Genomic DNA, 40,802 nt, shown 5'->3' with positions numbered 1-40,802 from the left:
GGCGGCGTCGAATCCGCTCGCCACCTGCACTATGACAGGCCAGGTAACTCGGCCGGGGTCTGACCCCATAGGGGCGGCCTCGGCGTCTTTCTCGGTGAACGTGCTGCTACTGTCGAGCTACTACTCTTGGGGCCCGACCGTCTAGTCCCGATAGCGCCGGGTGAGGTCGCCATAGGCGTCGATGCGGCGGTCGCGCAGGTACGGCCAGATGCGCCGTACCTCCTCGCCGCGGCTCATGTCGAGGGTCACCAGCAGGCGTTCGGCCTGCACCCCGGCATGGGCCAGCAGTTCGCCCTGGGGGCCGCAGACGAAGCTGCCGCCCCAGAAGTCGATGCCCGGGCCCGTGCCCGAATGGTCCGGCTCGTGGCCGACCCGGTTGGCGACGATCACCGGCAGGCCGTTGGCCACGCCATGGCTGCGCTGGATCAGGGTCCAGGCATCCCGCTGGCGAGTCTTCTCGGAGTCGTCATCGGGCGGATGCCAGCCGATGGCGGTGGGGTAGAGCAGCAGCTCCGCCCCCGCCAGCGCCATCAGTCGCGCCGCCTCCGGATACCATTGGTCCCAGCACACCAGCAGGCCGAGACGGCCCACCGAGGTGTCGATGGGTTCGAAGCCCTGGCCCCTTGCCTGGTCGACGTCGCCGGGAGTGAAGTAGAACTTCTCGTAGAAGCCCGGGTCGTCGGGAATATGCATCTTGCGGTAGTGACCCACGGCGCCAAGCTGGCGGTCGTAGACCACCGCGGTGTTGTGGTAGAGGCCGGGAGCGCGGCGCTCGAACAGCGAGCCCACCAGCACGATGTCGAGCTCCGCGGCCAGCGCCGCCAGGTGGGTGCCGGTGGGACCGTCGAGCGGCTCGGCCAGGTCGAACAGCTCGGTGTCCTCGTACTGGCAGAAGTAGTGGGTGGCATGCAGCTCCTGCAGCATCACCAGCTCGGCGCCGGCGGCGGCCAGTTCGCGGATGCCGGCCTCGCTCTCGGCGAGGCTTCTGGCCTTGTCGGGCCAGGCGGGCTGCTGGACCAGGCCGACTTTCAGTTGGCGGGGCATGATGAACTCTCCTCGTTATTCGGCCAGGCTGCCCTGAGGCAGCTGCATGGTCAGGCAGTGCAGGCTGCCGTGCTGGCGGATCACGCTGAGGCAGTCGATGGGCACGATGTCGCGTCCCGGGAAGGCCTCGGCCAGGGCGGCCAGCGCTCGGGTGTCGGCGGCATCGCCATAGACCGGCACCAGCACGGCACCGTTGATGATCAGGAAGTTGGCATAGGTGGCCGGGAGCCGGTGGCCGTCCACCGGGTCGAAGCAGGGGCGCGGCCAGGGCAGCGGAATCAGCCGATAGGGCTCGCCGTCGATGCGGCGCAGGGCGCGCAGCTCGGCTTCCATGGCGGCCAGCGCCGGGAAGTGGGGATCGGCCTGGTCGTCGCAGCGCACATAGGCGATGGTGGCGGGATCGCAGAAGCGCGCCAGGGTGTCCACATGGCTGTCGGTGTCGTCGCCCTCGAGGTGGCCGTTGGCCAGCCACAGCACCCGCGAGATCCCGAGGTCGTCACGCAGCCGCGCTTCCATGGCATCGCGGTCGAGTGCCGGGTTGCGATTGGGGTTGAGCAGGCAGGCCTCGGTGGTGAGCAGGGTGCCTTCGCCGTCGGTCTCGATGGCGCCGCCCTCCAGCACCAGGTCGTGGCTGATCACCGGACAGGCGTACACCCCGGCCTCGACCAGGCGCCGGGTGAGGGTGTTGTCGCGCTCCGCGGCGAACTTGCCGCCCCAGCCGGTGAAGACATAATCGAGGAGCATGACCCGGCCGTCGCGTTCCACGGCGATGGGGGCGTGGTCGCGGGCCCAGGTGTCGTCGGCGGCGGCCACCACCAGCCGCAGCCGCGAGGCCGCCACGCCAAGCGAGGTGAAGCGCCTCTCGAGATGAGTCCGGGTGGCGGGGTCGGGGACGCTGATCAGCACGCTCTGGTAGCGGGCGATGGCCACCACCATGGCCTCGAGGGTGGCCTCGATGCGCTCTAGCAGTGGGGCCCAGTCGCTGTCGGGGCCTGGCCAGGTCAGTTGTACGGCATCCTGGTGGTGCCATTCGGGAAGCAGGCGTTCGCCCATGGGCTGAGTCTCGTGGTGTGGGTCATCGTGGCTGGCGCAATGTAGGGCCGACACGGGAATGTTGCAAGCACCGGGGAACCCGCTCCGGCGACCGATGCAGTATCGTGCAAAAAACCGTACCATGAGCCCCCGCTGACAAGGAACGACACCATGCTCGACCGCCTGCCATTCCTGATCGGGTTGCGCTATGTGCGCGCCAAGCGTCGCAACCACTTCATCTCCTTCATCTCCTTGACCTCCATGCTGGGCCTGATGCTGGGCGTGGCGGTACTGATCCTGGTGCTCTCGGTAATGAACGGCTTCGACCACGAGCTGCGCACCCGGATCCTCGGCATGGTGCCGCATACCAAGATCGAGTCGCCCGGCGGGCTCTCCGACTGGCAGTCGCTGGCCGGGGAGTTGATGGAACGCGAGCGGGTGATCGGTGCGGCCCCCTATGTGGAGCAGCAGGGGATGTTCTCGGTGGGGGGGCGCAACGAGGGGGCCATGGTCAATGGCATCGACCCCGTGTGGGAGGATCGCGTCTCGATCATCGGCCGTCACATGCGTCAGGGCAACCTGGAGGATCTCGAGCCCGGCGAGTGGAATATCGTGCTCGGCTCGATCCTGGCGCGGCGCCTGGGCGTCGGCGTGGGCGATCGGGTCACCCTGCTGGTGCCGGAGGCCTCCATCACCCCGGCGGGGGTCTTTCCACGCCTCAAGCGCTTCAACGTGAGCGGCATCTTCAGCGTCGGTGCCGATCTCGATGCCGGCCTGGCCTACGCCAACATCGAGGACATGCAGACCCTGGCCCGGATGGGCGATGCCGTGGGCGGCCTGCGCCTGGAGCTGGACGACCTCTTCCTCGCCGGCAGCGAGACCCGCGCCATCATCGACGAGCTGGGCCCCGGGTACCGTGGCCTCGACTGGACCTTCTCCCACGGCAACCTCTTCCAGGCGATCCAGATGGAGAAGCGCATGATCGCGCTGCTGCTCACGGTGATCATCGCCGTGGCCGCCTTCAACATCGTCTCGACCCTGGTGATGGTGGTGACCGACAAGCATGCCGATATCGCCATCCTGCGTACCATCGGTGCCACGCCACGTTCGATCATGGGCATCTTCATCGTCCAGGGCCTGGCCATCGGGGTGATCGGTATCCTCGTCGGCGTGGGGCTCGGGGTGCTGCTGGCATTGACCATCTCCGACCTGATCGGCTGGGTCGAGTCGACGCTCGGCATCCAGTTCCTCGATGCCGGTGTCTACTTCATCAGCAACCTGCCGTCGCGGCTCGACTGGACCGACGTGCGTGACATCATTGCCGCGGCCTTTGGCCTGACCTTCCTGTCGACCCTCTATCCCGCCTGGCGCGCGGCCAGGGTCCGGCCGGCGGAGGTGCTGCGCTATGAGTGAGCCGAGCCTTCAGCCGCCTATCCAACAGGTCCCGCACGAGGAGAAGCCGATGGCCGCGGAAACCACCACGACACAGCCGATGCTGGAGTGCCACGACCTGACCCGCACCTACCACGAGGGCCCCCAGGACGTCACCGTGCTCGATGGCCTGGAACTGCGGGTCAACGCTGGTGAGCGGGTGGCCATCGTCGGCAGCTCCGGCTCCGGCAAGACCACGCTGCTCAACCTGCTGGGCGGGCTGGACAGCCCCAGCCGGGGGGAGGTGCGCATCGCCGGGGAGTCGCTGCACAACCTGGGTGACGCCGCCCTGGGGCGATTCCGCAATCGCCGCATCGGCTTCGTCTACCAGTTCCACCATCTGCTGGCGGAGTTCACGGCACTGGAGAATGCCGCCCTGCCGCTGATCGTGCGCGGCCAGCGCAAGAAGGCCGCCGAGGCCAGGGCACGGGAGTTGCTGGCCCGGGTGGGCATGGCGGCGCGAGCCGATCACAAGCCGGGCGAGCTGTCCGGCGGCGAACGCCAGCGGGTCGCCATCGCCCGGGCACTGGTCACCGACCCGAGCCTGGTGCTGATGGACGAGCCCACCGGCAACCTGGACCAGACCACGGCGGCGAGCATACTGGCGATGATGGACGAGCTGGCCCATGACTCCGCCTGTGCCTTCGTGATCGTGACCCATGACCCGGCACTGGCCGCCCACCAGGACCGCGTGCTCAAGCTCGACGGCGGTCGCCTCGCCGAGCAGCCCCGGGCCTGAGCCTCGCCTCGCGGCCCGCCGGGCGTGCTGCGGCCGACGCCCCGGCGTCGGCCGCCTGATCCTCGGCAGCATCGGGAGTCAGGGCTCCTGCTCCTCGCAGCGGCGCTTGAGCCGACGCCGTGAGCGCTGCTTCCAGCTGCGCGAGACCTGCCAGCGCCAGATGAGGCGAATCGCCACATTGCCGAGGAGCGCGATGAGCAGCGCCGAGACCACCGAGCCCACTGCCAGCGCCGGCAGGATGTCGGCCATCTGTTCGGCGATCCAGCGTGTCGACAGGCGACTGGGCGCCTCCCGGGCAGGGGTGTTCATCAGCCAGGCCCCCAGGCGGTAGTTGCCGTAGAAGATCAGCGGCATGGTCAGGGGGTTGGTGATCCACACCAGCCCCACCGACAGGGGCAGGTTGCTGCGTGTCAGCCAGGCGCCACAGGCGGCCACCACCATCTGGAAGGGGATCGGCAGCATGGCGCTGAACAGCCCGACGGAGAAGGCGTTGGCCACGCTGCGCCGCGACAGTACCCACAGGGAAGGATTGCCGATCAGGTGGCCCATGAAGCGCAGCGAGCGCTGGCGCCTGAGGGTGTCGGGGTGGGGCATGTAGCGCTGCAGGAATCGGCGCGGCATGTCGTCAGACTCGCTGCTTCGGGACCCGGGCTATTATCCATAGATGTCACGAGTCTCGCCATGCCAGGGGCCAACGTTTCCCTGGCAGCGCACTGCCGTCAGCCGCTCACCGGCGGCAGTCGACACGGGAGCAAGGGAATGCCTTTCGGTCTCGCCATCCCCATGGCGCTCGCCGCCCTCGGTGGCGTGGTAGTGGGACACCTGGCACCGGCCGGCCTGGCGGAAGGGGTCGGGCTGGCATTGCTGTGGGCCTCGGCCCGCCGCCTGCTGGTGCCGCTGCTGTCGGTGCTGGTGCTGGCCGGCGTCGCCAGCGTGCTGCTGCTGGCGCGTGGCGCCGAGCTGCCGGCGGGGCTGACCCGCGAGGATCTGGCCGTGGAGGTCCGGGTGCAGTCGGTGGCCGAGGAGGAGCGGCTGACACGACTGGTGGTTGCCGTGGAGTCCTGCGCGCCTGTCGCCCCCCTCCGTCTGGCCTGCGACGACCTGCGCCGGCTGCGGCTCAGCGCCTTCGACGCGGCGCCGATCCGGCCCGGCGAGCGCTGGGCCCTTACCGTGCGCCTGCGGGCCCCGACGGGCTTCGCCAACCCCGACACCTTCGACTACGCCGCCTGGCTGTGGCGGGAGGGCATCCAGGCGACGGGCTATGTACGCAGCGATCCCCCCGCCCGGCGTCTCGCTGCGGCGGGGGCCTCGCCGCGTCGCCTGGCGCTGGCGCATCTCGATGCCCGGGAGATGGCGCCCCTGACGAGGCGCTGGCTGGCGGCGCTGACCCTGGGCGCCGGCGAACGACTGCAGCAGGCGGACTGGGACCTGCTCAATGCCAGCGGTACCACCCACCTGATGGTGATCTCCGGCCTGCATGTCGGGCTGGTGGCGGCCTTCGTCCTGCTGATGGCCCGCGGTGCGGCCCGGCTGGTCGCCCCCGGCGGTTGGCGCCTGGCCGTGTGGCCCTGGTGGCTGGCCGGGGCGGCGGCGCTGGGCTATGCCTGGCTGGCGGGCATGGAGCCGCCGGCGCTGCGGGCGATGGTGATGACCCTGGTAGGGCTCTGGGTGGCCAGCGGCCGCCATGCGCCCGGCCCCTGGCAGGCGTGGTGGCTGGCGCTGGGCCTGGTGCTGATGCTGGACCCCCGCTCGGCCTGGCGCCCGGGGTTGTGGCTGTCGTTCGCCGCCGTGGCGCTGCTGATCCTGGTCTGGCAGGGCCGCCCGCGGCCGCGGGGTGTGCGAGGCTGGCTCCGGGCCCTGGTCCGCACCCAGCTGCTGCTCGCCCCGGTGATGGCCGCAGCCGTGCTGCTGGCCTTCTCCCGCCTGGCCCCGGCCGCACCGCTGGTCAATCTGGTTGCCGTGCCGCTGGTCAGCAGCCTGCTGGTGCCGCTGGGCCTGCTCGGCTGGTTGCTGGCCTGGCTGCCGCCCCTGTCGCAGTTCTGCTGGTGGCTGTTCGGCCGCCTGGTGGAAGGGCTCGTGTGGTGGCTCGAGCTGGCGGTGGCCTGGCTGCCGCTGTGGTTGCCCGATCCGGGGCTGGTGACACCCCTGGCCCTGGCGCTGGCGTCGCTGGCACTGCTCTGGGCGTTGCCGGGCCTGGCCCGGATGCTGCGCCTGGTGGCCAGCCTGCTGCTCGTCCTGGTGGTCGTCACCCTGGAGCCGGACGCGTCGTCACCCGGCCAGCTGAGGGTCAGGGTGCATGACGTGGGGCAGGGCCAGCTCGTCGAGCTGCGCACCGTCAATCATCGACTGCTCTATGATGCCGGGCCCCGCTTCTCCTCCGGATTCGCCCCGCTGGCGACGCTGTGGCCGCCCGGGCAGTGGTTCGATACCGTCATCATCAGTCACGACGACCTGGACCATGCCGGCGGCGTGCCGACCCTGGTCGAACGCCACGAGACAGGCCGCTTCCTGGCGCCGCGCGGCGAGGAGATCGGCGTTCCCTTCAGCGCCTGTCGGGCCGGACAGGCCTGGCAGCGTGACGGTGTCGAGTTCCGCTTCCTGTGGCCGCCCGAGCGGACCGCCGGGCTCACGAGCAACGACCGCTCCTGCGTGCTGGAGGTGACCGTGGGGCACCAGCGCCTGCTGATCACCGGTGACGTGGGTCGGGAGGTGGAGCGCGCCCTCCTGCTCGAGGCCCGGACACCCGTCACGGTGCTGGTGGCCGGGCACCACGGCAGCCGCACCAGCTCCGGCCCCCAGCTGGTGCAGGCCCTGTCGCCACGCCACGCGATCTTCAGTGCCGGGCGTGACAATCCCTTCGGTCATCCCCATGACGAGGTGGTGCGGCGCTTTCGACGGGCCGGCAGCTGCCTGTGGAATACCGCCCATGACGGGGCCCTGACGTTCTGGCTGGGGAGGGGCGGCCACGGTGAAGTCGTGGTCGAGCGCCCGCCTCCCTGGCGCCGCAGCGGTGTCGAAGGGGGCTGCCTTGCGTTAGAATCGACCGAATGAAAGCGCATGTGATTCCAGGGGACTCGAGGGGGACGGCATGGACATGATGGAGGCCCTGATCGCCGGGGGCTGGCTGATGCTGCCGCTGCTGGGCTGCTCCCTGCTGGCCACGGTGATCATCATCGAGCGGCTGTGGACGCTGCGTGCCAGGCGCATCGCGCCGCTGGGGCTCGGGCAGGAGGTCTGCTCGCTGGTGGCCCGTGGGCAGGTCAATCTCTACTGGCTGGAGAGCCACTCGCCGCTGGGCGGGGTGCTGGCCGCGGGGCTGCGCAATGCCCGCCTCGGCCACGAGCAGGTGCGTGCGCGGCTGCAGGAGGCCGCCACCGCGGTGATCCACGACATGGAGCGCTTCCTGAGCCCGCTCGGGACCATCGCCGCCATCACCCCGCTGATCGGCCTGCTGGGCACCGTGGTGGGCATGATCGAGGTGTTCTCGGTGATCGTCGCCGGGGATGGCGCCAGCCGCACGGCGGACCTCGCCGGTGGCATCTCCCGCGCCCTGGTCACCACCGCGGCGGGCCTCACCGTGGCGATCCCGGCACTGATGTTCCATCGCTACTTCCAGCGTCGAGTGGAGGACATCACGGTGCGCATGGAGGAGCAGGCCGGCCAGGTGGTGGAGTTCCTCGCCCACTTCCCCGGGGAGCTGACGCTGGCCGAGCGACATGATAGCGAGCGCGGCGGGGAGAACATCGAGGCCGACGGGCGTATCGCCCCGAGGGTGAAGCCGTCGTGAGGTTCCCGCGTACCCGGCGTGATCCGGTGGAGGTGAACCTCACCCCGCTGATCGATGTGGTCTTCCTGCTGCTGATCTTCTTCATGGTCTCGACCACCTTCGAGACACGCCAGGCCCTGGAGCTGGAGCTGCCCGAGAGCGTCAGCGGGGCGGCGGCCGAGGTGTCGCCGGTGACCCTGGTGGTCACCGCGGCGGGCGGCTACCGGCTCGGCGACCGCGACCTCACCGCAGCCGGGCTGGGCGATGCCCTGGCCGTCGAGGCCGAGCAGGCCCGCCGCCATGGCCTGGTGCTGGAGGCCGATGGCCGGGCCAGCCATTCCGCCGTGGTCCGGGCCCTGGACCAGGCCGGCGCACTGGGCATACGCCAGGTACGCATCGCCACCACCGAGGCTCCATCCACGCAGGCGGAGACACCGTGATCCGAGTCGGCACGCAATATTCGGGCTGGGCCCTCTACAGGCAGCTGCTGGGCTATGTCGGGCCGCACTGGCGCTCCTTCGCCCTGGCCATCCTCGGCTATGCCATCTATGCCGCTTCCAGCACCGCCCTGGCGGAGATGATGAAGCGGCTGATCGACGGCATCCAGGACCCGGGGGCCGCCTTCCGGCTCTTCCTGCCGCTGTTCGTGGTGGGCATGTTCGCCGCGCGGGGACTGGGTACCTTCCTCGGCACCTATTTCATGAGCAACGTGGCGCGCAACATCGTGCATACGCTGCGCTGCAACGTCTTCGATCACATGCTGCACCTGCCCGGCCGTTTCTTCGACACCCACTCCAGTGGCCACCTGATCTCCCGGGTCACCTACCATGTCGAGCAGGTCACCGGGGCGGCCACCAAGGCGATCACCATCCTGCTGCGCGAGGGGCTCTTCGTGATCGGCCTGGTGGGCTATCTGCTGTGGACCAACTGGATGCTGACGCTGCTGTTCCTGGCGGTGACGCCGTTGATCGGCGGCGTGGTGAGCTATGCCAGCAAGCGCTTCCGGCGTATCTCCGGCCGTATCCAGGCCTCCATGGGCGATGTGACCCATGTCGCCTCCGAGGCCCTTTCCGGCTACCGGGTGGTGCGTACCCACGGCGCCGAGGACTACGAGAAGGCACGATTCGCCGCCGCCAGCGAGTACAACCGCCAGCAGAGCATGAAGGAGGCGCTGACCAAGGCGATCAGCACCCCGGTGATCCAGCTGCTGGTGGCACTGTCGCTGGCGGTGCTGGTGTGGCTGGCGCTGTCGCCGGCGCTGATGGCCGACATGACCCCCGGCGAGTTCGTCGCCTTCGTGACCGCCGCGTCGCTGATGGCCAAGCCGGTGCGACAGCTCACCGAGATCAACAGCGAGATCCAGAAGGGTATCGCCGCTGCCAGCGAACTGTTCGGCCTGCTCGACGAGCCACCCGAGCGTGACGAGGGCGAGCACGAGCCCGGCCGCCTCGAGGGGCGCGTGGTCTTCGAAGGGGTGCGTTTCGCCTACGGCGAGGGCGAGCCCGAGGTGCTCAGGGGCATCGACCTAGAGGTGGCGCCGGGGGAGATGGTGGCGATCGTCGGCCGCTCCGGCAGTGGCAAGTCCACGCTCGTCGGCCTGCTGGCACGCTTCTACCGGCCGACCGCCGGACGGGTGGTGGTCGATGGCGTCCCCCTCGACCAGTATCGCCTGACGCCGCTGCGCCGCCAGATCGCCCTGGTCTCCCAGCAGGTGACCCTGTTCAACGCCAGCATCGCCGACAACATCGCCTACGGGGTGCCCGATGCCGACCCGGCGGCCATCGAGGCCGCCGCCCGGGCCGCCCACGCCCACGAGTTCATAGAGCGCCTGCCCGGGGGATACGCCACCGTGGTGGGGGACAATGGCGTGATGCTCTCCGGCGGCCAGCGCCAGCGGTTGGCCATCGCCCGGGCGATCTTCAAGGACGCACCGCTGCTGGTCCTCGACGAGGCCACCTCGGCACTGGATACCGAGTCCGAACGCCATATCCAGGCGGCGCTGGAGGAGGTGTGTCGCGGCCGCACCACCTTCGTGATCGCCCATCGGCTGTCGACCATCGAGCGCGCCGATCGCATCCTGGTCATGGAGCAGGGGGAGATCGTCGAGCAGGGCAGTCACGCCGAGCTGCTGGCCCGGGACGGCGCCTATGCGGCCCTGCACAGGCTGCAGTTCCAGGACGTCGAGTCGGGTCATGGGGCTGGGTGAGCGCTGGCTCGAGGCGGCCTACCGGGGCGATGCCTGGCTCATCGCCCTGCGCCCCCTGGAGGCGCTCTACCGCCGGGTGGTGGCACGACGTGCCGCTGCCTATGCTGCCGGCAGGCAGCCGGTGTGGCGCGCGCCGGTGCCGGTGATCGTGGTCGGCAACATCACCCTGGGCGGCACCGGCAAGTCGCCTCTGGTCGCCTGGCTGGGACGCCGGCTGCTCGACCGCGGCTGGCGCCCCGGCATCGTGTCCCGGGGCTACGGGGGCAGGGCGGCCGCCTATCCGCTGTGGGTCGACGGGAGCACCCCGGTGACCGAGTGCGGCGACGAGCCGCGCATGCTGTTCGAGCAGACGGGGCTGCCGCTGGTGGTGGACGCGGATCGCCCTCGGGGGGCCGGGCGGCTGCTCGAGGCGGGATGCGATATCCTGATCAGTGACGATGGCCTGCAACACCACGCGCTGGGGCGTGACCTGGAACTGGTGGTGGTCGATGGCCGCCGTGGCTTCGGCAACGGTCGCTGCCTGCCGGCAGGGCCGCTGCGCGAGCCGCTGTCGCGGCTCGCCGGGGTCGATGCCGTGGTCATCAACGGCGAGCCGGCCTTCGTGCCACCCGGGGGCGCCCATGGCATGACCCTGGTGCCTTCCGGCTGGCGCCACCTGGCGAGTGGCGAGCGCTACCCGGTCGCGCCGCTGCCCTTTTCCGGGCCGGTGCATGCCGTCGCCGGCATCGGCAACCCGCGACGCTTCCTCGCGACCCTGGAGGCGCTGGGCGTCGAGGCGACACTCCACCCCTTCGCCGATCACCATGGCTACCGTGGCGGCGAGCTGGACTTCGGCGACGGGCGGCCGGTGGTGATGACCGCCAAGGACGCGATCAAGTGTCATGGCCTGGCCCCTGCCGACAGCTGGGTACTGGAGGTCGAGGCGTGCCCCGATGACGGCTTCGCCGCCTGGCTCGAGGCGCGGCTGGAAACTTTTCGATCGTTCCGGGAGGCTTCCCGGAGCGGAGCAGGCGGATGATCCCGGAGATCACACGACCCGGGGCGATCCAAGCGAGAGGTACGAGAAATGGACAAGGAACTGCTGGCCATGCTGGTCTGCCCGCTGTGCAAGGGCAAGCTCAGGTATCACCGCGAGGCCCAGGAACTGCACTGCCTCTTCGACGGCCTGGCCTATCCGGTGCGTGACGGCATCCCGGTGATGCTGCCGGAGGAGGCACGGCCCCTGGAGGTGGAGGAGAAGCTCCGCGAGTCACCCGGACACACGGGAGAGGCGTGATGGGAGCCGCGGCATGAACGACTTCATCGCGGTGATCCCGGCACGTCATGCCTCGTCGCGGCTGCCGGGCAAGCCGCTGGCCGAGATCAACGGGGTGCCCATGGTGGCTCATGTCTGGCAGCGCGCCCGCGAGAGCGCTGCCGGGCGGGTGGTGGTGGCGACCGATGACCAGCGGATCCGCGAGGCACTGGTGCCGTTCGGGGCCGAGGTGCTGATGACCCGTGCCGACCATCCCTCGGGGACCGATCGGCTGGCCGAGGTGGCCGAGGCGCTGGGGCTCGACGACGAGGCGGTGCTGGTCAATGTCCAGGGCGACGAGCCGCTGATTCCGCCGACCCTTATCGACCAGGTGGCCGCCAGGCTGTTCGACGACCCCGAGGCCTCCATCGCCACCCTCGCCGAGCCGATCAGCGACGTGCAGGCGCTCTTCAATCCCAACGTGGTGAAGGTGGTGCGCGCGCTCTCCGGGCGGGCCCTCTACTTCTCGCGGGCACCCATCCCCTGGGACCGCGATGCCTTCGCCGCGCGGCCCGAACTGCTCGAGACCGATGCCTGGCTGCGCCATATCGGCCTCTACGCCTACCGGGCGGGCTTCCTGGCCGACTATCGCGGCTGGTCGCCGTCACCGCTGGAGCGGCTCGAGCAACTCGAGCAGCTGCGTGCGCTGCACCACGGCCATGCCATCCAGGTGGCGCTGGCACGGGTGGGCCACCCGGCCGGGGTGGATACCGAGGAGGACCTGGCGCGGGTCCGGGCGCTGATGAGTGCCGATGTCGGCAACCCGAGCGAGGGAGGGGTGTGATGCGCGTGCTGTTCGTCTGTCTGGGCAATATCTGCCGGTCGCCCACCGCCGAGGGGGTGTTCCGACGTCTGCTGGCCGAGCGTGGTCTGGCCGACCGGGTGGAGGTGGACTCCTGCGGCATCGGCCCCTGGCACGTGGGCAAGTCGCCGGATTCGCGGGCCCGCGAGGCGGCGTCCCGGCGCGGTGTCGACCTGTCGGGGCTGCGTGCTCGCCAGCTGGCCGACGAGGATTTCGCCCGCTTCGACTATCTGCTGGCCATGGATCACGACAACCTGGCGGCGATCGAGGCCAGGCGCCCGGCCGATTGCCGGGCACATGTCGGGCTCTTCCTGGCATTCGCCGGGCACCACGATCGGGCGGTACCCGATCCCTACTTCGGTGGCGAGCGCGGTTTCGAGGAGGTGCTGGACCTGGTCGAGGCCGCATCCGGCGGATTGCTCGAGGAACTGGAGTCCCGCCTGGAGCGCTCGCCTTGAGCCCGAGGCTGCTCGTCGGGCATGACCTCACTCGGCTCAATACCCTGGGGCTGCCCTGCGTGGCCGATCGCTTCGTCGCACCGGGTGACGAGCGGGAGCTGCAGGAGGTCTTGAAGCTGGCCGGGCACCAGGGCTGGCCGCTGACGCTGCTGGGTGGCGGCAGCAACCTGATCCTTCCCGAGCGACTGCCAGGGCTGGTGGTGCAACCGGCGATGGCCGACTGGTGGCTGGAGGAGCAGGATGACACCGTCCTCGTCCATGCCCAGGCCGGAGTGGTCTGGCATGAGCTGGTGATGGTCCTGGCGCGGCGAGGGCTCTGGGGCATCGAGAACCTGGCGCTGATTCCGGGGCACTGCGGTGCCGCACCGATCCAGAACATCGGCGCCTACGGGGTGGAACTCCGCGAGGTGCTCGACGCGGTGCACCTCCTTCACCTCGACAATGGCCGCGAGGCGATGTTCACGGCCGCGGACTGTGCCTTCGGCTATCGTGACAGCATCTTCAAGGGGAGCCTCGAAGGCAGGGTGGTGATCACGCGCCTGGTGCTGCGCCTGTCCCGTACTCCGCGACCCAGGCTCGGCTACGGTGACCTGGCCGGTCGTCTCGGGGCCGACCCCACCCCCTTGTCGGTGGCCGAGGCGGTCTGTGCGATACGCCGCGAGAAGCTGCCCGACCCGGCGGAGCTGGGCAATGCCGGCAGCTTCTTCAAGAATCCGCTGGTGGCGGGTGAGCAGGCCGCACGCCTGCTCGCCCAATCGCCCGACATGCCGCACTTTCCCCAGCCGGACGGACGGGTCAAGCTGGCCGCCGGCTGGCTGATCGACCAGTGCGGGCTGAAGGGATGGCGCCATGGCCACTTCGGGGTTCACGACCGCCAGGCGCTGGTGCTGGTGCACTTCGGCGGTGGCAGTGCCGGCGAGCTGCTGGCCTTTGCCGAGCGTATCGCCACCAGGGTCCAGGAGCGCTTCGGGGTGTCGCTGGAGCGCGAGCCACGCCTGGCCGGTGCTGACTGACCCTCCCCCGCGGCTGACCTGAAACGACAGCGCCCGCAGCCTTGGCTGCGGGCGCTGTCGTCGGGGAGGGCGGTGCGGGGTCTCAGCCCTGCTTGCCTTCCCGGGCCTTGGCCTCCTGCTCGCGACGGCGGATCTCCCGCGGGTCGTTGTGAGCACGGCGCCGGCGACGGCTCTTGGCCTCGGCCTTCTGCTCTGCTTCGGGCGTTTCGGCGGGCGTCGGCTCGGCCTTGGCCTGGTCGGGCTTCGGCTCGGCCTTCGGGGTCGCCTGCGGCTCGGCCTTGGCCTGGTTGGGCTTCGGCTCGGCCTTCGCGGTCGCCTGCGGCTCGGCCTTGGCCTCTGCCGACTTCGGCTCGGCCTTCGGGGTCGCCTGCGGCTCGGCCTTGGCCTGGTCGGGCTTCGGCTCGGCCTTCGGAGTCGCCTGCGGCTCGGCCTTGGCCTGGTCGGGCTTCGGCTCGGCCTTCGCGGTCGCCTGCGGCTCGGCCTTGGCCTGGTCGGGCTTCGGCTCGGCCTTCGCGGTCGCCTGCGGCTCGGCCTTGGCCTGGTCGGGCTTCGGCTCGGCCTTGGCCTCGGCGGGCTTGCCCTCCGCCTTGGCCGCTTGTCCGCCAGCCTGCTTGACTGCCTTGGTGTCGGCCTTCACGTCGGTGGACTTCTCCGCCGGCGTCGCCTCGGCCCTGGCAGTGTCGGCCCTGGGTGCCTCGACCGTGTCGGACTGGGGTGCGTCACCCGCCTCTACCGGCTTGGCCTCGGCGGCCTCCGCCTGCAGGCGCTTCTGCTCGGCCTCGGCCTTGGGGTTGATGGCGTGCTGGCGCGAGCGAGTGCGCGGGTTGTTGCGGGTGCGCCTGGGCTTGCCGTCGTCCGCGGGGGCCGCCGCGGCCGGTTTCTCGTCCGCCTTGTCGACAGGCTTCTCGACGGGCTTCTCGACGGGCTTCTCAGCCCCCTTCTGGCGACGGGGGGACGTCTCGCGGGGCTTGGTGGCCTCCTGCTGCTGCCCCCTGTCCTGGCGGCCGCGCCCACGGCCGCGTCCGCCACGGCTTTCGGTGGTCTCGGCCTTGCCCTCGCCACGCTCACTCTCCTGGCGGGGGGTGCGGCGCTCATCGCTGCGGCGCTCGTCGCTGCGAGGGCGGCGCTGCCGGCCACCGCGGCTACCACGATCGCTACGCTCCTCGTCGCGCTGGGCGGGCTTGCGGGCGGCCTGGCCGGCGCGCTTCTCGTCGCCGCTGCCTGTCGCCGGTTTCTCGGCCTCTCCGGTGGGGCTCTCCTCGCTGCCCAGCAGCTTGGCCAGGCCCTTGACCAGCCGGCCCAGGACGCCGGCCTGGGGTTCGGGGGCAGGGGGAGCCGCCTTGGCCGCCGGGGGCGGGGTGGTGGCCGCCGGTGCCTCTTCCTGCTGCAGCGAGGCGGGTGCCGGCTCGTGGTGGATCACGGTCTTGACCGCGGCCTCGGCGCGCTGCACCGGCTTGCCGAAGGCGGCATCCGGTTCCTTGCCCACCTCGGTGTCGGTGGAGAGCTCGAAGCTCGACTTGATGCCGCCATCCTCGTCCACATGGTCGTCGCGCAGGCGCTGGACATCATAGTGGGGGGTGTCCATGTCCGGGTTCGGCAGCAGAACCACGCGAACGCCCTGGCGATGCTCGATGTCCGCCAGCACGTTCCGCTTCTCGTTGAGCAGGTAGGTGGCCACCGGGACCGGCAGGATGGCGCGTATCTGGGCGCTGCGCTCCTTCATCGCCTCCTCCTCGATGAGGCGCATGATCGAGAGGGCCAGCGAGCGCACATCGCGGATGGTGCCCTGGCCGACACAGCGGGGACAGACCACGCCGCTGGTCTCGCCCAGCGAGGGGCGCAGCCGCTGGCGGGACATCTCCATCAGGCCGAAGCGGGAGATACGGCCGATCTGCACCCGGGCGCGATCCAGCTTGAGGGCATCGCGCATGCGGTTCTCGACCTCGCGCTGGTTGCGCGCCGGGCTCATGTCGATGAAATCGATCACCACCAGGCCGCCGATGTCGCGCAGGCGCAGCTGGCGGGCGATCTCGTCGGCCGCCTCCAGGTTGGTCTGCAGGGCGGTCTCCTCGATGTCGCTGCCCCGGGTGGCCCGGGCCGAGTTGATGTCGATGGAGACCAGCGCCTCGGTGTGGTCGATGACGATGGAGCCGCCGGAGGGCAGCTTCACCTCGCGCTCGTAGGCGGTCTCGATCTGGGACTCGATCTGGAAGCGCGAGAAGAGCGGCACCTCGTCGACGTAGAGCTTGATCTTCTGCTGGTAGGAGGGCATCACCTGGCGGATGAAGGCCAGGGCCTGTTGATGCACCTCTTCACTGTCGATCAGTACCTCGCCGATATCCTGGCGCAGGTAGTCGCGCATGGCGCGGATGATGACATTGGACTCGCGGTAGATCAGGAAGGGCGCGGGGCGCTTGCCGGCCTCCGCGGTGATCGACTCCCACACCTGGACCAGGTAGTCCAGGTCCCACTGCAGTTCCTCGGGGGAGCGGCCGATGCCCGCGGTACGCACGATGAGGCCCATCTTGTCGGGCACCGTGAGCTGCCCCATGGCGTCCTTGAGCTGGCTGCGCTCCTCGCCCTCGATGCGCCGCGAGATGCCGCCCGCCTTGGGGTTGTTGGGCATCAGCACCAGGAAGCGACCGGCCAGGCTGATGAAGGTGGTCAGTGCCGCGCCCTTGTTGCCGCGCTCCTCCTTGTCGACCTGGACGATGACTTCCTGGCCCTCCTTGAGGACCTCCTTGATGCTGGGGCGGCCGGAAGGCTCCCTGACGAAGTACTCGCGGGAGATCTCCTTCAGCGGCAGGAAGCCATGGCGGTCGGCGCCGAAGTCGACGAAGGCGGCTTCCAGGGAGGGTTCGATGCGGGTGATCTTGCCGCGATAGATATTGGCTTTCTTCTGTTCCCGGGCACCGGACTCGATGTCCAGGTCGTAGAGGCGCTGACCATCGACCAGTGCGACGCGCAGCTCTTCGGGCTGGGTCGCATTGATGAGCATCCGTTTCATAGTGTCTCGCTAGTCTGGACGCGCCGGATGGCGGTCGTCGACATTGGCGAACCTCTGGGTGCTGCGTGCTTGTGCTCAGCGCATGTCACGGATGCGCAGTAGCGCCCGGCCGTGTCGGAACGGGGCATCATGAGCGGTTCCGGCACGGCATGACCATGTTGAGTACGGGGCGGAGGCAGGACATGTTTCGGTGGGGTGTCACCCATCCGGCCCTGCGGTCACCGCCAACACCTGGCATTCATCGATTCGCCAACGCCGGCCTCCGGCACGATGTTGAACGTTTCCCGTGGCCTGCGCCCGCTCCATGACCTGGAGAGCGGACGGGGATCCGGGCGTGGCGTGAATATCGTTTCTCGTTTTCCTGCTTTCGCTGCTCGGCGGCGGGACGTCATGGTAGCGGGCGTCGTCGCGGCCTGATCTTTTCGCTCCGGCCTGCGTGTCTGTCGTGCAGGCGCACAATCGGGCCACCAGGGCCCATTGAGGCGAGCCAGCAATATAACAGTAAACGGGTGGGAGCAGCAATTGGCGCAGGACGGCGCCCGGTGCGATAGAATGCGGCTTTTCCGCAGGTTGTCAGTGGGGTGTCGGCATGGCCGAAGGGCGCGACGTGCAGTGGGTGGAAGTGACCGAGGGCCAGGTGGGCCAGCGGGTCGACAATTTCCTGATGACGCGCATCAAGGGGGTGCCCCGGGCACTCATCTACCGCATCGTGCGCAAGGGCGAGGTTCGGGTGAACAAGAAGCGCGTCAAGGCCGACCACCGGCTGGCGCTGGGCGACATGGTGCGTATCCCGCCGCTCAAGCTGACCCCGCGCGAGGCGGTGCGCGAGGTCAGCGACAACCTGCGCAACCTGCTCGCCGGCAGCGTGCTGGTGGAGGGGCGAGACTGGCTGGTGATCAACAAGCCCGCGGGACTCGCCGTGCATGGCGGTAGCGGGGTGAAGATCGGCCTGATCGAGGCGCTGCGCCAGGTGCGCGAGGATCTCGACTTCCTCGAGCTGGTCCATCGCCTCGATCGCGATACCTCGGGCTGCCTGCTGCTGGCCAAGTCGCGCCCGGCGCTGCTCGCCCTCAACGAGTCGCTCAAGCAGCACCGGATGGACAAGCAGTACCTGGCGCTGGTGGCCGGTCGCTGGCCGGCACGGCGTGACTTCGTCGCGGCGCGCCTGGAGCGCTACGAGCTCGGCAACGGCGAGCGCCGGGTGCGGGTGGACCCGGCCGGCAAGGTGGCGCGCACCCGCTTCGTGGTGCGCGAGACCTTCGAGAAGGCCACCCTGGTGGCGGCCGAGCCGGTCACCGGCCGGACCCACCAGATCCGCGTGCATGCCGCCCATGCCGGTCATCCGCTGCTGGGCGACGACAAGTACGGCTCGCGGGAGGGCGAGCGCCTGGCCGCCTCCCTCGGCCTGTCGCGGCTGTTCCTGCATGCCGCCGCCCTGACCTTTCCCGAGCCGACCAGCGGGCGGCCGGTGCAGATCCGGGCCCCGCTGCCCGAGGAGCTCGAGACGGTGCTGACCCGAGCCCGCCGCGCCCCTTGACCCCTTCAGCCTGACACGGAGACGACAATGCGCTACCGACTGGTGATCTTCGACTGGGACGGGACCCTGATGGATTCCGCCGCGCGGATCGTCGCCTGCATGCAGGCGGCCTCCCGTGACGCCGGCTGGGGGGAGCTTGCGCCGGATAGCGTGCGCAACATCATCGGCCTGGGCCTTCCCGAGGCGATCGCCACCCTCTGTCCGGGCATCGATCCCGATCGCGCCGAGTTGCTGCGCAGCCGCTATGCCTGGCACTTCGTCGAGGGCGATCATGCGCCGATGCGTTTCTTCCCTGGAGCGGAGGAGGGGCTGGCCAGCCTTCACGGGCGACCCGGTCAGCGCCTGGCGGTGGCCACCGGGAAGAGCCGCCGCGGGCTCGACCGGGTATTCCGCGAGAGCGGCAGCGGCCGCTGGTTCCATGCCAGCCGGACCGCCGACGAGACCCTCTCCAAGCCACATCCGCGCATGCTCGAGGAACTCCTCGCCGAGCTCGACGTCGATGTCGGCGAGGCAGTGATGATCGGCGATACCGAATACGACCTGGAGATGGCCCGGGCCCTGGGCATGGACCGGGTGGCGGTGACCTACGGGGTCCACGCCCCGGAGAGGCTGGCCGCGAGCCGTCCGGTGTTCACCGCCGAGGCGGCCCCCGAACTCTTCGACTGGCTTCACGGCTAGCGTTTCCAGCACTTCAAGGACAGGGTGATCATGAGCGACGACAAGCGAGAAGACCGTTGGACCGAGGGGCCGCAGCTGGGGCCCGAGGAAGCCCGTGAGGTGCGCCAGTCGCGGGAGGCGCGAGCGGCTCCGCCGGCCGAGGATGCCGAGGCGCTGCGCGAGCGCCAGCGCCTGATGCAGATGGAGATGATGGATCGCTGGATCGGCGGGGTGCTGGTGGAGCAGCGTCGCACGCGGCGCTGGAAGCTGTTCTTCCGCCTCTTCTTCACGCTGCTGATCCTGGCGTCGCTTGCCACCACTCTCTACGGGATCTTCGGCACCCCGACACCCGGGGCGCCGGCAGGGCCGCACCTCGGCGTGGTCAAGGTGAAGGGGGCGATCGACAGCGAGTCGCCGGCCAGCGCCGAACGCATCATCGAGGGGATCAACCGCGCCTGGGATGCCGAGGGTGCCGCGGTGGTGGTGCTGCACATCGACAGCCCCGGCGGGAGCCCGGTGCAGTCCCGACGCATCTACGACGAGGTGATGCGCCTGCGCGACGAGGGAGGCAAGCCGATCATCGCGGTGATCGAGGATGTCGGGGCCAGTGGTGCCTACTACATCGCCGCGGCGGCCGACGAGGTGATCGCCGCGCCGGCCAGTCTCGTCGGCTCCATCGGCGTGATCTCCGCCAGCTTCGGCTTCGAGGAGGCCATCGAGCGGCTGGGCGTCGAGCGCCGGGTCTATGCCGCCGGTGACAACAAGGCCTTCCTCGATCCCTTCTCGTCGGTGGCGCCGGAGCAGCGCGACTTCTGGCAATCGGTGCTGGAGACCACTCACCAGCAGTTCATCGACGACGTGCGCCAGGGGCGCGGCGAGCGCCTGGTCGACGACGAGCGGCTCTTCAGCGGGCTGATATGGAGCGGCGAGCAGGCCCTCGAGCTGGGGTTGGTCGATGCCATCGGCAGCCTCGACGTCCTGGCCCGGGAGCGACTGCCCGAGCCGCGGGTGCGCGACTATACGCCGCGCCTGGACCCCTTCGAGCGGATCTCGCGGCAGTTCGGCCGGGTCGCCATGGAGTGGCTGGGCGTGCCCACCGGCCAGTCGCCGCTGCGCTATCAGGCCTATTAGCTTGAAGCTGGAAGAGCGGCGCTGCGCGCCTGGAAGCTTGAAGAAAACCCCTTGATGCAGGAGATGCAGGTAACATGCTGTCTTCCAGCTTCCAGCTTATGGCTCCCCTAGCGGATCCAAACCCGCCTCGCGCAGCAGCGCGCAGAGGCGGATCAGCGGCAGGCCGATCAGGGTGTTGGGGTCGTCCCCCTCGAGCTTCTCGAACAGCGCGATGCCCAGCCCCTCCATGCGGAAGCTGCCGGCGCTGTCCAGCGGTTGCTCGCGTTCCACGTAGCGGGCGATCTCGCCCTCGCTCAGTTCACGGAACACCACGTCGTAGTGCTCGTGGCAGACGCGGTGCTGGCCGCGGCGCGTGTCCACCAGGGCCAGGCCGGTGACAAAGCGTACGCGGTGGCCGGAGAAGCGGGCCAGGTTGGCGCGGGCGGTGGCCGCGTCGCCCGGCTTGCCGAGGATCTCGCCCTCGAACACCGCCACCTGGTCGGAGCCGACGACCAGGTGGTCCGGCCAGTCGTCGGCCAGGCGGCTGGCCTTGGCCAGTGCCAGGCGATGGACCAGGGCCTCGGGCGATTCGCCGGCTCGCGGGGTCTCGTCGATGTCGGGGCTGGCCCAGGCATAGGGGATTTCCAGGCGGTCGAGAAGCTGGCGGCGCCAGCGGGAACCTGAGGCGAGGACGAGGCGTGGCATGGGCGTTCTCCCGGGCAGTGGATGAAGGGTGGTGGTCCATTGTAATGCCTGGGCACGGTGACTTTGACAGGGGCAGGGCGAGTGCCTATCATTGCGCGCCTATGTTGACCACACGACTCCCCAGCAGGGTCGAGCCCTACAAGCTCGCCGCCCGCGCCGAGCACCTCGAAGGGCTGATGGCCCTCGACGGTTTCGCACGCCTCGCCGACGAGGTCGGGGCCCAGGCCGGCGACTGCCGCGTCTGGCTCGACTTCGGCATCGACGCCCAGGGGCGCCGGGTGATTCGCGGGCGCCTCGAGGCCGAGCTGCAGCTGCCATGCCGGCGCTGCCTCTCGCCCCTGGCGCAGCACGTCGAGAGCGAGTTCCTGCTGGGCATGGTCACGAGCGATGCTCTGGCGGCCGAGCTGCCGAGCACCCACGAGCCGGTGCTGGTGGAAAACGAACAGCTGAACCTGCTGACGGTGGTCGAGGATGAACTGATCCTCAGCCTGCCTCAGGTGGTTTACCACGACGAGGCCGACTGTGAGGTCTCTCGCGACCAGCTGACCAGCGGGGCGGATGCCGAGGCAGGGCGCGAGCCCGCTGCGAGTCCGTTCGAGGTGCTCAAGCGCCTCAAGGACAAACACTGATTCATCATCGATTGCACTCTGGAGTGACATCCCATGGCAGTTCAACAGAACCGCAAGACCCGTTCCAAGCGCGGCATGCGTCGCAGCCACGACGCCCTCAGCGCCCCGGCCCTGTCCCAGGACAAGGAAACCGGCACCACCCACCTGCGCCACCATGTGTCGCCGGACGGTTTCTACCGGGGTCGCAAGATCGTCGACGCCTGAGGCGACGACGACTCCCTCGGTGACAGCTGGCCGCTGACGTGCGGATCGCCATCGATGCGATGGGCGGTGACCTCGGTCCCCGTGCCACCGTGCAGGGAGCGGCCAGCGCTGCCATCCAGGACCCCCGCCTCGAGATCCGGCTGTTCGGCCCTCGCCGGCAGCTGCAAGACGAGATCTCTCGCCTGCCGCGGCACCTCGCCGCGGCTGGCTCGCGTCTGGACATCGTGGATGCCGGCGCGGTCATCGGTCAGGCACAACGGCCTTCCGATGCCCTGCGTCATGGGCGAGAGACCAGCATGGCGAGGATGCTCGACTGCGTTGCCGGCGGCCAGGCCGTGGCCGGGGTCAGTGCCGGCAACACCGGGGCACTGATGGCCCTGGCTCGGCGTGCCCTGGGCATGGTGGCGGGCGTCCCCCGGCCGGCCATCAGTACCGCCATTCCCACTCGCAACGAGGGGCGCTGCTACCTGCTCGACCTGGGGGCCAACGTCGAGGCCTCTGCCGAGCGCCTGGTGGATTTCGCCCTGATGGGCGAGGTGATGGCGCGCCATGTGGATGGCGTGGCGGCGCCTCGGGTGGCGCTGCTCAATGTCGGCGTCGAGGGTACCAAGGGCACGGTCAGCGTGCGCGAGGCGGATGCCCTGCTGCGGCGGATGCCGGACATCGACTACTGTGGCTTCGTCGAGGGTGACGGGGTGTTCAGCGGGGCCGCCGACGTGGTGGTCTGCGACGGCTTCGTCGGCAATGCGGTACTCAAGGCCAGCGAGGGGCTGGCGCGGATGCTGGTCGAGCGGGTGCAGGCCGCCTTCGAGGCCCATTGGAGCAGTCGGCTGGTGGGCGCCCTGGCGAGACCGACGCTGCGACGCCTGAAGAGCGAGCTGGACCCGGTGCGCTACAATGGCGCCAGCCTGCTCGGACTGGCCGGCATCGTGGTCAAGAGCCACGGCAGTGCCGACGCCACCGGTTTCCACTATGCGGTGGCCCGTGCGGTGCAGGAGGTGAGTCGGGACCTGCCCTCCCGGCTGGCGGCCGAACTCGGCCAAAGGCGGTCTGCTGTCGATTCGCCCGGTGCGACCGGTCGAATCGACAGTGGATCGAGGATCCTCGCACAGGATGAGCCGGGCTCGCTCGGCGACGACATGAGCCAACAAGAGCAAAGGTGACAGACATGACTCAACCCCTTGCCCTCGTGTTCCCCGGGCAGGGTTCCCAGCAGGTTGGCATGCTGCGGGAGCTGGCGGAACGCTACAGCGTGGTGCGGACCACCTTCGAGGAGGCCGCGGACGCTCTGGGTTACGATCTCTGGCAGGTGGTCCAGGAGGGGCCCGATCAGGCCCTCAATGCCACCGCCTGCACCCAGCCGGCGCTGCTGGCCGCCAGCGTGGCGATCTGGCGGGTCTGGCAGGAACTCGAAGGTCCGCGTCCCGGTGCCATGGCCGGCCACAGCCTGGGCGAGTACAGCGCCATGGTGTGTGCCGGCGCCTTGCCCTTCGCCCAGGGCGTGCGCCTGGTGAGGCTGCGGGGCGAGGCGATGCAGCAGGCGGTACCGGTAGGCGAGGGGGCCATGGCGGCGATCCTCGGCCTCGACGACGCCGTCGTGGAGCAGGCCTGTGCCGAAGCCGCCCAGGGTGATGTGGTCTCGGCGGTCAACTACAATGCCCCGGGGCAGGTGGTGATCGCCGGTTCGAAGGCGGCCGTGGAAAGGGCCATCGCGGCATGCCAGGAGGCGGGAGCCAAGCGTGCCATGCCGTTGCCGGTCTCGGTGCCTTCCCATTGCGCCCTGATGCGCCCGGCGGCCGAGCGTCTGGCCGCGGCCATGGAGGAGATCGAGCTGCGCTCGCCGCGTTACACGGTGATCCAGAATGTCGATGCCCAGGCCCATGCCGACGTGGCGACCCTGCGCACGCGGTTGCTCGAGCAGCTCTACCAGCCGGTGCGCTGGACCTCCTGCGTCGAGGCCATGGTGGAGCAGGGTGCCCGTGTGTTCATAGAGTGCGGGCCGGGCAAGGTGCTGACCGGGCTCGGCAAGCGGATCGCCCGGGGCAGCAAGGGGCTGGCGGTGAATGACCCGGACAGCCTGGATGCCGCCCTGGAGCTGGCTCGCGATGTGGCCAGCCAGTCGCCGTCAGCCGAAGGCTGACGCCACCTCAATTCAGGACGAAGGCGGAATCACCATGTCAACCGAATCCAGAGTGGCCCTGGTCACCGGGGCCAGCCGCGGTATCGGCCGGGCCATCGCCCACGAGCTGGGCCGTCAGGGCCGCATCGTGATCGGCACCGCGACCAGCGATGGCGGTGCCGAGCGCATCGATGCCGATCTCCGGGCCCAGGGCATCGAAGGGGCCGGGCGCAAGCTGGACGTCACCGACCAGGCCAGCGTCGATGCGCTGGTCAAGGCGATCACCGAGGAGTTCGGTGCGCCGACCATCCTGGTCAACAATGCCGGCATTACCCGCGACAACCTGTTGATGCGCATGAAGGAGGACGAATGGGACTCGGTGATCGACACCAATCTCAAGTCGGTCTATCGCGTCAGCAAGGCGTGCCTGCGCGGCATGACCCGCGCCCGGTTCGGGCGTATCGTCTGCATCAGCTCGGTGGTGGCCACCATGGGCAACCTGGGGCAGACCAACTATGCTGCGGCCAAGGCCGGCATGGAGGGGTTCACGCGCGCCCTGGCCCGCGAGGTGGCGTCCCGCGCCATTACCGTCAATGCGGTGGCGCCGGGCTTCATCGCCACCGACATGACCGAGGCGCTGCCCGAGGCGCAGCACGAGGCGCTGCTCGGCCAGATTCCCCTGGCGCGTCTCGGCAAGCCCGAGGAGATCGCGGCGGCGGTGGGCTTCCTCACCGGCGATTCGGCGGGCTACATCACCGGCGAAACCCTGCACGTGAATGGCGGCATGAACATGCGTTGACGGCCTCGTGGTTCGGCGGTTGCGCCGGCCCGAGGGCGTCTATAAACTACCCCGCAGCTTTTGGCTTGCGGTTTTGAAACGGCTGGTTATCAGAACGGCTAACGTGAACGACTGGAGTACGTCATAATGAGCACCATTGAAGAGCGCGTGAAGAAGGTTGTGGCCGAGCGCCTGAACGTCAAGGAAGAAGACATCCAGAACTCCTCTTCCTTCACCGAGGATCTGGGAGCCGATTCCCTGGATACCGTCGAGCTGGTCATGGCGCTCGAAGAGGAGTTCGACACCGAGATTCCCGACGAGGAAGCCGAGAAGATCACCACCGTTCAGGAAGCCATCGACTACGTCAACGCCCACCAGTAAGCCGGTAGCGGTCGTTACCGCTTGGTGATGCGCCTGGGGGGTCGCCCCCATGAAAGCCGCTCTGTGCACGGGGCGGCTTTCGCGTATCTACAGGGTTCGCTCGAGGTCTTGCCAGTGCGGCACATGGCGGGGAGACTCGGGTATAATGCGCACAATGGCGGCTCCGGCTATCCGGAGGCGCATCATCAAGGATGTCTGGAGGAAAGCTGATGGCTCGTAGAAGGGTTGTGGTGACCGGGCTCGGCCTGGTCACGCCGGTGGGGAATTCCGTGGAAGAGAGCTGGACCAGCATCCTGGCCGGCAAGAGCGGTATCGCCCCCATCGAGCACTTCGATGTCAACGGCTTCAATACACGCTTCGGCGGTTCGGTGAAGGGTTTCGACATCAGCCCCTATCTCAATCCCAAGGACGCCCGCAAGATGGACCTGTTCATCCAGTACGGCGTGGCCGCGGGTGGCCAGGCGATCGCGGATGCCGGGCTCGAGTGCACCGAGGAGAACGCCGGTCGCATCGGGGTGGCGATCGGCTCCGGGATCGGCGGGTTGCCGATGATCGAGCACAACCACAGCGCCCTGCTGAAGAGCGGGGCGCGGCGGATCTCGCCGTTCTTCGTGCCGGGGTCGATCATCAACATGATCTCGGGGAACCTGGCGATCCAGCACGGCTTCCGTGGTCCCAACATCGCCATCACCACGGCATGTACCACCGGTACCCACAACATCGGCTACAGCGCGCGGACCATCGCCTACGGCGATGCCGACGTGATGGTCTGTGGTGGTGCCGAGATGGCCACCACGCCGCTGGGTCTCGGAGGCTTCTCCGCGGCCCGGGCGCTGTCGACCCGCAACGACGACCCGGCTGCGGCCAGTCGCCCCTGGGACCGGGATCGCGATGGCTTCGTGCTCTCCGACGGGGCCGGGGTCATGGTGCTGGAGGCGTACGAGCACGCCAAGGCCCGTGGCGCGACCATCTATGCCGAGCTGGTCGGTTTCGGCATGAGCGATGACGCCTATCACATGACCCTGCCCCCCGAGGACGGCAGCGGTGCGGCGATGTCCATGAGCAATGCCATCCGCGACGCGGGCCTCGACCCCGCGGTGGTCGACTACATCAACGCCCACGGCACCTCGACCCCGGCCGGTGACCTGGCCGAGAGCCGTGCCGTCGAGCAGGTGATGGGCGAGGGCGCCCGGTCCGTGGCGGTCAGCTCGACCAAGTCGATGATCGGCCACCTGCTCGGCGCCGCCGGGGCCGTGGAGGCGGTGTTCAGCGTGCTGGCGATTCGTGACCAGGTGGCGCCGCCGACCATCAACCTGGACAACCCCCAGGAGGGCTGCAACCTCGACTACGTGCCCCACACGGCTCGCGAGATGAAGATCGAGGTGGCGCTCTCCAACTCCTTCGGCTTCGGGGGTACCAACGGTACCCTGGTCTTCTCGAAGGTGTGATGGGCGCCTCCGAGGTCCCGGCCGGCTGGCCCCTGGATGACCGTGGCCCGGCCTATGGCGACGGGCTGTTCGAGACCGTGCTGCTGCGCGACGGCGAGCCTCGCCTGTGGGCCGAGCACATGGCTCGCCTGGCCCGGGGCTGCCGGGCCCTCGGCATCCCGATGCCGTCCCCGGGCGAGCTGGAGCAGCCGCTCGTGGAGGCCGGGGAGGGGCTGGCCGTGCTCAAGCTGACCCTGACCCGGGGCAGCGGCGGTCGCGGTTACCTTCCGCCGGCGGTACCCGAGCCGCGATTGCGTTGGCAGATCACCCCCTTCGCCCCGGTGGCCGAGCGCTGGACGCGAGGAGTGCGGGTACGTCACTGTCGATTGCGCCTGGGCATCCAGCCGTTGCTGGCGGGGCTCAAGCATCTCAACCGCCTGGAGAATGTCCTGGCCCGGGCCGAGTGGACGGATGGCGATACCGCCGAGGGGCTGCTCTGCGACAGCGAGGGCCGGCTGGTGGAGGCCACCTGCATGAACCTCTTCTGGCGCCACGACGGGCGACTGGAAACCCCGCGGCTCGATCGCTGCGGCGTGGCGGGCACCCTGCGCGAGGTCCTGCTGGAGCGTTTGCCGATCCACGAGGTCGAGTCGGGTCCCGAGGTGCTGGAGGGTGCCGAGGCGCTGTGGCTCGGCAACTCGGTACAGGGCCTGTGGCCGGTGACCCGGCTCGATGACCACCGGGGCAGGGCGCTCCGGCACTGGGCGATCACGCCCGATCACCGGGCACTGCAGGCCGAGGCCCACGACCTGCTGGGCCATCCCCTCCCGGCCTGAGCGCCAGCGGGAGCCTGACTGAACGAGGAAGTGCATGTTGCGAGTGGTGAAGATTCTGCTGGTGCTGGCCATCCTGGCCGGGGCGGCACTGTTCGCCGGCTACCGTTACTGGGAATCGCGGCTCGAGGCCCCCATTGCCGTGGACGAGCCGACCCTCTACGAGGTGCCGCGCGGTGCCGGCTACAATCGGGTGGTGATCGACCTCGCCCGCCAGGGCATCATCGAGGATGGCTGGGCCTTCCGCCTGCTCACCCGGCTGGAGCCCGAGTCGGTGCCCAGCCTGCGAGCCGGTGAGTACATGCTCGAGCCGGGGATGAGCGGACGCGAGATGATCGCGCTGCTCGGCAGCGACCGGGTGGTCACCTACCCGCTGACCATCCCGGAGGGCTGGACCTTCCAGCAGATGCGCCAGTCGCTCGACAATGCCCCGAAGCTGGAGAGCCGCACCGAGGGACTCTCCGACGAGGAGGTGATGGCCCTGCTGGATCGTGATGGCATCTTCCCGGAAGGCTGGTTCTTTCCGGACACCTATCGCTACCACAAGGGCATGAGCGACCTGGACATCCTGGGTCAGGCCCTGGTTCGCATGGAAACGATCCTCGAGGAGGTCTGGGCCGAGCGCGCCGACGACCTGCCCCTCGATTCGCCCTACGAGGCGCTGATCATGGCCTCGCTCATCGAGCGCGAGACCGGCGCCCCGGAGGAGCGCCGCGAGATCGCCGGCGTCTTCAAGCGACGCCTGGAGCGCGGGATGCGCCTGCAGACCGACCCCACGGTGATCTACGGCATGGGCGAGCGCTTTGATGGCCGCATCACTCGCGCCGACCTCCGGGAGGCCACGCCCTACAACACCTACGTGATCGATGGCATGCCGCCGACGCCCATCGCCATGCCGGGCCGCGCCTCCCTCGAGGCGGCGGTCGACCCGTTGCCCGGCGAGACGCTCTACTTCGTGTCGCGGGGGGATGGCACCCATCACTTCTCGCGCACCCTGCGCGAGCACAACAACGCCGTGAACCGTTATATCCGCAATCGCTGATCCATCCACCCGCCCAACTGGGAGTCGCTATGTCGAGGCGCGGACGCTTTATCACCCTGGAAGGTGGGGAAGGGGTGGGCAAGACCACCAACCTGGCCCTGGTGGCCGACTGGCTCGAGGCCCGCGGGCTCGAGGTGGTCCGTACCCGCGAGCCCGGCGGCACCCCCCGTGCCGAAGCAATCCGTGCGCTGCTGCTCGACCCCGACGGCGAGGAGCCCCTCGATGACGATGCCGAGCTGCTGCTGGTGTTTGCCGCCCGGGCCCAGCACCTGGCCCGGGTGATCCGACCGGCGCTGGCGCGCGGGGCCTGGGTCGTCAGCGACCGCTTCACCGATGCCACCTTCGCCTATCAGGGAGGGGGCCGAGGGATCGAGGCGTCGCGCATCGCCGCGCTGGAGACCTTCGTCCAGCGTGGACTCGAACCCGACCTGACGCTGCTGCTGGACATGCCCATGGGCTCGGCCCAGCAGCGCCTGGAAGGGCGGCTCGATCGTCAGGGGGGCGAACGCGACCGCTTCGAGCGCGAGCGTGCCGACTTCTTCGAGGCAGTGCGCCAGGCCTACCTGGAGCGAGCCGCCGTCGCCCCCGAACGCGTGGTGGTGATCGATGCCGCCGCCGGCCTGGAGGAGGTCCAGCAACGGCTCGTCGAGTGCCTCGAGGCGCGGGTGGCGCCATGGCTGTGACCCCCCCGGATGCCCTTCGACCACTGCCCTGGCTGATGCCCCGATTCCGGGCATTGACCGCACTGGCCCGGGATGGGCGCCTGCCCCATGCCCTGCTGCTGTCGGGGCCTCGCGGAGTGGGCAAGCGATCCCTGGCCGAGGCGCTGATCGGTTGGGTGCTCTGTGGCGAGCCGGGAGAGACCGCCTGCGGCCGGTGTCACGGCTGTGTCATGCTCGCCTCCGGCTATCATCCCGACCTGCTGCGGGTCGGTCCCGAGGAGGGCAAGCGCCAGATCCGCATCGGGCCGATACGCGAGGTCAACGACTTCGTCGGCCAGACGGCCCAGCAGGGGGGCTACCGGGTGATCGTGATCTCGCCGGCGGAGGCGATGAACGTGGCCGCCGCCAATGCCCTGCTGAAGAGCCTGGAGGAGCCGGGCGAGCGGACCCTCTTCCTGCTGCTCTCCGACATCCCCTCGCGCATGCTGCCGACCATCCGTTCGCGTTGCCAGCACTGGCGCCTGGCGCCGCCGGCCGAGGCCGACTGCACCGCCTGGCTGGCCGAACGCCTGGGGGGCGACGAGGAGGCCCACTTCTGGTGGCAGGTGGCCGGCGGCCTGCCGCTGGCGGCCCTGGCCCAGGCGGAGCCGGAGGCGCGTGCCCTGCGCCAGCAGCTCGTCGAGACCTTCGAGGCGCTGGTGCGAGGCGCCGAACCGGTCGCCGAGGCGTCACGGCTGGAGCGACAGTCCACCGAGGCGATCCTGTGGTACGGTATCGCCTGGCTGGAGGACCTTATCCGCCTGGGGCTCTCCGGCGAAGGGGGTGACCTGCGAAACCCCGACCTGCTGCCGCTCTATCGACAGGCCATCAAGAACGGCCGGGTACGGGACTGGTTTCGCCTGCTCGACTACGCTCGAGAGCAACGGCGACTGCTCGCCGCGGGGGGCAACCCCAATCCTCAGCTGGTGCTGGAAGCCTGGCTGGTGCGCTGGTCCGCACTGCTGCGTTCCTGATCATTCGACGATGGATCATTCCACGAGGTGTCGCCCATGGCCGCTCAGAAAGCCCTCTCCCTGACCATCCAGGATGTGCCGACCCTGCTGTCCGCCTACATGCCGTCGCTGGAGCGGGGGGGCATCTTCGTGCCCACCCGGGAGCGCTACGAACTGGGCCAGGAGGTCTTCCTGCTGCTGATGCTGCCCGGCGAGAGCGAGCGCGTCCCGGTCACCGGCCAGGTGGTGTGGGTTTCCCCGGAAGGGGTCGCCGGCCGTCGCGTGCCCGGCATCGGCATCCACTTCAGCGCCGAGGACCAGGCGGTGCGTGGCCGCATGGAGAGCCTGCTCGCCGGGCAGCTGGACAAGGGCGCGCCCACCTATACGCTCTGACGGGCTTCGGGCTGAATTCACTCACCGGGTATGCCATTCCATGTTTGTCGATTCCCACTGCCATCTCGACCGTCTCGACCCTCGCACCCATGACGGCGACCTGGCGGCGACCCTTGCCGCCGCCCGCGCGCGCGACGTGCGCCAGTTTCTGGCCATCGCCGTGACCCTGGAGGACGTGGCGAATCTCGCCGCCATCGCCCGCGAGCATGACGACGTGGTGATCTCCGCCGGCGTCCACCCGCTGCACCGCGTGCCCGAGGAGCCGACCGTCGAGATGATCCAGGAGGTCGCCGAGCGCCACGCGGCCGTGGCCATCGGCGAGACCGGGCTCGACTACCACTACCTCGACAGGGCACGTGGCGAGGGCGCGGAGGCGGTGCCTTCCCGGGAGGTGCAGCTCGAGCGCTTCCGTCGCCAGCTGATCGCCGCCCGCGAGCTGGAACTGCCGGTGATCGTCCACACTCGCGAGGCGCGCGAGGACACCCTGGCGCTGATCCGCGAGCACACCGACCCCCGGGTGGGCGGGGTACTGCACTGCTTCACCGAGGACCTGGACATGGCCCGGGAGGCGGTGCGCCTCGGTTTCTGCATCTCGCTCTCCGGCATCGCCACCTTCCGCAATGCCGCCTCGATCCGTGAGCTGGCCCGGCGTATCCCCCTGGATCGCCTGCTGATCGAGACCGACAGCCCCTACCTGGCGCCGGTGCCGCACCGCGGCAAGCCCAATGAGCCGGCCTGGGTGGTGGAGGTCGCCGAGTGCATCGCCGCCGAGCGCGGCATCAGCGTCGACGAGGTGGCCATGCAGACCACCGCCAACTTCTACCGGTTGTTCCGGGCCGCCGCCCCCCAGGCGCCCGAGGCGATACGCGAGACCCTGACCCGAGCCGGACTGGTCTAAGCTCACCACAGGACCCCACGCGAGGCCTTGCCATGACCCTCGAACCGCTGCTGGCCCATATCGACCCGGAGGGCGAGATCCCGCCCGTGGCGTCCTGGCACCCCGAGCACCAGGGCGAGATGGACCTGGTGATCGCCGCCGACGGCCGCTGGATCCACGAGGGCGTGGCCATCGCCCGGCCACGCCTGGTACGGCTGCTCTCCACGATCCTGCGGCGCGAGGCAGACGGCAGCTACTGGCTGGTGACCCCGGCGGAGAAGCAGCGCATCCGGGTCGAGGATCGTCCCTTCCTGGTGGTCGATGCCGAGCCCGACGGGGCCGGCGACTGGTGGCTGACCACCAATGTCGGCGACCGGATGGCGCTGGATGAGCACCACCGAACGAGCCTCAGCGAGACGCCCCGCGGCGAGGTGGTGCCCGAGGTACCGGTGCGCTTCGGTCTCGCCGCCCGCCTGGGCCGCAATCTCTACTATCGCCTGCTGGAGCAGGCCGAGAGCCGGCTCCTGGCGGAGGGTGGCGAGGAGCTGGGCCTGGTGAGTGCCGGTGTCTGGCATCCCCTCGGTCGGCTGGAGGAGCACGAGCGGCTCGACGGCGGGGCGGCATGCGGCTGACCGCCGAACAGCGGGCCGTGGTCGAGCACGGCGACGGCCACGCCCGGGTCGCCGCCGTGGCCGGCTCCGGCAAGACCACCACCATGGTGGCGCGGGTGCTCCACCTGCTGGGCCGGGGCGTGCCGCCGGAGCGAGTGCTGGTGCTGATGTTCAACCGCTCGGCCCGGGAGGACTTCCGGGCCCGCCTGGCCGCCATGGCGCCGGCGGGGCAGCCGTTGCCCGACGTGCGCACCTTCCACTCCCTCGGGCACCGGCTGACCGCGAGCCTGACCCGCTGGGGAGTGCTGGCCCCGCGGGAGCTGCTCACCGCCGACTGGCAGCTGGAGCGGCTGCTGCGCCAGGCCACCCTGGCGGCGCTGGAGGACGAGCCCGAGGCGCGGGAGGCGGCGCTGGAAGGCGAGCGCCTCGAGGCCCTGGCCCATTTCTGTTCGCTGGTGAAGGCCGAGATGGTCGACCCCGCCGAGCTCTTCGCGCGGCTCGATTTCGGCGAGCAGACCGACCACTTCCCCGCCGCCTTCGTCCACGCCCAGCGGCTGCTCGCCGACCAGGGGCTGATGAGCTATGCGGACCTGCTCTACCGCCCGCTCGAGGTGCTGGAGGCCGATGGGGGCCTGCGTCGTCGGGTCCAGGGGTTTCTCGACCATGTGATCATCGACGAGTACCAGGACATCAACGTCGCCCAGCAGCGGCTGCTGGCGCTGCTCGCCGGCCGCGACGCCGCGGTGATGGCGGTGGGTGACGCCAACCAGTGCATCTACGAGTGGCGGGGTGCGCATCCCGACACCATGCTCGAGCGCTTCACCGCCACCTTCGGCGAGGCCCGCGACTACCCGCTCTCCACCACCTTCCGCCATGGCCACGCCCTGGCGCTGGCAGCCAACCACGCCATCGCCGCCAACCGCCGGCGCCCCGACCAGCTCTGCCTGGCGACCCCGGACAACCCGGCGACCCACCTCGCGGTGGGGCAGGGCGGGCGGGCGCTGCTCGAGGCGCTCGAGGCCTGGCAGCGGGAGGGACGACGGCTCGACGAGGCTTGCCTGATGGTGCGCAGCTGGGCGCTGTCGGTGCCGCTGCAGCTGGCGCTGCTCAGAGCCGGGCTGCCGTTCCGCCTGGCCCGGGAGGATCGCTTCGTCTTTCGTCTGCCGCTGGTGCAGGCCCTGGCCGGCTACCTGATGCTGGCCCGCGAGCCTCGCCTGTTGCAGGACCCGGGTCACCTGCTGCTGCTGCTCTCCCAGCCGACCCCCTTCGTGTCCCGGGAGCGGATCCAGGCCCTGGCCGTGCGCCTGGCCGAGACCCAGCGCTGGCCGGAGCGCCACGATCCCCTGCTCGAGGGGCTCAAGCCACACCAGCGACGTACCCTCAAGCGGCGCTGGGCCCTGCTCTGCGAACTCCCCGGGCTGGGTAACCGACCACCGGCCTGGCTGCTCGAGCACGTGGTCGAGAGTGTCGAGGCGGAGAAGGTGCTCAAGCGTGCCGCCGCCCGGCGCGACAAGGGTGAGGAGGACGTGCGCCTGCTCGACGTGCTGATCGAGCAGGCCGCCGAGCTGGGGGGCGACACCGAGGCGTTCGTCGAGCTGCTGCGTCGGCCGGTGGCCAATCGCGATGACGGGGTGCTGGTCACCACCGTGCACGGCGCCAAGGGGCTGGAGTGGCCACTGGTACTCCTCGGCGGGACCAACGAGGAGGACTTCCCCCACTACAGCCGCGACAACCCGCTCTCGTCGCAGCGCCTGGAGGAGGAGCGGCGGCTCTTCTACGTGGCCATCACCCGGGCCCGGGAGCGGCTGCTGGTCGTCCATGACGGTGGCGACCATCGCCCCAGCCGCTTCATCGCCGAGATGGCCTGGGAGGACTGCCGGCGCGTCGCTGGACGCCTGGCCGCCGGAGAACAGGCCGACTACGCGGCACCCCTGGCAGTGTCCGCTCCCGACCTGGTGGCGCGCTACCTGAGCGGGATCGAACGGCCCCTGCCGCTGACCGCGGCACCGCTCGCTCCCGCCGGCATCGCCGAGCCAGCACCGGCCGGCGCGGCATTCAATGTCGGCCAGCGTCTGCGGCACGCGGTCTTCGGCGAAGGCGAGATCGCGGTGGTGGAGGGGGATCCGGACAATCCGGTCATCGAGGTCCGGTTCCGCCAGGCCGGCCGGCGGCGACTGATCGCGCGCCGGGCCCCCATAGAACTGCTCGAAGGAGTCCATGCATGACACAGGTGCTGATCAAGGCCACCGAGCTGGCCGAGGCCCTCGAAGGGGCCAATCCGCCACGGATTCTCGATTGTCGCGCCCGGCTGGGAGATCCCGACGCGGGCCGGAGACTGTGGCTGGAGGCCCACCTGCCCGGCAGCCTGCCGATCGATCTCGACCGCGACCTGGCGGCGCCGCCGGGGCAGGGCGGTCGCCACCCGCTACCGACGCCCGAGGCCTTCTCGGCGGTGGTGCAGCGTCTCGGGATCGCTCCCGGGCAGCCGGTGGTGGTCTATGACGACATGGGCGGGCAGCTGGCCGCGGCCAGGGCCTGGTGGATGCTCGCCTGCTGGGCCGGTCACCCCGGGGTGAGGGTGCTCGATGGCGGCCTCGAGGCCTGGCTGGCGGCGGGGTTCTCGTTGATCGACGACGGCGATGCGGAGGCGCTGCCGGCGACCTCCGCGTGGCAACCGCGCTACGACGAGGGTGCGCGCGTCACGGCCGACCAGGTCTTCTCCGGCCGCGAGCTGAAGGTCGATGCACGCAGCCTCGAACGCTTCCGGGGCGGGGCCGAGCCGATCGACGCCGTCGCCGGGCACATCCCCGGCGCACTCTGTCGTCCCAGTGCCGACAACCTCGACCAGGGCGGGCGCTTCAAGTCCCCGGAGGTGCTGAGCGCGGAGCTGCCCGAGGCGGCGGAGGTGATCGCCTACTGCGGCTCCGGCGTCACCGCCTGCCACAACATCCTGGCCTATGCCGTGGCCGGCAAGCCGCTGCCCCGACTCTATGCCGGCTCCTGGAGCGAGTGGATTCGCGACCCGTCGCGCCCCGTCGCCCGAGGTTGACGGCGGCGTTGACCCGGGGCCGGGCAGGGCGGGCCGCCCGCCACTACGCTTGAGGGTGAGGTGACAGGGCGGACGTCGGGGGGGACGGACATGAACTTTGCGTTGATCGGTGCGGCAGGCTATATCGCTCCCCGCCACATGCAGGCCATCAAGGAGACCGGCAACGGCCTGGTCGCGGCCTACGACATCAACGACTCGGTGGGTATCATCGACTCGATCTCCACCGACTGCGCCTTCTTCACCGAGTTCGAGTACTTCCTCGAACACGCCTGGCGGCTCCGTCGCCTGGGGAAGGGGGCGATCGACTACATGGTGGTCTGCTCACCCAACCACCTGCACAGCGCCCATATCACCGCCGGCCTGCAACTGGGCTGCGATGTCATCTGCGAGAAGCCGCTGGTGCCCACCCCGGCGCAGCTGGACGAGCTGGGTTGCATGGAGGAGGAGACCGGCCGGCGGGTCTACAGCATCATGCAGCTGCGCCATCATCCGGCGATCCACGAACTGCGCGACAAGGTGGTCGCGGAGACTCGCGACAGCAGGTATGAGGTGGAGCTGACCTACATCACGGTGCGGGGGCCCTGGTATCTGGCCAGCTGGAAGGGCGATCCACGCAAGTCCTACGGGGTGGTGGCCGAGATCGGCGTGCACTTCTTCGACATGCTGCACCTGGTCTTCGGCGAACTGCAGCAGCAGGTGCTGCACTACAGCGATGACCACAAGGCCGCCGGCTACATGGAGTACGAGAAGGCCCGGGTGCGCTGGTTCCTCTCCATCGATGCACAGGACCTGCCGGAGAGCGTTCGCGGCCGCCAGTCGACCTATCGCAGCATCACCTGCGACGGGGAGCTGTTCGAGTTCTCCAGTGGCTTCAACGACCTGCATACCGTCAGCTACCGGGAGATCCTCGCCGGCCGCGGCTTCGGCATCGATGCCGTACGCCACTGCCTGGAAACCGTGCACGGCCTGCGGCAGGCACGCCCCGAACCGCCTCGCGAGGGAGAGGCGCATCCTCACCTGCTGGCGCTCGCCCCTTGTCGCGACTGAGGAGGCAGCATGGAGTTCATCGATCTCACCCTCCAGCAAGCGCGACTCAAGCCCCGGCTCGATGCCGCCATCCAGGCCGTGCTGGCGCACGGTCGCTACGTGCTCGGCCCCGAGGTGGACGAGCTGGAGCAACGCCTGGCGGCGCGTGCCGGTGTGGCGCACTGCATCGGTTGCGCCAACGGCACCGATGCCCTGCAGATCGCCCAGATGGCACTGGGCATCGGCCCGGGCGATGAGGTCATCGTGCCCGGGTTCAGTTTCATCGCCTCCGCCGAGAGCGTGGTGCTCGCCGGGGCGCGTCCCGCCTACGTGGATATCGACCCGCATACCTGCCTGCTCGATCCCGGCCAGCTGGAGGCGGCCGTCACGCCGGACACCCGGGCCATCATGGCGGTATCGATATTCGGGCAGTGTGCCGACATGGAGGCGATCGACGCCGTGGCCGCCCGCCATGGCCTGGCGGTCATCGAGGATGCCGCCCAGAGCTTTGGGGCCACCCGCCACGGGCGCCCTTCCTGCGGTCTGAGCCGGGTCGCGGCCACCAGCTTCTTTCCCAGCAAGCCACTGGGCGCCTACGGCGACGGCGGAGCGCTGTTCACCGATGATGCCGAGCTGGCCGAGCGGCTGCGCAGCATCGCCCGCCATGGGGAGGTGCGGCGCTATCAGCATGCGCACCCGGGGATGAACAGTCGCCTGGATACCCTGCAGGCGGCGATCCTGCTGGCCAAGCTGGAGCTCTTCGACGAGGAGATCGTGCGGCGCCAGGCGGTGGCCGAGCGCTATGATCGACTGCTGCAGGGCCTGGATGTCACCCCCCCGCTGGTGGCGCCGGGCAATACCAGCGTGCATGCCCAGTACAGCCTCCAGCTGCCCGAGCGCGACCGCGTCCAGGCGCACATGGCCGAGGCCGGCATCCCCACCGCGATTCACTATCCTCGGCCGCTGCACCGGCAGCCGGCGATCGCCGACCCGGCCTGCTCGCTGCCGGCCTGCGAATCGGTGTGTGAACGGATACTCAGCCTGCCCATGCACCCCTATCTCGAGATGGCCCAGCAGGAGCGGGTGGTGGAAGCGCTGCGCCGGGCTTTGCCCGGAGCTGTAAGCCATAAGCTATAAGCTGGAAGAAAAACCGTCGCCACTGGCTAGGACCAGTGGCATCTTCCTGTCGGCTTACGGCTTACGGCTTACGGCTTACGGCTTATGGCTTACGGCTTACGGCTTACGGCTTACGGCTTACGGCTTACGGCTTACGGCTACGGCTTCGAGCTCCCGGCGAAGCCGGGTTACATATTGGGATAGTTGGGCCCGCCGCCACCCTCCGGCGCCACCCAGGTGATGTTCTGGGCCGGGTCCTTGATGTCGCAGGTCTTGCAGTGGATGCAGTTCTGGAAGTTGATCTGGAACTTCGGCTGGCCCGCCTCGTCCTCGACCACCTCGTAGACGCCCACCGGGCAGTAGCGTTGCGCCGGCTCGGCGTATTCCGGCAGGTTGTCGCGGATCGGCAGCTCCGGGTCCGTGAGCCGCAGGTGACAGGGCTGGTCCTCCTCGTGGTTGGTGTTCGACAGGAACACCGAGGAGGGCTTGTCGAAGGAGAGCTTGCCGTCGGGCTTCGGATACTCGATCTTCTCGCACTCGCCGGCCGGCTTCAGCGCCGCGTGGTCCGGTGTGGTGTCATGGACGTTGGGCAGCCTGCCGCCGAGCAGCTGGTTGACGAAGTTGTAGGCCCCGCCGCCGACGGTGCCGTACTTGTGGATCGCCGGACCGAAGCTGGCGCTCTCCTTGAGTTCGGCGTAGGCCCAGCTCGCCTCCCACTTCTCGGTGAAGGCGGTCAGCTCCTGGCCGCCCTCGTCGCCCTTGGCCACGGCCTCGAACACCGCCTCGGCGGCTACCAGCCCGGACTTCATGGCGGTGTGCAGCCCCTTGATCTTGGCGAAGTTCAGCGTGCCGGCGTCACAGCCGATGAGGAGGCCGCCGGGGAAGGTCATCTTCGGCAGGCAGTTGAGGCCGCCCTTGGCGATGGCCCGGGCGCCGTAGGCCACCCGCTTGCCGCCCTCCAGGTACTGCTTGAGCACCGGGTGGTGCTTCATGCGCTGGAACTCGTCGAAGGGCGAGAGCCAGGGGTTCTGGTAGGAGAGGTCCATGATCAGGCCGACCACTACCTGCTGGTTCTCGCCGTGGTAGAGGAACCAGCCGCCGTGGGTGTGCTTGTCCAGCGGCCAGCCGGAGCCGTGCAGCACCAGGCCGGGCTCGTGCTGCTCGGCCGGCACGTCCCACAGCTCCTTGAGGCCGATGCCGTAGTGCTGGGGATCCTTGCCGGCGGCGAGGTCATACTCCTGGATCAGGCGCTTGCCGATATGGCCGCGGGCGCCCTCGGCAAACAGCGTGTATTTGGCGCGCAGCTCCATGCCCGGCATGTAGCTGTCCTTGGGCTGGCCATCGGCCCCGACGCCCATGTCGCCGATCAGGATGCCCTTGACCACGCCCTCCTCGACGATCGCCTCCTGTGCGGCGAAGCCCGGGAAGATCTCCACGCCCAGCCCCTCGGCCTGCTCGGCCAGCCAGCGGCACAGGTTGCCGGCGCTGATCACGTAGCGGGTCATGTCGCCGCCGGTGTTGTGCATGCTCTTCGGCACCAGGGCGTTGGGCAGCTTCTGGGCCTTCGCGCCGTCCTTGAGCAGGTAGAGCTCGTCGCGGATCGCCGGGGTGGTCAGCGGGGCGCTGCGCGCTTCCCAGTCGGGGAAGAGTTCCTGGAGGGCTCGGGGCTCGAACACCGCCCCGGAAAGGATATGGGCACCCACCTCGGAGCCCTTCTCCACCACACAGACGGTCAGTTCCTGTTCGGCCTCGTTCGCCTGCTGCATGAGGCGGCACGCCGCCGACAGGCCCGCGGGGCCGGCGCCCACGATGACCACGTCGAAATCCATGGACTCACGTTCTGCTTTTTCCACCTGAACACTCCTCCCTCGCCGCCGACGCGGGGCTAGAGCGCATGCCACCAACGTCGAAAGGTTTTAAAACGGTCGTTTGCTTCTCGATATTCTCCATGATAGGCATAATAGACGACTCAGGTCACCCCTTCGATGGGCAATGTGCGGTGAAGCCTGTCCTGGCCCGGTAGGCAAGGGGATTGTTGCCATGGTCACCGCTGTGGCAAATTGGATGAGTTTTCGGGTGCGGCGCCTATCAAACGCTTGCATGAAACGTATAAGGGCATGTCAAGCGGTTCTAAGGACACGCTGATACGCCTGCCGCCGAGCCGGCATGGTCGGTATGTTCCTAACCAGACGGTTCGTTAGAGTGAACCAAGCGAGGACACCATGAAAGTACTCGTCGCGGTCAAACGCGTCATCGACTACAACGTCAAGATCCGGGTCAAGCCGGACCACTCCGACGTCGATCTCACCAACGTCAAGATGGCCATGAACCCCTTCTGCGAGATCGCCGTGGAAGAGGCGGTGCGCCTGAAGGAGAAGGGCGTCGCGACCGAGATCGTCGCCGTGACCATCGGCCCCAGGGCCGCCCAGGAACAGCTGCGCACCGCGCTGGCGCTGGGTGCCGACCGGGCCATCCATGTCGAGACCGACGAGCGCGTCGAGTCGCTGGGCGCCGCCAAGGCGCTGGCCAAGGTGGTCGAGGCCGAGCAGCCGGGCCTGGTGATCCTCGGCAAGCAGGCCATCGACAGCGACAACAACCAGACCGGCCAGATGCTCGCCGCCCTGACCGGCCTGCCCCAGGGCACCTTCGCCTCGGAAGTCGTCATCGACAACGACAAGGCCCGGGTGACCCGCGAGATCGACGGCGGCCTGCAGACCGTGGAGCTGACGCTCCCCGCGATCGTCACCACCGACCTGCGCCTCAACGAACCGCGCTACGCCAAGCTGCCCGACATCATGAAGGCCAAGAAGAAGCCGCTGGACGTCAAGAGCCCCGCGGAGCTTGGCGTCGAGGTGGCGAGCAGGATCAGGCTGCTCAAGGTCGAGCCGCCGGCCGAGCGCCAGGGCGGCGTCAAGGTGGGCTCCGTGGATGAGCTGGTCGATAAACTGAAGAACGAAGCGAAGGTGATCTCATGAGCATCCTGGTACTCGCCGAACATCACGACGGCGCCCTGGCCGGCGCCACCGCCGATGTGGTCGCGGCCGCCCAGGCCATTGGCGGCGATATCGACGTGCTGGTGGCAGGCGAGGGCGTTTCCGCCATCGCCGAGGCCGCGGCGAAGCTCGACGGCGTGAGCCGCGTGCGGGTGGCCGACCACGCCGCCTACGCCCACCTGCTGGCCGAGCCCACCGCGGCGCTGCTCGCCGAGCTGGCGGGTGACTACACCCACCTGCTGGCGGCCGCCTCCACCACCGGCAAGAACGTGCTGCCGCGTGTCGCCGCGCTCAAGGACGTGGCGCAGATCTCCGAGATCATCGCCGTCGAGTCCCCGGACACCTTCAAGCGCCCGATCTACGCCGGCAACGCCATCGCCACGGTGCAGAGCGAGGACGCGCTGAAGGTGATCACCGTACGCGCCACCGGCTTCGATGCCGTAGGCGAAGGCGGCAGCGCCGCCGTCGAGGCCGTCGACTTCGTGGCCGACAACGCCCAGTCCACCTTCGTCAAGGAGGAGCTCGCCCAGTCCGACCGCCCCGAGCTGGGGGCCGCCAAGGTGGTGATCTCCGGCGGCCGCGGCATGGGCAACGGCGAGAACTTCAAGCTGCTCGATGGCATCGCCGACAAGCTGGGCGCGGCCATCGGCGCCTCGCGCGCGGCGGTGGACGCCGGCTTCGTGCCCAACGACATGCAGGTGGGCCAGACCGGCAAGATCGTCGCCCCCGAGCTCTACATCGCCGTGGGCATCTCGGGTGCCATCCAGCACCTGGCCGGCATGAAGGACTCCAAGGTGATCGTGGCGATCAACAAGGACGAGGAGGCGCCGATCTTCCAGGTCGCCGATTATGGATTGGTGGCCGATCTG

General features: G+C 69.4%; 40 protein-coding genes. 34 read left to right on the top strand and 6 right to left on the bottom strand.

Going from position 1 to position 40,802, the window contains the following annotated elements; translation table 11 throughout:
• Positions 1-141: 141 nt before the first annotated feature.
• Positions 142-1,044, bottom strand: a complete 903-nt coding sequence (locus ACOMD9_RS19710; protein WP_421417711.1) for a carbon-nitrogen hydrolase — start codon at positions 1,042-1,044, stop codon at positions 142-144.
• A 15-nt stretch (positions 1,045-1,059) separates the two neighbouring features.
• Positions 1,060-2,097 (bottom strand): agmatine deiminase family protein, encoded by a 1,038-nt coding sequence (locus tag ACOMD9_RS19705; RefSeq protein ID WP_421417710.1) that lies wholly within the window; start codon positions 2,095-2,097, stop codon positions 1,060-1,062.
• Positions 2,098-2,247: 150 nt separating this feature from the next.
• Here ACOMD9_RS19705 and ACOMD9_RS19700 point away from each other — a divergent pair, with 150 nt between their 5' ends.
• Complete coding sequence (locus tag ACOMD9_RS19700) at positions 2,248-3,489, top strand: lipoprotein-releasing ABC transporter permease subunit (protein ID WP_421417709.1); 1,242 nt, start codon at positions 2,248-2,250, stop codon at positions 3,487-3,489.
• Between the two features lie 49 nt (positions 3,490-3,538).
• Complete coding sequence (locus ACOMD9_RS19695) at positions 3,539-4,246, top strand: ABC transporter ATP-binding protein (RefSeq protein WP_421417708.1); 708 nt, start codon at positions 3,539-3,541, stop codon at positions 4,244-4,246.
• A gap of 78 nt (positions 4,247-4,324) precedes the next feature.
• Here ACOMD9_RS19695 and ACOMD9_RS19690 read toward each other — a convergent pair whose 3' ends face one another.
• Positions 4,325-4,867: a DUF2062 domain-containing protein gene (locus tag ACOMD9_RS19690; RefSeq protein ID WP_421417707.1), complete on the bottom strand. Its 543-nt coding sequence runs from the start codon at positions 4,865-4,867 to the stop codon at positions 4,325-4,327.
• Positions 4,868-5,005: 138 nt separating this feature from the next.
• Here ACOMD9_RS19690 and ACOMD9_RS19685 point away from each other — a divergent pair, with 138 nt between their 5' ends.
• The 9 genes from ACOMD9_RS19685 to murB are packed head-to-tail and all read left to right on the top strand — an operon-like array spanning position 5,006 to position 13,785.
• Positions 5,006-7,297 (top strand): DNA internalization-related competence protein ComEC/Rec2, encoded by a 2,292-nt coding sequence (locus ACOMD9_RS19685; protein WP_421417706.1) that lies wholly within the window; start codon positions 5,006-5,008, stop codon positions 7,295-7,297.
• 37 nt (positions 7,298-7,334) lie between these two features.
• Positions 7,335-8,033 (top strand): MotA/TolQ/ExbB proton channel family protein, encoded by a 699-nt coding sequence (locus tag ACOMD9_RS19680; protein ID WP_421417705.1) that lies wholly within the window; start codon positions 7,335-7,337, stop codon positions 8,031-8,033.
• On the top strand, positions 8,030-8,452 hold the full coding sequence (locus ACOMD9_RS19675) for an ExbD/TolR family protein (protein ID WP_421417704.1): 423 nt from the start codon (positions 8,030-8,032) through the stop codon (positions 8,450-8,452). Before ACOMD9_RS19680 ends, ACOMD9_RS19675 begins: the two co-directional genes overlap by 4 nt.
• The gene (msbA, locus tag ACOMD9_RS19670; RefSeq protein WP_421417703.1) at positions 8,449-10,218 is read left to right on the top strand and encodes a lipid A export permease/ATP-binding protein MsbA; all 1,770 of its coding nucleotides are present in this window, start codon (positions 8,449-8,451) and stop codon (positions 10,216-10,218) included. Before ACOMD9_RS19675 ends, msbA begins: the two co-directional genes overlap by 4 nt.
• Entirely contained in the window at positions 10,205-11,236 is a 1,032-nt protein-coding gene (gene lpxK, locus ACOMD9_RS19665; protein ID WP_421417702.1) for a tetraacyldisaccharide 4'-kinase, read from the top strand. Before msbA ends, lpxK begins: the two co-directional genes overlap by 14 nt.
• A gap of 48 nt (positions 11,237-11,284) precedes the next feature.
• The gene (locus ACOMD9_RS19660; RefSeq protein ID WP_421417701.1) at positions 11,285-11,494 is read left to right on the top strand and encodes a Trm112 family protein; all 210 of its coding nucleotides are present in this window, start codon (positions 11,285-11,287) and stop codon (positions 11,492-11,494) included.
• Between the two features lie 13 nt (positions 11,495-11,507).
• A complete protein-coding gene (gene kdsB, locus ACOMD9_RS19655) occupies positions 11,508-12,296 on the top strand; it encodes a 3-deoxy-manno-octulosonate cytidylyltransferase (protein WP_421417700.1) in 789 nt (262 codons plus the stop codon).
• Complete coding sequence (locus ACOMD9_RS19650; protein ID WP_421417699.1) at positions 12,296-12,772, top strand: low molecular weight protein-tyrosine-phosphatase; 477 nt, start codon at positions 12,296-12,298, stop codon at positions 12,770-12,772. Before kdsB ends, ACOMD9_RS19650 begins: the two co-directional genes overlap by 1 nt.
• Positions 12,769-13,785: a UDP-N-acetylmuramate dehydrogenase gene (murB, locus tag ACOMD9_RS19645; RefSeq protein WP_421417698.1), complete on the top strand. Its 1,017-nt coding sequence runs from the start codon at positions 12,769-12,771 to the stop codon at positions 13,783-13,785. The genes ACOMD9_RS19650 and murB overlap by 4 nt, the downstream gene beginning before the upstream one ends.
• Positions 13,786-13,867: 82 nt before the next feature.
• Here the strand turns inward: murB and rne are convergent, their stop codons facing one another.
• On the bottom strand, positions 13,868-16,792 hold the full coding sequence (rne, locus tag ACOMD9_RS19640) for a ribonuclease E (protein ID WP_421417697.1): 2,925 nt from the start codon (positions 16,790-16,792) through the stop codon (positions 13,868-13,870).
• A 589-nt stretch (positions 16,793-17,381) separates the two neighbouring features.
• On the opposite strand from rne, the gene ACOMD9_RS19635 reads away from it, so the two are divergent.
• Genes ACOMD9_RS19635 through sppA form a run of 3 tightly spaced genes read left to right on the top strand, consistent with a single transcriptional unit; the run spans position 17,382 to position 20,117 of the window.
• Complete coding sequence (locus ACOMD9_RS19635) at positions 17,382-18,329, top strand: RluA family pseudouridine synthase (RefSeq protein ID WP_421417696.1); 948 nt, start codon at positions 17,382-17,384, stop codon at positions 18,327-18,329.
• Positions 18,330-18,356: 27 nt separating this feature from the next.
• The gene (locus ACOMD9_RS19630; RefSeq protein WP_421417695.1) at positions 18,357-19,007 is read left to right on the top strand and encodes an HAD-IA family hydrolase; all 651 of its coding nucleotides are present in this window, start codon (positions 18,357-18,359) and stop codon (positions 19,005-19,007) included.
• Between the two features lie 30 nt (positions 19,008-19,037).
• The gene (sppA, locus tag ACOMD9_RS19625; protein WP_421417694.1) at positions 19,038-20,117 is read left to right on the top strand and encodes a signal peptide peptidase SppA; all 1,080 of its coding nucleotides are present in this window, start codon (positions 19,038-19,040) and stop codon (positions 20,115-20,117) included.
• Between the two features lie 96 nt (positions 20,118-20,213).
• Here sppA and ACOMD9_RS19620 read toward each other — a convergent pair whose 3' ends face one another.
• Entirely contained in the window at positions 20,214-20,801 is a 588-nt protein-coding gene (locus tag ACOMD9_RS19620; protein ID WP_421417693.1) for a Maf family protein, read from the bottom strand.
• 101 nt (positions 20,802-20,902) lie between these two features.
• On the opposite strand from ACOMD9_RS19620, the gene ACOMD9_RS19615 reads away from it, so the two are divergent.
• The 18 genes from ACOMD9_RS19615 to ACOMD9_RS19530 all read left to right on the top strand — a co-directional run bounded on the left by ACOMD9_RS19615 (position 20,903) and on the right by ACOMD9_RS19530 (position 36,961).
• A complete protein-coding gene (locus ACOMD9_RS19615; RefSeq protein ID WP_421417691.1) occupies positions 20,903-21,430 on the top strand; it encodes a YceD family protein in 528 nt (175 codons plus the stop codon).
• 33 nt (positions 21,431-21,463) lie between these two features.
• Positions 21,464-21,634 (top strand): 50S ribosomal protein L32, encoded by a 171-nt coding sequence (rpmF, locus tag ACOMD9_RS19610; protein ID WP_421417689.1) that lies wholly within the window; start codon positions 21,464-21,466, stop codon positions 21,632-21,634.
• A gap of 38 nt (positions 21,635-21,672) precedes the next feature.
• Positions 21,673-22,797: a phosphate acyltransferase PlsX gene (gene plsX / locus ACOMD9_RS19605; protein WP_421417687.1), complete on the top strand. Its 1,125-nt coding sequence runs from the start codon at positions 21,673-21,675 to the stop codon at positions 22,795-22,797.
• A gap of 5 nt (positions 22,798-22,802) precedes the next feature.
• Positions 22,803-23,774 (top strand): ACP S-malonyltransferase, encoded by a 972-nt coding sequence (fabD, locus tag ACOMD9_RS19600; RefSeq protein WP_421417685.1) that lies wholly within the window; start codon positions 22,803-22,805, stop codon positions 23,772-23,774.
• Positions 23,775-23,808: 34 nt separating this feature from the next.
• Complete coding sequence (fabG, locus tag ACOMD9_RS19595; protein ID WP_421417684.1) at positions 23,809-24,552, top strand: 3-oxoacyl-ACP reductase FabG; 744 nt, start codon at positions 23,809-23,811, stop codon at positions 24,550-24,552.
• Positions 24,553-24,678: 126 nt separating this feature from the next.
• Positions 24,679-24,912, top strand: coding sequence for an acyl carrier protein (acpP, locus tag ACOMD9_RS19590; RefSeq protein ID WP_008956801.1), 234 nt, complete (start codon positions 24,679-24,681; stop codon positions 24,910-24,912).
• Positions 24,913-25,121: 209 nt separating this feature from the next.
• Positions 25,122-26,360: a beta-ketoacyl-ACP synthase II gene (gene fabF / locus ACOMD9_RS19585; protein WP_421417681.1), complete on the top strand. Its 1,239-nt coding sequence runs from the start codon at positions 25,122-25,124 to the stop codon at positions 26,358-26,360.
• On the top strand, positions 26,360-27,175 hold the full coding sequence (gene pabC / locus ACOMD9_RS19580) for an aminodeoxychorismate lyase (protein ID WP_421417679.1): 816 nt from the start codon (positions 26,360-26,362) through the stop codon (positions 27,173-27,175). Before fabF ends, pabC begins: the two co-directional genes overlap by 1 nt.
• 34 nt (positions 27,176-27,209) lie before the next feature.
• Complete coding sequence (mltG, locus tag ACOMD9_RS19575; protein WP_421417677.1) at positions 27,210-28,214, top strand: endolytic transglycosylase MltG; 1,005 nt, start codon at positions 27,210-27,212, stop codon at positions 28,212-28,214.
• Positions 28,215-28,243: 29 nt separating this feature from the next.
• Entirely contained in the window at positions 28,244-28,897 is a 654-nt protein-coding gene (gene tmk, locus ACOMD9_RS19570; protein WP_421417676.1) for a dTMP kinase, read from the top strand.
• Positions 28,898-28,932: 35 nt separating this feature from the next.
• Positions 28,933-29,889: a DNA polymerase III subunit delta' gene (locus ACOMD9_RS19565; RefSeq protein WP_421417712.1), complete on the top strand. Its 957-nt coding sequence runs from the start codon at positions 28,933-28,935 to the stop codon at positions 29,887-29,889.
• Positions 29,890-29,925: 36 nt separating this feature from the next.
• Positions 29,926-30,261, top strand: a complete 336-nt coding sequence (locus ACOMD9_RS19560) for a PilZ domain-containing protein (protein WP_421417674.1) — start codon at positions 29,926-29,928, stop codon at positions 30,259-30,261.
• Between the two features lie 40 nt (positions 30,262-30,301).
• Positions 30,302-31,159, top strand: coding sequence for a TatD family hydrolase (locus ACOMD9_RS19555; protein ID WP_421417672.1), 858 nt, complete (start codon positions 30,302-30,304; stop codon positions 31,157-31,159).
• Between the two features lie 32 nt (positions 31,160-31,191).
• Complete coding sequence (locus ACOMD9_RS19550; RefSeq protein WP_421417671.1) at positions 31,192-31,770, top strand: DUF1285 domain-containing protein; 579 nt, start codon at positions 31,192-31,194, stop codon at positions 31,768-31,770.
• On the top strand, positions 31,761-33,974 hold the full coding sequence (locus ACOMD9_RS19545) for an ATP-dependent helicase (protein ID WP_421417670.1): 2,214 nt from the start codon (positions 31,761-31,763) through the stop codon (positions 33,972-33,974). The genes ACOMD9_RS19550 and ACOMD9_RS19545 overlap by 10 nt, the downstream gene beginning before the upstream one ends.
• On the top strand, positions 33,971-34,798 hold the full coding sequence (locus tag ACOMD9_RS19540) for a sulfurtransferase (RefSeq protein ID WP_421417669.1): 828 nt from the start codon (positions 33,971-33,973) through the stop codon (positions 34,796-34,798). The genes ACOMD9_RS19545 and ACOMD9_RS19540 overlap by 4 nt, the downstream gene beginning before the upstream one ends.
• A 90-nt stretch (positions 34,799-34,888) precedes the next feature.
• Positions 34,889-35,845, top strand: coding sequence for a Gfo/Idh/MocA family oxidoreductase (locus ACOMD9_RS19535; protein ID WP_421417668.1), 957 nt, complete (start codon positions 34,889-34,891; stop codon positions 35,843-35,845).
• Positions 35,846-35,854: 9 nt separating this feature from the next.
• On the top strand, positions 35,855-36,961 hold the full coding sequence (locus ACOMD9_RS19530) for a DegT/DnrJ/EryC1/StrS family aminotransferase (RefSeq protein WP_421417667.1): 1,107 nt from the start codon (positions 35,855-35,857) through the stop codon (positions 36,959-36,961).
• Between the two features lie 167 nt (positions 36,962-37,128).
• Here ACOMD9_RS19530 and ACOMD9_RS19525 read toward each other — a convergent pair whose 3' ends face one another.
• On the bottom strand, positions 37,129-38,793 hold the full coding sequence (locus ACOMD9_RS19525; RefSeq protein WP_421417666.1) for an electron transfer flavoprotein-ubiquinone oxidoreductase: 1,665 nt from the start codon (positions 38,791-38,793) through the stop codon (positions 37,129-37,131).
• 369 nt (positions 38,794-39,162) lie between these two features.
• Between ACOMD9_RS19525 and ACOMD9_RS19520 the strand changes: the two genes are divergently transcribed.
• Together ACOMD9_RS19520 and ACOMD9_RS19515 are read left to right on the top strand one after the other, a co-directional pair.
• Positions 39,163-39,915, top strand: coding sequence for an electron transfer flavoprotein subunit beta/FixA family protein (locus ACOMD9_RS19520; RefSeq protein WP_421417665.1), 753 nt, complete (start codon positions 39,163-39,165; stop codon positions 39,913-39,915).
• A partial coding sequence (locus ACOMD9_RS19515; protein WP_421417663.1) for an electron transfer flavoprotein subunit alpha/FixB family protein occupies positions 39,912-40,802 on the top strand: 891 nt, incomplete at its 3' end. The genes ACOMD9_RS19520 and ACOMD9_RS19515, both read left to right, overlap by 4 nt.

Source organism: Halomonas terrestris (assembly GCF_049166755.1).
Lineage (GTDB): Bacteria > Pseudomonadota > Gammaproteobacteria > Pseudomonadales > Halomonadaceae > Halomonas.
This window is presented reverse-complemented; position numbering and strand designations above follow the sequence as displayed.

What these genes read in the sequence shown, in the direction of transcription:
- ACOMD9_RS19710 (WP_421417711.1), bottom strand. Translation starts at nt 1,044, where the DNA reads ATGCCCCGCCAACTGAAAGTCGGCCTGGTCCAGCAGCCCGCCTGGCCC.
- ACOMD9_RS19705 (WP_421417710.1), bottom strand. Translation starts at nt 2,097, where the DNA reads ATGGGCGAACGCCTGCTTCCCGAATGGCACCACCAGGATGCCGTACAA.
- ACOMD9_RS19700 (WP_421417709.1), top strand. Translation starts at nt 2,248, where the DNA reads ATGCTCGACCGCCTGCCATTCCTGATCGGGTTGCGCTATGTGCGCGCC.
- ACOMD9_RS19695 (WP_421417708.1), top strand. Translation starts at nt 3,539, where the DNA reads ATGGCCGCGGAAACCACCACGACACAGCCGATGCTGGAGTGCCACGAC.
- ACOMD9_RS19690 (WP_421417707.1), bottom strand. Translation starts at nt 4,867, where the DNA reads ATGCCGCGCCGATTCCTGCAGCGCTACATGCCCCACCCCGACACCCTC.
- ACOMD9_RS19685 (WP_421417706.1), top strand. Translation starts at nt 5,006, where the DNA reads ATGCCTTTCGGTCTCGCCATCCCCATGGCGCTCGCCGCCCTCGGTGGC.
- ACOMD9_RS19680 (WP_421417705.1), top strand. Translation starts at nt 7,335, where the DNA reads ATGGACATGATGGAGGCCCTGATCGCCGGGGGCTGGCTGATGCTGCCG.
- lpxK (WP_421417702.1), top strand. Translation starts at nt 10,205, where the DNA reads ATGGGGCTGGGTGAGCGCTGGCTCGAGGCGGCCTACCGGGGCGATGCC.
- ACOMD9_RS19660 (WP_421417701.1), top strand. Translation starts at nt 11,285, where the DNA reads ATGGACAAGGAACTGCTGGCCATGCTGGTCTGCCCGCTGTGCAAGGGC.
- kdsB (WP_421417700.1), top strand. Translation starts at nt 11,508, where the DNA reads ATGAACGACTTCATCGCGGTGATCCCGGCACGTCATGCCTCGTCGCGG.
- ACOMD9_RS19650 (WP_421417699.1), top strand. Translation starts at nt 12,296, where the DNA reads ATGCGCGTGCTGTTCGTCTGTCTGGGCAATATCTGCCGGTCGCCCACC.
- rne (WP_421417697.1), bottom strand. Translation starts at nt 16,792, where the DNA reads ATGAAACGGATGCTCATCAATGCGACCCAGCCCGAAGAGCTGCGCGTC.
- ACOMD9_RS19635 (WP_421417696.1), top strand. Translation starts at nt 17,382, where the DNA reads ATGGCCGAAGGGCGCGACGTGCAGTGGGTGGAAGTGACCGAGGGCCAG.
- ACOMD9_RS19630 (WP_421417695.1), top strand. Translation starts at nt 18,357, where the DNA reads ATGCGCTACCGACTGGTGATCTTCGACTGGGACGGGACCCTGATGGAT.
- sppA (WP_421417694.1), top strand. Translation starts at nt 19,038, where the DNA reads ATGAGCGACGACAAGCGAGAAGACCGTTGGACCGAGGGGCCGCAGCTG.
- ACOMD9_RS19620 (WP_421417693.1), bottom strand. Translation starts at nt 20,801, where the DNA reads ATGCCACGCCTCGTCCTCGCCTCAGGTTCCCGCTGGCGCCGCCAGCTT.
- ACOMD9_RS19615 (WP_421417691.1), top strand. Translation starts at nt 20,903, where the DNA reads ATGTTGACCACACGACTCCCCAGCAGGGTCGAGCCCTACAAGCTCGCC.
- rpmF (WP_421417689.1), top strand. Translation starts at nt 21,464, where the DNA reads ATGGCAGTTCAACAGAACCGCAAGACCCGTTCCAAGCGCGGCATGCGT.
- fabD (WP_421417685.1), top strand. Translation starts at nt 22,803, where the DNA reads ATGACTCAACCCCTTGCCCTCGTGTTCCCCGGGCAGGGTTCCCAGCAG.
- fabG (WP_421417684.1), top strand. Translation starts at nt 23,809, where the DNA reads ATGTCAACCGAATCCAGAGTGGCCCTGGTCACCGGGGCCAGCCGCGGT.
- acpP (WP_008956801.1), top strand. Translation starts at nt 24,679, where the DNA reads ATGAGCACCATTGAAGAGCGCGTGAAGAAGGTTGTGGCCGAGCGCCTG.
- fabF (WP_421417681.1), top strand. Translation starts at nt 25,122, where the DNA reads ATGGCTCGTAGAAGGGTTGTGGTGACCGGGCTCGGCCTGGTCACGCCG.
- pabC (WP_421417679.1), top strand. Translation starts at nt 26,360, where the DNA reads ATGGGCGCCTCCGAGGTCCCGGCCGGCTGGCCCCTGGATGACCGTGGC.
- mltG (WP_421417677.1), top strand. Translation starts at nt 27,210, where the DNA reads ATGTTGCGAGTGGTGAAGATTCTGCTGGTGCTGGCCATCCTGGCCGGG.
- tmk (WP_421417676.1), top strand. Translation starts at nt 28,244, where the DNA reads ATGTCGAGGCGCGGACGCTTTATCACCCTGGAAGGTGGGGAAGGGGTG.
- ACOMD9_RS19565 (WP_421417712.1), top strand. Translation starts at nt 28,933, where the DNA reads ATGCCCCGATTCCGGGCATTGACCGCACTGGCCCGGGATGGGCGCCTG.
- ACOMD9_RS19560 (WP_421417674.1), top strand. Translation starts at nt 29,926, where the DNA reads ATGGCCGCTCAGAAAGCCCTCTCCCTGACCATCCAGGATGTGCCGACC.
- ACOMD9_RS19555 (WP_421417672.1), top strand. Translation starts at nt 30,302, where the DNA reads ATGTTTGTCGATTCCCACTGCCATCTCGACCGTCTCGACCCTCGCACC.
- ACOMD9_RS19550 (WP_421417671.1), top strand. Translation starts at nt 31,192, where the DNA reads ATGACCCTCGAACCGCTGCTGGCCCATATCGACCCGGAGGGCGAGATC.
- ACOMD9_RS19545 (WP_421417670.1), top strand. Translation starts at nt 31,761, where the DNA reads ATGCGGCTGACCGCCGAACAGCGGGCCGTGGTCGAGCACGGCGACGGC.
- ACOMD9_RS19540 (WP_421417669.1), top strand. Translation starts at nt 33,971, where the DNA reads ATGACACAGGTGCTGATCAAGGCCACCGAGCTGGCCGAGGCCCTCGAA.
- ACOMD9_RS19535 (WP_421417668.1), top strand. Translation starts at nt 34,889, where the DNA reads ATGAACTTTGCGTTGATCGGTGCGGCAGGCTATATCGCTCCCCGCCAC.
- ACOMD9_RS19530 (WP_421417667.1), top strand. Translation starts at nt 35,855, where the DNA reads ATGGAGTTCATCGATCTCACCCTCCAGCAAGCGCGACTCAAGCCCCGG.
- ACOMD9_RS19520 (WP_421417665.1), top strand. Translation starts at nt 39,163, where the DNA reads ATGAAAGTACTCGTCGCGGTCAAACGCGTCATCGACTACAACGTCAAG.